The sequence below is a fragment of the Natrarchaeobius oligotrophus genome (assembly GCF_003841465.1).
In the GTDB taxonomy this organism is placed as follows: Archaea; Halobacteriota; Halobacteria; order Halobacteriales; family Natrialbaceae; genus Natrarchaeobius; species Natrarchaeobius oligotrophus.
In genome coordinates, this window is the sequence record NZ_REFZ01000021.1 from 1 (window position 1) to 50,022 (window position 50,022).

A 50,022-nucleotide genomic window follows, 5' to 3' on the forward strand; every position below is an offset into this window, starting at 1 on the left:
GCCGACTGGTACCGGACGCTGCTCGGTCACTCGTCCGACGCGATCGTCGTTCTCGACGACGAGTACCGGATCACCGCGACGGGGCCGACGGTCGAGTCGGCCGGGCCGTACGGGGACGAAAAGCGAGACGGCGCTCGAGTTCTCGACCCGATCCATTCGGACGACCAATCGAGGGTTCTCGACGCGCTCGATTCGCTGCGAGACGGCCAAGAGGACGCGACGACCGTCGAGTACCGGTGTCGACGCGACGATCGGTGGCGCGTCTACGAGGCGACGTTCACCGACCGCTTCGGCGACGGCGTCGTCGAGGGTATCGTCGGCTCGATCCGGGACGTTACCGCCTCCCGTCAGGTCGAACGAGAACTCGAGGAGTCGCTCGAGCGGGTGACCGACGCGTTCTTCGCGCTCGATACGGAGTGGCGATTCACGTATCTCAACGACCAGGCGGTCGAAGACGTCGACCTCGATCGATCCGATCTGCTGGGTCGAAGCATCCTCGAGGTGTTTCCAACTCTCGAGGACTCGGTCTTTCACCGCGAGTCCGTCGAGGCGCTCGAGACGCAGACTCACCGGACCGTCGAGGGATACTTCGAACCGTACGACGCCTGGATCGAAGCGCGAATCTATCCTTCGCCGACCGGCATCTCCGTCTACTGGCGCGACGTCACCGAGCGAATCGAACGCGAGTGGAAACTGGACGAACGAACCGAACGGCTCGAGGCGCTCATCGAGAACGTCCCGGTCGGGCTGTTCGCCCTCGACGCCGACGGCACGATCACCTTCGCCGAAGGCCGCGCGCTGGAGAACCTCGCGGTCGACCTCGACGGGCTGGCCGGCGAATCGATCGCGACGGTTTTCGACGACCAGCCGGCGATCCGCGCCGACCTCCGGGCGTCGCTCGAGGGGTATCCGATCCACACGCAGCGACGGTTGAAAGATCGCGTCTTCGAGGCGTGGAGTCGGCCGATCACGACCGCCGGAACGGTCGAGCGGACGATCGGAATCGCCGTCGACGTCACCGACCGCGTCCACTACCAGGAGACGCTGAACGCGCTTCACGAGGCGACCAGTCACCTGCTGACCGTCGAGTCGAAGGCGGACGCCTGCGAGTACATCGTCGACGTCGCCGCCGACGTGCTCGACCTCGAGGCCGTCGTCTACCGGTTCGACGAACGCGACAACGAACTCGTCCCGGCCGCACATTCGCCGGGCATCGAGCAGATGGCCGGATCGCCACCGCGACTTCGCCCGCGCGACGGCAGCATCACGTGGAACTCGTTCGTCTCCGACTCCCCGCGCGCCTTCGACGACGTCCGCCGATCCGAGCACGTCTACAACGAGGACACGAACGTTCGAAGCGGCCTCTACGTTCCGCTGGGCGAACACGGCGTCCTCGTCGCGGCGTCTACGGAGACGGGGCAGTTCGACGAGAACACCGCCGAACTCGCCCAGCTGTTCGCCACGACGGCCGAAGCCGCACTCGATCGGATCGGACGGACCCAGCGCCTTCACGACCGCGAACGGGAGCTGAAGCGACAAAATGCGCATCTCGAGCGGCTCAACGAGACGAACGAGGTGCGACAGGAGATCGAACAGCTCCTCCTGATGGCCGACTCCCGCGACGAGATCGAACGCGGCATCTGCGAGCGCGTGACCGACCTCGAGGCGTGCTCGATGGCCTGGATCGGCGATCCGGATCCGAGCGGCAACCAGCTCGAACCGCGATGCAGCGCCGGTCGCGAACACGGCTACCTCGAGTCGGTCGCGGTGACGACCGTCGACGACTCGGCCGCGGAGCCGGCGGGGCGCGCCGCACGCGGCAGGGAACCGGTGTCCGTCGAAAACGTGGCGGACTCGGTCCACGACGGCGCGTGGCGCGCCGATGCGCTCTCGCGGAACTTCCAGTCCGTGTTCGCCGTCCCGCTGATCTACGACGGGTTCCTCTACGGCGTGCTCTCGATCTACGGTGACGAGCCCGACGCGTTCGACGACCTCCTGCGGTCGACGCTCGCAGAGCTGGGTGAGACGATCGCCCACACGATCGACGCCGTCAAACGAAAGACCGCCTTGCTCGGCGACGAGGTAACCGAGATCGAACTCGAGATCGGTGGAGATTCGATCCTCACGCAGCTGTCGGACCGTCTCGACGCGCAGGTCGCCTTCGAGGGGTCGACCCCCCGAGACGACGTGACGATCGTCTTCGCCTCGGTCGACGAATCGATCCCCGCGGACGGATCGGGGCTCGAACTGGACGACGTCGACGGCATCGTGGCGGGATCGATCATCGAAACCGACGACCGAACCCTGATCCAGCTCGAGGTGACGCGACCGTTTCTCGACTCGATCGTCACCGTTCACGGCGGAACGATCCGGGAGTTCGTCGCCACGAACGGGACGGCATCGGCCGTCGTGGACGTTCCGACGACCGTCGACATTCGGGAAGTGGTGTCGACGCTCAACCGTCGGGGGATCACGGCGACGCTCGTCGCCCGACGCGAACAGACCGACGACGACGTTCCGGCCCTCGACGGATCGACCCGAAGTCGACTGCTCGAACGGCTCACCGAGCGACAGCGGGAAGTCGTCCAGACCGCCTACCACAGCGGATTTTTCGAGTGGCCTCGACGGACGACCGGCGAGGAGATCGCCGACTCGCTCGACATCTCTCCGCCGGCGTTTCACAAGCACGTCCGTTTCAGCGAGCAGAAACTCTTCGACACGATATTCGAGAGCGGATCGTCCGCTGATGGTTAATCAGTTAACCCCCGGGAATGGGCTGCGTTACATAGTTAACGATTAGGCTCTTTACAGGTAGTCGCAAAGTAAGTGACGTCTACCCACTGAGCGCACTGGGGGTATGTATAACCTATGACCGAGATGACTTCACAATCACCGTCCACGAAAGCGGGGGAGCAGTTTTCTGTGCAGTACGACCGACTCGACGACGAACCACTGAGCGTCGCCGTAGCAGACGCCGTTGCGACGTTCTGTAGCGTCGATATCACGGAACTCGATCCGCTGCACTACGCGATCAACGCCGACGCGCTCGAACGACTGTTCGAACCGCGCGCGGACGGACTCCGAACGGGGGGATCAGTATCGTTCGAATACAACGACTGCGTCGTAACAGTGACCGCCGACGGCGAGATCAGGGTCGAACCAGCCTGAGACGGATTGCCGTACTAACGCAACCGCGGACGCGTCGCGGTTGCATCGGAAACGCCGGAAAGCGGGCCGAACGACGCTCGCTCACCTCGTTTTTTCGCGATCGGCCTCGAGCGACGGCGCAGGCGATCGCCGTCGGTTCGCGTCGCCGTCCGTTCGAACGGAGTCGAGACTTGACCGTCGTTACGGAGTCGTTTCTCTCCCGACCGACCGAATCAGGTCGCGTTGAGAGGCCGTACGTCCGATACTGATAAGTCGCCGCCGCTGGTGGGTTTTCGGAGATGGCGTCCACCCGATCGCAGCCACAGCCCGTCCGCGAACTGCAGGTGCTGGCGAGCCTGATCGTCTCCATTCCGCTCGCCGCGATCGTCTTCGGCGGCTACCTGCAGTGGACCGGTCGAATGGCGTCCGTCGGCGCACTCTACGGACTGGACGGACTGGTCGAATCGTGGGCCGTCCACTTCGTCCACACGCTTCTGGCTGCGATGGGGTTCGTCCTGCTCGTCGCGTGCTGTCGGCCCCGCCGCCTCGTCTCGCGGCTCGGCCTCGAGGGATCTCACTGGACCGTGTTCGCGACCGTCCTGATCGGGGGCTGTTACGGCGCGGCGCTGTGGGTGGTCGCCGTCGCGCTGGGCGTTCCGCTCTGGATGGAGTTCGTCCTCGGCGCCGACCGACCGCTGCCGTACCCACACCGGGAGAGCTTCGTCGGGCTCGTCGCTTTCGGCGCGAGTTTCGCCGCGTGTTACGCGGGACTGCTCGAGTACGTCGCCGCCGACGGCTCCGATCCACCCCATCGTCTCGAGGACGACCGGGGCGACGGACGCGCCTCGTGAGGCACGTCGACGGACGCGCTCGTTCGGAAGCGTTTTTCTCGGTTCCTCGAGAACGCGTCTCCGATGAAACCGATCGAACCCGCGGGCCACTCGCCACCGGTCCCGATTTCGCCGGGCGTAACACACGATGACCTCCTGTTCGTCTCCGGACAGGTTCCGCAAGAACCAGACAGCGGACGGATCCTCGGCGACGACGTCGAAACGCAGACGGAGGCGGTCCTCGAGAACCTCGAGTCCGTACTGAACGAAGCCGACGCGTCGCTCGACGACGTCGTCAAGACGCAGGTGTTTCTCGCGGACATCGCCGATTTCGACGGGATGAACGAGGCGTACGAAACGATCGTTCCCGAACCGTACCCCGCTCGCTCGGCCGTCGAAGTGGGCGGGCTCGTGGGCGACATCCTCGTCGAGATCGAAGCGATCGCGGTCGTCGATCGGGACTGATACGGGTTGGCGTACCGACGTACCGGCGGAACCGAAACCCGCTCGCAGCCGTGGCGACACTGGCGGAGAGTCGACCGCGTGAGCGGCGATTCGCCCCAGCGTCGACGGCGGCCGATCGACTCCCTCGCCGTTACCGACGCGGATCAACTTACTTCGCTGTCAATTACGCATAAATGGCCCGCGCACGAACTGACTACTGCACCGCAAGGTGCGCATGTATGTGACGGATCGACCACCTACCGGTTACCACCCGCCACATACATTGCTTCCGAGCGGAAGCACACGAACGTTCTCCGCGAGCTTACTAAAGGATACTGCCCGATCCGAAAATAATAATTATCCAGACACTACAGCCCTGTCAGAAGAGATGCGACATTGATACATTTTCGACGCGGTACTCCAGCGCGATCGACGCCTGCTACCATCGCCGGTCGTTCGACGGTTGGCTCCGTCGTCTACGCCAGCCACGCTCCGAGAACGGACTCGGTAGTGGCGGCTCCGCTCCCGGCAGCGGGTCGACGTGTCGGACCGATAACCGTACATTCAGGTATCACGATCCGCCAACGCGAAATTTTTGTATGCTGACTATTCATAGTGGCGTATGAGACGGCCGCAGTTCGGGCGTCGAGCGGAGACCGATCCGAATCGACGAGTCGCGGCGACGAGACGCGCTCGACTGTCGTGCCCGACGGAACGTCGGGGGGAGACGAAGGGACGATGACGGAAGGTGCCACCGTCGATCGCCGCCTGTCGGGACTGCTCGTTCTGACCGCGTTCGTGCTGGCGGCGATCAACCTTCGGCCGGCGATCGCGTCCGTCCCGCCGGTTCTCGAGGTGATCCGTGCCGACCTGGCGCTTTCGTACACGGCCGTGAGCCTCCTGACGACGATTCCGATGTTCTGTATGGGACTGTTCGCGTTTTTGACGCCTCGAGTCGCGCGGTACGGTCGCGAGCGGGGGCTGTTTTGGGCGATCGTCTTCGTGGGTCTGGCGACGGCCGCCCGGATCGCCGGCCACAGCACCGCCGTCCTGTTCGCGACGACCGTCGTCGTCGGCATCGCGATCGCCGTCGGCCAGACGCTGTTGCCGGCGCTGGTCGGCGAGTACTTTCCCGAACGAACCGCCTTCGCGACCGGAGTCTACTCGATCAGCCTCGCGATCGGTGCGATCCTGGCCGCGGGGTTCGCGGCTCCGATCTACCAGTTCGCGAACTCCTGGACGCTCTCGCTCGCCGTCTGGAGCCTGCTCGCGGTCCTCGCGGCGGTCGTGCTCGTGCCGCTGGTTCGCGAGGGCGACGACCGCCCCGGAAAATCGTCCGACGGCCGGCGACGGCTCCCGTGGCGAAGCCCGCTCGCGTGGTCGGTGACGCTCTTTTTCGTCGGCACGTCGACGATCTTCTACTCCGGGCTCACCTGGCTGGCACCGCGGTACGTCGCGCTCGGCTGGACCGAAACGTCGGCCGGCTTCCTGCTGACGGTGTTTCTGCTCGCACAGCCGATCGGCATGGGGCTGTTCACGCTGCTGGGCGATCGGTTCGACGATCGGCGGCCCTGGATTCTCGGAATGGGCGCGATCACGGCCGTCGGCGCGATCGCGATCGCGCTCGCGCCCCACCTCTCTCCGTGGCTCGTCGTGATCGCGCTGGGAACCGGAAGCGGCGGCCTGTTCGCGATCGCGCTCACGCTTCCCGTCGACCTCGCACCGGACGGTCAGGCTACCGACCGACTCGCGACGATGGCGATGGGGATCGGCTACGTGATCTCGGCGTTCGGCCCGTCGATCGTCGGGAGCGTCCGGGACCTCACCGGTAGTTACGTTCCGTCGTTCGTTGCCCTCTGCGTCGTGAGCGTCTTCCTCGTGATACTCGGAACCGCGTTCGAGCCCGCCCGAACGGGAACGATCGACTGAGCGCTCGCCGCGCCGAACCGAACGTTCCCGCGTGATGCGGTCTGCCGTCTCGCCCATTTCCGGTGAAACCGCGACCCGTCTGCGGCCCCGTCGGGACGACAATCCGGACGAATCATTCGCTCGTCGCACGGCGATTCCGCGTTAACCGTCCGACGAACGAACGACGGGCACCGTCAGTACGGCTCGAGGATATCCCGCCTCGCACGAAAGATATTCTGTAATGACATACGGAAAGACGATCAGCTAAAACCGCCCCTCTCCCCTGAGTTTTTCACATAACTCCGTCAGTCACCAGCCTGACACTGCCTGCCAGCGGCTTATATAACTCGATGCGGTACCCTTTCGGGAACCCATGTCACTAGACGATCCACTATCGCGACGGAAGACGCTTCGACTCGGGAGCGCCGGCGTTGCGGCGGCATTTCTGGCGGGTTGTGGCGATGCCGGCCCCGGTAACGGCAACGGAAACGGCAACGGCGACGGCGAAGAACCGCCTGACGAGGAGGACGGAGCCGATACCGAGGAGGACGGAGCCGAAAACGGCGAAGATGGAGACGCGATCGAGCCGGGCGAAGAGATCATGCTCGGTGGCGAGACACAGGCCTGGCAGGGACAGGAACCGGAGGCGATCGCCGACGAAGAGAATCCGACGCTCGCGCTGCAAGAGGGGGAATCCTACGAGATCACGTGGGAGAACCTCGACGGCGTCGGCCACAACATCGAAATTCGAAACGACGACGACGAGGTCGTCGACGACTACGAAACCGAAATCGTAGACGAGGAAGGGGAGACGCAGACGCTCGAGATCGACGAGGTCACCGACGAGATGACTACCTACATCTGCGAACCCCACCAGAACACGATGGTCGGGGACATCGACGTTCAGTAGTCGACGGCTCGTTCTCGGTCGCGTCCGAACGTCCGCTTTTCTCGCCGTCGCGGCGAGGTCGACCCACGCGTCAGGGTGCGATTCCGTAGCACTACCGTCTCTCTCAAGGCCAACCGTTACTCTCGCTGACGACCTCTCGTACGTACTGAGATGAACGTAGACGCAATTGTAGACGCTCGGCTCGATCCGCCCGGATCTCGAGAGGTCCGCCTGACGTTTCTGGCGCTGTGGTTCGTCGATATGGTCGCCGCCGCGCTCTTTTTCGTCGTGCCGTACGCCACGGAACTCAATCCCGTCACGAACTACTTTTACGGGCTGTTCGGACTGGCCGGCGTCGTTCTGGCCGCCCTGTGTTACGCCGGAATCGTCGTGATCGCCGGCAACTTCCTGCCTCGTCCCCTCGATTTCCAGTTCCTGGTCGCGGTGGTAGCGCTATACGCGATGTTGGTGATCAACAACGTGCTCCTGTTGGTGCTCGGAGAGCCGGTACTGGCGGGTCTTCTGCCTGATCTCGACTGGATTACCTGGATTGAGTCTCACTCCGACGGTCGTTGGTGATGAAATCGGACGGACAACGCCGCACTGGCGACGTTGCTCACGGAGACAGAACGATTACCGTCTCTCGAATCGATCGTGAACACGCACTCATGTCCGACGCCGGATTTACCCTGGACGAGCCGACGGTGGCCCCCGGAGACGTCCTCCAGCTCGACGATCCGCATTTCACGACCGATTCCGTCGCGATCGTGACGGGGGCGGCCTCCGGAATCGGCGAAGCGACCGCGATCGCCCTCGCCTCGAACGGGCTCACCGTCGTCGGGGCGGACGTCGACGGTGATGGACTCGAGACGACCGCCGACGAGATCGGCGAATTCGAGCCGCCGGGAGCGTTCGTCCCCGTCCGGACCGACCTGACGGACGACGGTGACGCCGAGTCGATGGTCGAGGCGGCGTCTGCACGCGGCGACCTGCGATACGTCGCGAACGTCGCCGGAATGCAACACATCGCGTCGATCGCCGACTTTCCGATGGACCGGTACGACCTCCTGATGGACCTCATGCTCCGGGCGCCGTTTCTCGTCTCGAAGCTCGCCACACCGCACATTCGCGACACCGACGACGGCGTCGGTGCCATCGCCAACATGTCCTCGGTCCACGGCCACTACGCCACCCGGGACAAGGCCGCATACGTCACCGCAAAGCACGGCCTCCACGGGCTGACGAAGGCGATTGCAGCGGAAGGGGAGGGAACGCTCCGCTCGTTCACCGTCAGTGTTGGCTACGTCTTGACGCCCCTGATGATCGATCAGATCGAGGACATCGCCGAGAAACGGGGCATCACGGAGCGCGAGGTCGTCGAGGACGTGATGCTCGGGCAGGCGCGCGCTCGTGAACTACTCACCCCGGTGGAGGTCGCAAATCTCTTCACGTTCGGTTTCTCCCGCCACGGAAAGCACCTGAACGGCGGCGACCTGCTCTGGGACGGCGGTTACACGACCAGCTATGAGTGAGAACGCGCCGACGAGTGGCGGTCCGCCCGCGGACGACCCGGAACCGACGCGTGCCGAGGAATCGGCTGACGACGGCACGCCGGCGGCTGAGGAGAAACTATCCTCGACCACCGACGGCGGCTCCGACCCGACGACGGTGGCCATCGCCTGCCAGGGCGGCGGCAGCCATACCGCCTTCACCGGCGGCGTCCTCGCGGGCCTCCTGGGCGAGTGGGAAGACCACGAGTACGATCTCGTCGGGATCAGCGGGACCTCCGGCGGCGCGTTCAACGCGCTCGCCGCCTGGTACGGCCTCGTGACCGCAGACGCCGACCGCTCGGTCGAACTCCTCGAGGCCATCTGGGACGACCTGGTCGCCGACGACGTCTTCGACCGGGTCGTCAACGACGGCGTCGTAGCCTGGTCGCGACTGGAGAGCGTCGGCCTCGGCATCCCCCGAGTGAGTCCGTACCTGAACCCCGGCTCCCGGATCGGACAGGAACGCATCGTCGATACTCTGGAGCGACACATCGATTTCGACGCCATCCCGGACCTCTGTGGGTACGACACGCCCGAACTCGTCGTCGGCACCGTCGACGTCCAGGAAGGGGAGTTCGAGACGTTCGTCAACGAAGAAGTGACTCCTCGAGCCGTGCTCGCGTCGGCGGCCGTCCCGACGCTGTTCGAGGGCGTCGAGGTCCACGGTACGCTCCACTGGGACGGGATCTTCTCGCAGAATCCGCCGGTCAAGGACCTCCTGCACCTGCCGCCGGACCGCAAGCCCGAGGAGTTGTGGGTGATCCAGATCAACCCGCAGCGCCGCGAGGGGGTTCCCCGATCACTCGACGACATCGTCGACCGCCGCAACGAACTCGCGGGGAACCTCTCGCTCAACCAGGAACTGCGGTTCGTCGAGTACGTCAACCACTGGCTCGACCGGGGCTATCTCCCCGAAGATCGGTTCGAACGGATCGACGTCCACCGACTCCAGCTACCCGATCGCCACCACGCATCGACCAAGCTCGACCGATCGCCCGAGTTCCTCGAGGGGCTGTGGGAGCGTGGAGAGACGCGTGCGGCGGCGTTCCTAAACGGACGGTGAAAGGGCCTGGGGCCGTACCCGTCGGATATCGTCCGTTGTCGTTGCCAACGGCGACGGTTGCCGAACGCGTTCTCGGGGAGGATTCCGAACCACGGAAAAACTCACTGACCGAACCGCCTGGACCTTCCACAGCGTCTCGTCGTCGGCCCAGCACCCGACTCGAACGCAGAACCGACAGGTCGTCCGGGTGATCGACGTCCGCTGCTGGCCAGAGTGGGTCCTGGCGGTGCCGGGATCGTCCCGGTGCGGTCCTCGTCGCACCGTCGACGGACGTGACGATCCGTTCGTCCGACTCGAGGGCCGCCTGCGGAGTCCGGTTACTCCTGGACGTCGTGATCGGAGACGCCGCCGCTGAAGGTCGCCTCCTCGATCTCTTTGCTGTGCTCGAAGCAACCGTTACAGATCCTCGGGTTGTGCCAGACGAGTCGATCGAACGCTCGTTGCGGCGAAACGTGTTCGTCGGTGGGGTGTGGTGACGTTGTGGACACGGGCTGGAGAAAAGCGACGCTGCAGGGCAGACGTGGTCATCGTCGACGACCGCGGCCGCCGACTCGACGCCCCTTTGCGTGACGTGCGTTTTCCTTATTGCGATGAATGCATAACAAACAAATAGATAGACTCGAATTTCGAGTCGATTCTATGGCGAACCAAGAGAGTAAGTGTTAGTAGGATGATTTCCATTTGCCAACAATTAACATACACCCCGTTGAATTCCACAGGCTATGGGATCTCCCAGTACATCAGACGGGTCCAAGGAATGCATCACGCTCGAGACCAACGAAGACTGTCTGAGTCCATCAGCAGCATTTGAACTACTGGCTGATCAGAACCGTCGTTATTTGCTACATTACTTCCGAATTGAAACCACTCGCACAGCAGATACAGAGGAGGTCTGTGAATTTATTGTAAATGGATTACCCGATTCGGACGCTGACAAGGATTCATTGCAAATCGAACTACGGCATCAACATCTCCCAAAACTTATCGAATTTGATATTATCGAATACGACAACAGACACGAGACAATCCGATACCACCGCGATCCAGTAGTTGAACAATGCTTAGAGCTCGTTTCCTCTCACGATCTTGGATGATCCGAATCGAAATCCGCACGTGAAGTGTTAATGCAAATAACGTCGGATGCATAGACTGAAATTTCGAAACCATAATACTCGAAGGATACTTTTCCCAGGGGACGTTCATTTTCTTCGGCTAGCGGTTCGAATAGCGCATCAAGCGCGTCTGGATTTACAACTGAATGCAGCGGGGGAATTTCTTCGGCTTGTTCGCCAGTTAAAGCAGCGATTCCTTTGACGATTGCTATTGGTAATGAGTAATCTTTTTCACGATCATATATCAGATAAGCTTCGTCGGTCGACGGATCGTATCCGACGAAATCTAATTGATTACCCCTGTTCATTGTGAATGTTGGCTGTTACCAACAACCAGCGTAATCCATCGTCAGCATCTGGATATATAACTCATAGGGATTCGAGGCCAGTAGAAAAATACCATTAGTAATGCTCGAACGGTCCCTCGACGACATCGAAGATCGATCGTCGGAGTAGAGTGCATATCGTGAGTGGCGTGCATCATTACAAACGGAACGTCCTTCGACAAGGCCTGTCTCGAGGAGTTGATCCAAAGCGTATTGTAGTGTGCTGTCTGCAAATTGTAGTCGGTCGGCAAGTGTATTGCGCGGTAGTTGACCTTCTTCACGCAATGTACGCAAGTTTTGCACGTGGTGAGACGCCTTCGAGATCGTCAGGCAGGGTAATTTGAGCCGTACTTATTGAAAGCTTGTTTGGCAGTAGCCGAGGGGTGAGCCTTGACAGCACCCGATTTGCATCGTGGAGAAGGTACCGGTCGCGTAGACGACGTCCTCGGCTTCCTTCTCGAGCTCCGGACGCTCGGTGATGTACTGGACGGTGCCGTCGAACGGAGCGCCTTCGTAGGACCGCCCGCTCGTGCAGCGACACCCCGGTTGGCCGTCACTACCGCAATATGTGGTTGATTTGTATCACTACCTGAAGTAGAGAATCCCGCGCCAATTCCCCGATGAGAAGGAGTATTTACGCGAGAATGCAAATAATTTGGTGGGTTCCCGGGGAGGGCTCCGAACCACGGAAAGACTCACTTCGTTCGTCTTTCCTGCCCTCACCTCGCTTCGCTCGGTGACGACCACCGGGTTCTCCGCCTCCCCGGGCATTTTGCAGCGTCGTCACTTACTTCGTTCGTGACTCCAGTGGCAAAATGCCCGGGGAGGGCTCCGAACCCTCGATCTCCGCATGTCCCAGGTTCGAGGCTCGGCAGTCCTCGAGGGACACGGAGGCTTCCAAGGCGAAACCGCACCGAATCTCTGAACCCTATGAGTGCGGCGCTATGTCCAGCTAAGCCACCCGGGCTCGTTCTCCCGTAGAGCGGTGCGTTTCTTTAAGCTTCTTATTCCGCGCCGCCGTGTAACGGGGACCCACGGATTTATCACGAGGCCATACGAACTACCGCCTCATGAGCGTTCCCGGCATCGTCCAGTCTACTCTCACTGACGAGGACATCGCAGCGCGAGTCTCTCTCGGCGGCGAAGACGAACTCTTCATCACTCCGACGCGCACGCTCGTCTACCGTGCGGAAGGGCTCCTGAGCGACGAATCGGTCGACGAATTCCCCCACGACGCGGACCGACTCACCCTCTCGGAGGGGCGACGAAAGACCAAGTTCACCCTCGAGTACGCCCTCGACGGCAGCCGCGAGTTCTCGGTTCCCGCCGGAAAAACCGACGCGGCGTTACACCCGGTGCTCGCCGGCGTGCTGAACGGCAACGACATCACCGAGCCGGGCGAGACCGTCGTCCAGACCTACCGATTCAGCGAACTGACGCTGATCATCACCAGCGAGCGGCTGGTCAAACACATCGGCGGTGCGGTCTGGGACGAGGATTACGAGGAGTACCACTTCGGCGACGTGACGAACCTCGCGTTCGAAGACGGGAGCGTCGCGACCCAGATCGTTCTTACGGCCGACGGTCGTCCCCAGCGAATCAAAGCGCCCAACGAGGAAGCGAACGACCTTCGCGAACGACTCGAACGTGCGCTGTTCGAGTACCACGACGTGGATTCGCTGGCCGAACTCAACGAGAGAGTCGGCGAGGACGAGCCGACCGACGACGGTCCCGCGCCGTCGATGGACTTCGGCGACGGCGTCGATCCGCTCGACACCGAGCCGGCGGAACCGGACGAACGGGAACGCGCCGAGACCGAGGCGTCGGCCGCCGCCGAGTCGGCGATTCCCGACTCGATCGACGCACACCAGCGGCCGTCGGCCGACGACGCTCGAGACGGTTCCGAGCGAACGGAACCAGAATCAGTCCCGACATCGAGCGCGGGCGAGACGAGACAGCGAACCCCCGTCGAGACCGGCGACGTCTTCGAAGAGTCGTCGGCCGGTTCCATCGAGCGATCGTCGCCCGATCCCGATCCGGCCGCGGAGTCGGCCCCCGACGCCGACCTCGAATCCGAACTCCTCGAGCGCGTCGCGACGCTCGAGGACGCGGTCGAGCGCCAGAACGACCTCCTCGAGCAACAACAGCGGACGATCGAACAGCTGATCGCGGAGCTCAAGCAGGGACGATAGGACGGCTCTCGAGCGCCGTCCGAGAACTCACTCGCGTCCAGTCACTTTTCGGATACACGAGGACCCGAACGGCCCCAGTTCTCCCGCGTCCAGGTCGATGAAGTACCCCGTCGAGAGACCGGAGCCACAGCGTCGACAGGAGAACTCCCCCTCTTTCGTGATCACTTCTTCGCCGAAGCGGACGTACTGTCGGCTCTTCGGACGGACGATCCCGTCCTCTCGCTCGATGATACCGCGAAGTTCGGCCTCGTCGAGTATCGTCCGCGTCACCGTCGGATCGGACGTGACCGTCTCGATGCGGTCGACGACGTCGGCCAGCGAGAGCGACTCGTGCTCGAGGCGTTTGAGCAGCGCGAGTCCGAGTTCGACCCGCTCGTCGCCACCGCTGGGACCGGCAGTGTCCTCTCTCCCCATCGATAGGTGCTGTCCGCCCGGAACGAATAAACGTTGTGCCGGTCCGGGAGCGAGACACAAAAGCTTCGGCACTCGAGGAAAAACTCGGGGCGATGTCGGTTTCGCCTGCCCGGTCCGCCTCGACGCGAGCGATCGGCGGGGCGGTCGCGGTGGCCGCGGTCGTCGCCGCCGGATTGCTCGTCTCCCCCGAAGCGGCTTTCGGTTCGTTCGAGTCGCTCGCGGGCGATCCGCTCGTGTTCGGCGTCGTCGTCGCCGGACTCTACCTCGTTCGACCGCTGTTCGCCTGGCCGACGACGCCCCTCGCCGTCGTCGTCGGCTACGGATACGGCGTCGCACTCGGCGTACCGGTCGCGCTCGTCGGCGTCGTGGCGAGCGTCGTGCCGGTCTTTCTCGTCGCCCGCAGGTTCGCCGCGACCGACGGCGCTCGCCGCTGTGAAACCGACGGCGACGCGGCCGGTCGAAATCCGCTCGAGCGGCTGGGAGACGGCGTCGCGCGATACTACCGGACGGCGGGGCCGATACGCGGCGTCGTGGCGTCTCGGCTCGTCCCGATTCCGTCGGACGTCTCGACGTGTGCGGCGGCGGTGAGCGGGATCAAACTCCGTCACTTCGTGGCCGGAACGGTCGTCGGCGAACTGCCGTGGACGGTCGCGGCGGTGGTCGTCGGGGCGTCCGCGGCGACCGTCACGGCCGGCGGACTCGGCGAACTGGGTCTCGCGCTGGGAGTCGCTTGCGGGCTCGCGGCCGCGCTGTTGCTCGCCGGTCCCGCCTACCGCACGATCCGGTCGCGTCGTCACGCGAACGAGCCGCCTCGCTCCGTCGACACGTAGCGAGCGGCGAGCCGCGAGACGAGCACAGCCGAGAGAAATCGATCACCGAAACGGATCGCTGCAGTCGATGACGACGCCGTGTTGTGGACAGACGTACTTGCAGTGGCGCTTGTACAGCGGCGCCTGACAGTGCGGACAGGCCGGTGCGGACGAGCCGTCGTCCGGCGAGGCGGAACTCGCACTCGGTAGCTCGCTCGAGCCGTCCCCGCCACCGTTCGGTGCCATATCCGCTCGTTTCGCGCGAGCGGTGCTAAGTGTGGTGGTGCCGACCGGAACGATCGAACACGTGCGCCCGTCGTCGACCGACCTCAGCACTCGCTCCAGCCGCAGGACTCGCAGGTCTTGCAGCCTTCGGAGAAGTACAGCGACAGCGCGCCGCACTCGGGACACTCGGGGGACTCGCCGGCGTCGATCAGGTCCTGGGTCGCGTCGTCGTCGACGCTCTCACGCGGTCCCGCGTTCCCTCCTTCGACCGCAGCAGCGCCGCCGTCGGTCTGGGGTCCGTCGTACTCGATCTCGCCGGCGTCTGCCGACTCCTCGAGGGTCTGCTGGGTCGGGTACGGTTTGTCAATCTCGTCGGCGAGGTATCGGCGCATCGCGGTGCCGATGGCGTCGGGGATCGACTGGATCTGCTCGCCTTTGTCCCAGGCGACCTTCGGTGAACGAGTTCCACAGAGTTCGTCGACGATCTCCTCGGGATCGACGCCCGACCGCAGCGAGGTCGAGATGACCTTGGCGAGCGCCTCGGTGAAGGAGTTGGTGAACCCGCCGGAGTGGCCGATGTTCGCGAACAGCTCGAACGGCTGGCCGGTCTCGGGATCCTCGTTGATCGTCACGTACACCTTGCCGTAGCCGGTGTCGATGCGCTGGCTGACGCCCTGGAGCGCGTCGGGACGGTCGCGCTTTTCCGTGAAGTCGACCTCGACCGGACCGTCGCCGACCAGCGAGTCGACGTCTTCCTCGAGCACGTCGCGGACGTCCTCGCTCTCGAGGAAGGCCGCGAGGCCGCCGAAGATCTCGTCGATCTGTTCGACCAGCGCCGCCGCGGCTTCGGTTTCGTCGGCGAAGTCGGCGTTGTCCGCGCGCGTGGTCAGCACCTGCTTCGAGCGGGTGCCGTCGCGGTAGTAGGTGACGCCCTTGCCGCCGTGTTCGTACACCCACTCGAAGACGTCCTTTGCGTCCTCGAGCGAGGAGTCGTTGGGCGCGTTGACCGTCTTCGAGATAGCGGAGTCGACGCCCTCCTGGCAGGCACACTGGACGGCGGCGTGCTGTTTCGCCGAGAGGTCGCTCGTGATGACGAACAGTTCACCGATCGAGTTCGGCACCGTCGAGAGCCCCTCGACGCCCTCGAACTGGTTCGTGGCCATCTGCTCTTGGGCCTCCTCTTTGACGGCGTCGACGTCGATGTCGTTGGCCTCGAGCACCCGCAGGAAGTAGTCGTCGAACTCGACGAGCATCTCGTCGCCCTGGACGTCGTCGGTGACGTTCTTGTAGTAGGCGACGTTGTAGATGGGTTCGCAGCCGCCGGTTGTGTTGCCGACCATCGAGGTGGTCCCGGTCGGCGCGATGGTCGTCACGTTGTGGTTGCGGATGGGGAAGCCCTCGGCCCAGTCGTCGGCGTCCTCGCCGGTCTGGTGTTCGAACCACTCGCGGTACTCGGTCGGGTCGGCGTACTTCGAGTCCTCCCAATCGTTGAACGAGCCGCGTTCTCTGGCGAGTTCGTGACTCGTCGCTTTCGCGCCGTGGTTGATGTGGGTCATCAGCTGGCGGGCGACCTCGTTGCCCTCCTCGCTGCCGTACTTGATGCCAAGCTGGATGTACAGCTGTGCGAGCCCCATGATGCCGAGGCCGATCTTGCGCATGTCCCTGACCGTCCGCTCGATCTCCTCGACGGGGAAATCGGACATCGTGACGACGTTCTCGAGGAAGCGCGTGCCGTACTCGATGCGTTCGTCGAACTCTTCGTAGTCGATTGCCTCCTCGAGGAAGGCCTCGATGGCGGCTTCGTGGGAGTCGTACTCGTCGCCGTGTTCGTCGGACCAGACGCGCCAGTCCGGCGCGTCGAAGTCCGCGACCGTCGAGAGGTTGATGTGACCGAGATTACAGGCCTCGTGTTCCTCGAGCGGCTGTTCGCCGCAGGGGTTTGTTGCAAGGATTCTATGATCGGATTCTTCTTCGACGTCGAAGGAGTGTTCCTTGTTCACTCGCTCGAGATAGATGACGCCGGGTTCGCCGTTTTCGTGTGCGCCCTCGACGATGCGCTCCCAGACGAGTTCGGCGGGGATCGACAGCTCCTCACCGACTTCGACGTGCTCGCCGAGGTCGTAGCGGCTGTACATCTCCTTGGTCTCTTCGGTGGCGATATGCGGTTCGTCGGTTCGCGGGTTGGTGAACGTGTACTCCTCGCCGTTCTGGAGCGCCTCCATGAACGCGTCGGTGACGCCGACGGAGATGTTGAAATTCGAGAGGTGGCCCTCGACGGCGTTTCGGAGGTGCTTGGGAACGCGCCCGTCCTCGTCGATCAGCTCGCGCGCTTCCTCGAGCGCTTCGGAGAAGGTGGTGTAGGTGTAGTCGTCGGGGTCGTTCAGCCGGAGCGTGTGCGCCAGCGAGACGTCCTTGTTCTTCGCGTGGATGAACTCGATGACGTCGGGATGGGAGACGCGCATGATGCCCATCTGGGCACCGCGTCGGGTGCCTCCCTGTGCGATGGTCTCACAGAGCTGGTCGTAGGTCCGCATGAAGGTGATCGGACCGGAGGCGATGCCGCCCGTCGAACCGACAGAGTCGCCGTAGGGACGCAGTTGCCAGAAGCCGTAGCCGACGCCGCCGCCGGACTGGAAGACTTCCGCCGCTTTTTTCGCGGTTTCGTGAATGTCCGAGAGGTCGTCGTCGGGACTCATGACGAAACACGCCGAGAGCTGCTGGAGTTCGTCGCCCGCGTTCATCAGGGTGGGCGAGTTCGGCATGAACGACAGCGTCTCCATCCCCTCGACGAACGTCTCCGAGACGTCCTCGACGTGATCGCGGACCTCCTCGGGAAGTTCGGGAACGATCGTTTCGTAGGCGAACTTGTTGACGTTGTGCTCGGTGAGAGTCGTCTCCGCTTCGCCGTCATCCGCCGTGACACCCGCTCCGAAGACCTCCGCTGCGAGTTCGTCTCGGCGGGGATGGTCCGGCTTGAGCTGATCGGGAGTGACCGTGATCTCGAGGTCGTGCTTTTCGGCCTCGTAGACGGCCTCGGCCAGCGCGATGTTCTTGCCGACGCGCTCGAAGAGGTCCTCCTGTTCCTCGACGAGTTCGCCGTCCGCGTCCTTGCGGAGATACCGCGCGGGAAGGATGTTGTGGTAGGCGTTGGCAGTCAGTCGCTCCTCCAGCGTCTCACCCTCGGTGCGCTTGATTGGAAGCGTCAGCTCCGCCGCGGAGAGGTCGCGTTCGCTCATGCGCGCCCTCCGTCAGTCTGATTCCGCCGTCGTACGTCGATTCTGGCGCGCGTAGTGGACCTGACTCTCATCATTCGTGACGAAGGTCTGGTATTCATTCATTCCTCATAAAGCTGTTCTATCTGTCCTATTTTTCTTGTACTACACCAAATTCGGTTTCAAAGATGGCTCTGTGGCGTCTCCTGTTCGGCGAACGGCGGCCCGCGAGCGGGCCGCGTTCCTCTCTGTTAGACCGTACGAGGCGGATGGTCTTAACGATTTTCAGAGGACCGTGAAAGTGGACGGCCCTCGGCCGCCGGACTCAGCGCAGTCCGTCGATTTTCTCTTTCACACCGGCTCGCGTTCCGGTTCGACCTCTCACCGAACCCGTCAGTCACGACATCCAGAAAGATTACGTCGGTTCGCTACGAGGGGCCAGGTATGCTCGATCCACTGTCCTCGGGAACGATCCTGCTCGCCCTCGCAGCGCTGGCCGCGTTCGCCGTCGTCGTCGTCGCGATCAAGATCGCGATCAAACTCGCGATTCGGGTCGGAATCGTCGCCGCCGTCGTCCTCGCGGCGCTTTATGCGACCGGATTCGTCGGCTTGCCGTTCTAGATCGGATCGATTCACCGGGACGAACGAGCGGCGGGTTCGGTCCCGTCGTCGCTCATCCGCGCACCGACTCGAGGAAGTTCTCTATCACGTCGTGACCGACCGCAGTGAGCACGCTCTCCGGATGGAACTGGACGGCTTCGATGGGGTGTTCGCGGTGGCGGACGCCCATGACCAGTTCCGTGCCGTCGTGGTCTGCCGTCGCCGTCACCGCGAAACAGTCCGGGACCTCGGTCGCGACGAGCGAGTGGTACCGCCCCGCGCGAAAGCCCTGTGCCAGGCCGGCGAAGACGCCCTCGCCGTCGTGGTCGACCGACGACGCCTTGCCGTGGATCGGCTCCGGCGCTCGCCCGATCGTGCCGCCGTACTCGTAGACGGCCGCCTCGAGCCCAAGACAGACGCCGAGCGTGGGGACGTCGGGACTGAGCTCGCGCAGCACGTCCATCGTGACGCCGACGTCGCGGTCGTGCTTCGGGTGGCCCGGTCCCGGACTGATGACGATCGCGTCGGGATCGGCCGCGCGGATCGCCTCGAGCGAGGCCGTGTTCTTCACCACCTCGGTTTCGGTTCCGGGAAGCTGGCTGACGTACTCCACGAGGTTGTACGTAAAGGAGTCGTAGTTGTCGACGAACAGGACGCGGATCGGCTCCGCGTCACCTCCGGGTTCGGCGACCGATCGTTCGCTCGTCGGTTCGTTCGCCGGTCGCCCGCTCATCGACTCACCTCCGGCGTCGTCTCGAGGTCGTCCTCTCCGTCACTGCGATCGTCCCCGCCGTCTAAATCGCGATCTCCCGACTCGGACGACTCCTCGATTTCGCCGCCGTCCGTCCGCTCGATCCGCTCGAGCGCCGCCAGGACGCCGCCCATCTTCTTTTCGGTCTCCTCGTACTCCGCGGTCGGGTCGCTGTCGGCGACGAGTCCGGCGCCGGCCTGGACGGTGATCCGGTCGCAGTCGCCGTCTGCTCGCCGATCGTCGGTCTCCGCTCCCGGTTTGGCGGTGGGTGCCACAGTGCTCTTCTCTACCGTCGCCGTCCGAATGACGATCGCGAAGTCGGCGTCGCCGGTCCAGGAGTAGTAGCCGACGCCGCCGCCGTAGAGGCCGCGGGGTTCGGACTCGAGTTCGTCGATGATCTCCATCGCGCGGATCTTCGGCGCACCGGAGAGCGTCCCGGCCGGGAACGACGCGCGCGTGGCGTCGAACGCGTCGGCGTCGGCCGCGAGCCGTCCCGTCACCGTCGACTCGATGTGCTGGACGTGGCTGTACTTGAGGACGTTCATGAACTCGTCGACGCGGACCGTGCCGGCCTCCGAGACGCGGCGAACGTCGTTTCTCGCGAGGTCGACCAGCATCGTGTGCTCGGCTCGCTCTTTCCCGTCCGCGAGCATCTCTCCCGCGAGGCGACGATCCTCGACGGGACTCGTCCCGCGGTCGCAGGTGCCGGCGATCGGGTTCGACATGACCTCGCGTCCGCGGACGGAGATCAGCGTCTCCGGGCTGGCTCCGACGACGGTCAGATCGTCGTGCTCGAGCAGGTACATGTACGGCGAGGGGTTCACCTCGCGCATCGCCTCGTAGAGGCCGAGCGGATCGACGTCGCCGTACAGCTCCCGCTTTCGGGAGACGACCCCCTGGTAGATGTCGCCGTCGAGGACGTGCTCTTTCGCCCGCCTGACGCTCTCCTCGTAGTCGGCTCGCGGACCCGCCGTCTCGGCCTCGCGCACGAAGCCGTTCGTCTCCGGCCGACTCGCCCCGTGGAGGGTGCGTTCGACCGATTCGACCTCCGCGAGGACCTCGTCGTACACCGCGTCGGCATCGTCGTCCGCCGAGAGGATCGGCGTGCAGACGAGCGACACCGTCCCGTCGCGTTCGTCGAACGCGAGCGTCTTCGTCGTCAGGACGAACTGCGCGTCGGGAAAGCGCGACTCGGGACGCTCGACGCCGACCTCCTCGAGCCAGAGGTCGTAGACGGCGTCGTAGGCGAGAAATCCGACGAGTCCGCCCTCGAGGTGCTGGCGGTCGCGGTCGGGAAAGTTCGCCAGTCGAACGTCGGGCATGGCGGCCCGAAGCGCGTCGACGACGTCGCCCGATTCGTCGACGTCGATCGACTCGAGGGGCGCTCGATCGGAGAGTGCGTCGACGGTCGTTCCGTCAGGACCGACCGTGACGACGGCCGCCGGATCGTACCCGACGTAGGAGTAGCGAGCGTGGCGTTCGGCCCCGGCCGAACTCGGCCGAAACGCGCCGTCGGGATCGCTCGAGGCGGTCTTCTCCGCGCTCTCGAGCAGGAACGCGTACGGCGACCGGTCGCGGTTGCTCTCCGACGAGCGGCCGGTGAGGGCGGCGTACGCCGCGAGCGGGGTCGTCTCGCAATCGAGCGTCGCGGCGACCCGGACGACGACCGGCCGCTCGCCCGCCGCGCCTTCGCGAAACGATTCGCGGTCGACATCGACCGTCGACGCCCCTTCGAACCGTTCCGTTCGCTCGTTCGAGTCCGTCTCCGTCGGTGGTTGCTCGGATTCGTTCATTGTAGTCACGGAATCGGTTCCGCCGATCTGGCGGCTTTGGCGCGTGCGACGAACGACCGCACCGCGTCGTCGTCTTTGACGCCGCCCGTCGCTTCGACGCCGCTGGCGACGTCGACGGCGAACGGCTCGACCGTTCGAACGGCCTCGGCGACGTTCTCCGGCGTCAGTCCGCCGGCCAGAATCGTCGGCGACTCGAGGGAGTCGGCGGCCGCCCGGGTTCGGTCCCAGTCGTGCGTTCGGCCCGTCCCGCCGCCGCCGTCGGCAGCGGGCGTGTCGACGAGAAAGGCGTCGACGAGGTCGTCGAATCGGGCGGCCTCGGTCACCTCGTCGGCGTCGATCGCCGCGACGAACTCACGGTCGATGCGCGCGGCGAGGTCGTCGGGATCGTCGAGTTCGAGGACGCCGTGGAGCTGGAGGACGTCGGGCTCGACCGCCGAGACGAGGTCGGTGATTCGGTCGGGATCGGACGAGCGCGCCATCGTGACGAGGACGGTGGTTACGAACGGCGGCGCGCTCGCGACTAACGTCGCCGCGCGGTCGGTCGACACGTCGCGCGGCGTGTCGACCGGGACGTCCGCGATGACGCCGACGGCGTCCGCGCCGGCGTCGACGGCTATCTCGAGGTCCGCTTCGGTGGTGAGTCCACAGATTTTCACACGCGTCATCGTCCCTCCAGTTCGGGCGCGACGCGCCGGAGGTCCTCGAGTTTCGCGGCCGCGTCGCCGACGTCGATCGCCTCGGCGGCCAGCGCCGCTCCCTCCTCGATCGAGGGGGCTTCGCCGGCGACGTAGATCGCAGCGCCGGCGTTCGCGAGGATGACGTCGCGTTTCGCACCCGCCACGTCGCCCGCGACGATTCCGCGCATGTCGGCGGCGTTTTCCTCGGGAGAGCCGCCCGCGATGTCCCCGATCGAGTGGGAGTCGAGACCGAGGTCGGCCGGCTCGAGGACGTACTGTTCGACCTCGGCACCGGTGACTTCGGCTACGGTCGTCTCGCCGTGGATGGCGATCTCGTCCGTCCCCGAACCGTGGACGACCAGCGCTCGCTCGACGTCCATTCGAGCGAGCGCGTCAGCGAGGACGGAAACGAGGTCGGGGTCGTAGACGCCGACGACCTGCGCGTTCGCCCCGGCCGGGTTCGTCAGCGGGCCGAGTACGTTGAAGATCGTCCGCATTCCGAGCTCTCTTCGGGGGCCGATGACGGCCTTCATCGCCGGGTGAAACACCGGCGCGAGCATGAAGCCGATGCCGTCGCGCTCGATCGCCTCCTCGACGGCCGGCGGCTCGGCCTCGACGTTGACGCCCACTTCCTCCAGGACGTCCGCGCTGCCAGAAGACGAGGAGACCGAGTAGTTCCCGTGTTTCGCGACCGGAACGCCCGCCCCGGCGGCGACGATCGCGCTGGTGGTCGAGACGTTGATCGTGTCGTAGTCGTCCCCGCCGGTTCCGCAGGTGTCGACCAGCGGCTCGCGGTCGGGCGAGATCGTCCGCGCGGCCTCTCGCATCCCTTCCGCGAAGCCGGCGATCTCGGCTTCCGTCTCTCCTTTCGCGCGCAACCCCGCCAGCAGCGCGCCGATCTGTGCCGGCGTCGCCTCCTCGAAAACGGCCGACGAGGCCGCTCGAGCGTCCGATTGCGTCAGATCGTTCCCGTCCGTCACTCGTTCGACGTACTCCTGCATAGTGCTCACCAATGTACGTAGTTGTCTTACAATGTCCAAATGAGTGCATCAAGTTAAGCGTATCGGAGGTGCCGTGGTGTCTACCCGCGTGCTGCAACCGATTCGAAACCTTCAATTACGGTGGCGGGCTACCACCGAGTGCACACAACGTGGCGCCGCGCCGCGAGCCAGGCGGGTTGGTGGTCTAGTCTGGTTATGACACCTCCTTGACATGGAGGAGGCCGGCAGTTCAAATCTGCCCCAACCCATTTCTGACGGAACAAATCGACGAGCGGAGCGAGTCGTCGTTCCGTCAGAAATTGGGACGGGAAGATTTTGAACCCAGGAAGTCGCAGCTCGCACAGCGAGCGAAGCGAGCGAGCAAGAACGTCTTCCGTTGGTTCAAATCTGCCCCAACCCACTCGTTCTGTCACGAACAAACCCGTGAGCGACGGGATCGTGACGTTGAGCAGATTTGAACCAGACGAGTCGCAGCCCGGGAAGCGAACGAAGTGAGCGACCCGGAACGTCTCGGCGAGGTTCAGATCTGTCATCCGCCTACTTTTGCTGCGACAGCAAACTCGCGACGTTACGCAGTTTGAACGAGACCGAGTTTCCGCGCCGAAGGCCCAGATTCTCGAGCGGAGTGCAATCTGGCTCACCTCATCTTCGACGGAACACACTCGAAGAGCGCAGCGCCTCGAGTTGACCGTCCGTCGAATCACGGAAGACACCGGGAGACGATCGAGCTTCCTCGAGTCGCGGTCGACGATTCGCGGACCGGTTGACGTCCGGATCGATCGCCCGATCCGCGTTTCATCCGGACTCGATTTCGACACGGCAAACGACGCCGCTTTCCGAGAAAAACCATCACGCATCCAAAAACACTGTCCGAAACTGTGATTTACTGGCGAATCGTCGCAACCGTTCAGTATCGTGGGTGGCGTACGTCTCTTTACTATGCGTGGTACTAACAAGCATAGTTCTGCCGGGATACCGGTCGGGAGCACCCCCGTCTCGCCCTACGCGACGTGGGACGACCACCGGCGGGCGATCCGCCGAGCGTCGGACGAGGCTCGAGCGGCGCGTCGGTCCGCGAGGGAACCGCTCCCGTAACGCGCTTTTTTCGCGAACGACGCCGATCCGTGACGATCCGGCACGCCTCGACCGCCTCGACCCGTCGGTGAACGGCCTCGAGTGGCGTCGTCGCGACCGCGCGGAAACCGAACGGTAAAACCTCCGAGTCGACTCGAGGTGGGTATGGAGCTTCTGGGTCGGCTGCTTGCGCTGCTCGCGCTGTTGCTGGTCGGAACCGGTCTCCGCGCGGGCGGCGTGCTCGACCGGCGACGGACGGCGGGGCTCAACGCCGTGGCCTACTACGTCGCGCTCCCAGCGCTCATCTTCGTCTCGACGTACGACCAGAACGTCGCTGATCTCCTCTCGCCCGCGCTGGTCGGTGGACTGCTCGTCGTGCTGTTCGCGACGGCCGGCCTCTCCTGGCTCGTTCACCGAAACGGCACCACGTCCGCTCGCTCGAGCGTGGCGATGGTGCAGTCGTATCACTCCAATCTCGGCTATCTGGGGCTTCCGCTCGTGGCCGCGACGTTCGACGCGCGGGTGACGGCCATCGCCAGCGTCGTCCTCGGCGTCGTGACGCTGACGCAGCTGCCGCTGACGATCGTCGTCCTGTCGACGCTCAACGGGGCCGACGCGGCGCTGGGCGACGAACTGCGCGGCCTGGCGAGAAATCCCGTCCTGGCGGCGCTGGTGGTCGGTCTCGCCGTCGGCTCGACCGGCGTGAGCATCCCGGCGGCGATCGCCACCGGTCTCGACGCCCTCGGCGCGCTCGCGCTGCCGGTCGCGCTGCTTTGCGTCGGCGCGTCGCTGCAGATCCAGGCGTCTACGATCGACGTCGGTGCCGTCTCCACGGTCGTCGGGCTCAAGATCGTCGGCATGCCGATCCTCGCGTGGCTCGTCTTCTCGGCGCTCGCGGTCGACTCGGCCACGTTCACCGCCAGCGTCGTGATGCTCGGCACCCCGACGGCCGTCTCGACGTACGTGTTCGCGGCCAAACTCGGCGGCGACCGGGAGTTCGCGTCGCTGAACGTCTTCGCCACCACCCTGGTCTCGATCGCGACGCTGTTCGTCCTGATCACGCTGGTCAGCTGATCGCGCGGGAAGCGTGCTTATCGCGAGAAAAGGCGCAGGAGCCGTCCGAACAGCCCGGTTCGTTCGTCGCTCTCCCGTCCGGGGGCGTGTTTCTCGTCCGCCCGTCCAGCTGTCGTGCGCTCGTCGTCCGGCCGTTCGACGGAGTCGCTCGAGGGGGTCATTCCGGGCTCGTCGTCCGTGGTCGCATCCGACGGAGCGATCGCGTCCGTCCCCTCGGTCGCTCCGTCTCCGGCGTCCGTCGCCTCGAGATCGTCCATCGAGAGGTCGATCTCGTCGATATCGGGGGTCGACTCGCGGCCGTCGCCGGCCTCGGCCGCCCGGACGTCGGCGCCGGTCACCTGCCCGCGCTCGATGCGCGCCTCGAGATCGTCGCCGGGCGACCGCTCGACGGCGGATGCGTCCGGATCGAGGACGGAGGACGAATCCCGACTGGAGTCGCGACCGATCTCCCCTCCGATCGACTCGCCGTCGGCCGACCCGTCGCGAGCGGACGAACTGCTGGACTCGTTCGACGACGGGTCGGGTTCGTCCGCGCTCGCTCCTTTGGTCGACTCGAGCGACGCGAGAATGTCGTCGACGCTCTGGTCCGAGACGACGCGACGTGGGCCGCCGCCGGGCTCGAGGCTGCCGGCGTCCGAATCGTCGTCCGTGCCGTCGTTATCGGCGTCCCGGTCGTCGTCGGAGCCACCGGCTGGCTCGTCTCCGCCGGTTCCGGCGGGACGTGACGAGTGCTCGTCGCTCATCGTGGGTGCCTGTCCGCTCGGGCGCTATAGCCTTTTCCCACCCGGACGGGTGCACGCGCGAGATCACGCCGCGAGTGCCGGGCGCGATCGAACGACGTTGACGACGGCTCCCAGCAGGATGATGATCCCGGCGAAGTAGAGCCAGGTGACGAACAACAGGACGACTCCGACGGCACCGTAGGCCTGGTACCGGCCGGCGTTGGCCGCGTAGAGCTGGAAGCCGGCCTGCAGGATCGTCCAGCCGACGGCGGTGAAGACCGCACCCGGAAGCACCTCGCGGAGATCGACCGAAATCGGCGGGAGGACGTAGTAGATCGGAACGAAGACGAGGACGAGCCCGACGAACAGGGCGAGCCAGCTCAGCGTCCACGCGAACGGCACGACGCCGGCGACGAGCCCCAGGACGGTCCCGAGTCCGATCATCAGCGCGAGTGCGCCGGTACCGGTGAGGATGACGACCAGCCCGTTTACGACCTCCTCGAGGAACGACTCCTCGGCGACCTCGTCGTAGACGACGTCGAACGCCCGGCTGAGTCCGCGAAACACCTTGAGCGCGCCCCACGCGGCGACGCCGAGCGCGACGACGGTCGCCTCCGTCCGACCGGCTTCCGTGGTTAGCGCCTCCACGACCAGGTCTTCGCCGGCCTCCGGGAGGAAGTCGCCGGCGACGAGGATCAGCCGCTGTGCGACCGCTTCTCCGCCCAGCAGCGAGCCGACGACGAGCGCGAGCAGGACCATCGGGACCAGCGAGACGAACGCGTAGTAGGCGAAACCGGCGGCCAAAAATGTGACGTCGCGGTCACTCGCGGTCCGATAGATCGCGAACAGCCCCGCCTTCGCGTCCATACGGACAAGACGGCGGCGCAACTCAAGTATCTGTTACCGAACCACAGATTCCGAACCGGCGACGGAATCGAACGCGACGGCTCGAACGTCGCACCGGTGTCTCGAGGCTCGCGTCACGGAACGTATCGGCTCGAGGAGTCGTATCGGCGGCTCGAGGCGTCGTCAATGACCGTGTCGGGTCGCCGCGTTCCTATCACCGACCGGCTCGAGGCGTCGTCACCGATCGTGACAGAAGTTGTGCGACGCGTACACCGCACCGTCGTCGTCGATGTAGACGCCGACGCCGCCGCGGTCCCAGGCGGGACCGCCGTGTTCGTCGAGGATGGCCTCGCGGTGGGACGTCGAGTTCATCCACTGGTCGACGAGCCCCTCCGCGACGCCTTCCGCGGTGTAGTACTCCCGGACGTCACCGTCGCCCGGCTGTTCGACCGGCCTATCGAGCCACGTCAGCGCGATGTTCTCGCCGTAGCCCCGACAGTAGCCGTCGACGTCGGAGAACCGATCGAACGGACCCTCGTCGTCCGGGTTCACGTGAGCGAAGTAGTCTCGCTCGGCCATGTCGACGCTGTGGGCCCGGGCGACGGAGGCGACCGTGCCGTCCCACTCGAGGGGCTCGAGGCCGTGGTCGGCCCGTCGGTCGTTCACCTCGGCGTGGACGAAGTCCTCGACCGCGTCGGACGTAACTTCCTCGACGTCGGTCTCGTAGCTCGAGATTCCCGGATCGCCGGGATCGGAGACGGCCGGGTCGCGTTCGCCGGCCGGCGGCGGCTCCGAACTCGGCTCCGGTCGATCCAGCGGCGCGACGCCGTCGACGTCCTCGACCGTCTCGAGAAACGTCGGCGCAAGCGTCACCGCGCCGAACGCGAGCGCGGTCACCAGTCCCGCCGCGACGATCAGCCGGATCACCGCTCGAACGATCCCAACTCCCCTCGAGCCGCGACCCTCTCGCCGTCGGTCCGTCGGCGGCCCTCGTCCCATCGTCTCTCGAGTCATCGGCCCCGGATAAGACGGTCTGGATCGGTTGCAGCGGCTGATACAGGTGACGAGACGGGACTGTCACAGCTCCCGGACGGTTCGGCACGGTCGCGAGCGGACGACGGATCGTCGACTCGAGGGGAAACGGCGCGGACGGGGGAGAAATGGACGGAGACGGCTCGGACGGGAGAGCAATCGATCGAGGACGGTTCGGACGGGAGAGAACCGGACGAACCGCCGCCGCGAGGTGGAACGGGTGACCTGCTCTCCCCGAACGTGCTCGAGTCGATTTCCACGCGCTCTGTCAACGCGTCCGCTCCTCTCGGTCCCCGTAGATGGTCTCGTGGACGCCGAGGACGAGTCCAGGGACGACGGCCATGAACAGGTGCTCCTCGAGCGGAATGCCGGCGACGTCGATACCGGTGCGGAGCTTGATGTCGAAAACGCCGACTGCGAGGGTGTAGCGGTCCCAGACGTACGCGATCGGATACAGCGCGGCGATCGTCACGGCGGCTTTCCGAAGCGCGCCCGCCCGCCGGAGCAACAGTGCGGCGACGGCACCCCAGAACAGCTCCGTTGCGAGGTAGGTGTATCGTCCGAGGACGCTGATGTCGACTCGCATACCCCGACGTACGCCGGCGAAAGGCAAAATCGTTGGCACGAGCGAACGGGAACAGGCAGTATCTTCAAAACCCTCGCGGGAGTACATCCGTCTACAACGATGAATATCGCTGATATCGCCACCCAGGACTACATCGAAGTGGACGTTGGCACGCGCATGGGGAAGGTCCGTTCGACCTTCGAGAACGGCAACCCCAAGGGAATTATCGTCACGGACGACGGGGAGTACGAGGGCGTCATCAGCGAGCGAGAGGTTCTCCAGTCACACGTCGAGGACGACGCGAAGGTGGCGGCGCTGATCAAGCCGAGCCGGAGCGCCCCGGCACCGCGAGTCGGTCGCGACGAGGACGTTCGGGAAACCGCCCGGGTACTGATCGAAAGCAACGCGAAGATGGCACCCGTCTTCGAGAACGGCGATCTCTGGGGGGTGATCAGCAGCGACGCCCTCCTCGAGGCGGTCCTCGAGAATCTCGACGCGCTCACGGTCGAGGACGTCTACTCGGCCGATCCGGTGACGATCCGCGAGGACGACGGGATCGGAAAGGCGATCAACAACCTTCGCGAACACGGCATCTCCCGAATACCGGTTCTCAACGAGAACGACTACCTCACCGGCGTCGTGACGACCCACGACATCGCCGACTTCGTCATCCGGGAGAACGAACGCATGACCACCGGCGACCGGGTCGGCGACAACGAGCGAATGCTCGACGTTCCCGTCTACGACATCATGAACAGTCCGGTGGAGACGACGAGACTCGACGCTACCGCCGAGGAGGCCGTCGAAACGATGCTCGAGCTCGATTACGGCGGGCTGATGGTCACGCCCGACGACGACGATCGGATCGTCATCGGCGTCGTCACGAAAACCGACGTCCTGCGCGCGCTGACGTTCACCGAGCAAGAGCACATGGACGTCCAGATCACGAACATCTCGCTTCTCGATACGATCACTCGAGAGGGGATCGTCCAGAGCATCACGGAGGTCTCCGACAAGTACGCCGAGATGCAGGTGCTCCACGCCCACGTCCGGTTCAAAGAACACAAGGAGAAACTGCGCGGAACGCCGCTGATCCACTGTCAGATCCGTCTGCGCACCAACAAGGGACAGGTCGCCGGCACCGGAGAGGGCTACGGCGCGGAGAACGCCTTCCGCGTCGCCCTCGACAAACTCGAGCGCAACGTCCTCGAGGTCAAGGGAGTCACGAGCGACGAGGAGTACCGCGGACAGCTCCTGCGAAAGCTCAACGAGCTGTGAACGTTCGCGCGAAATAGACTGGCCAAATCCACACGCTGACCGGGGATCGAACCCTCGATTTTTCGGATCGATCCGTCCCGTCGGTTCGTCGCCGAACGGCTCCGGTGCGATCTTTCCCTCACAACCGGTCGTCGCCGCCTTCGACCCCCGAATCCGTGATCCGGAACTGGGCGGACTCGCCGGCCGGCTTCGACCGGTGTTTCTCGAGCGTCGCCCGTCGGTTGCCGCCGCGAAACCGCTCGAGGCGAAGGACGACGCCGGTCCAGTGCTCGAGGGTGTTCCCGCCGAGCCCGCGCGTTCGATCGGAGTCCGGATCGGAAAACACCTGGTTGGTCAGGACGACCGCCAGGTCGTGTTTACGGGCGAGCGAAAGCAGGTGTGTCACCTGCCGGGTCACCCGCCGGAGCGCTTCGCCGCCGTCGCCGTCGGCCGTTCGCTCGAGTCGGTAGAAGCCGGTCGCGCTGTCGACGACGACCAGATCCGCCCGCTCGGCGAAGTCCTCGACGTCGCGGACCGCCTCGGCCTGCTCGTCGAAGTCGAGCGCGTCCTCGATGACGATCCTGGAGGCGATCGACTCGACGTCCGCGGCCGGATCTGCCGAGCCGTCGCGGTCTCCGTCGGGTTCGGTCGCCTCGAGCGTCCGCGTTCGGGCGTCCGTCTCGCCGTCCACCCGCGCCGACAGCAGCTGTTCGAACCGATCGACCGAGACGCCCTCCGTATCGATGTAGACGACCGTCCCACCGGCGACGGCGGTCTCGACCGCGGCCGACAGCGCCAGGTTCGTCTTGCCGGCGGCCGGCGAGCCGTACAGCTGCGTGACGGTACCCCGCTCGAATCCACCGCCGAGTAACTCGTCGACCGGCCCACAGCCGGTCGGAATCGGCTCGTCGTTCACGGTCGCAGTTGGAACCGTTCGCGCAAAAAGCCCCCGAAACCGTTCGCAACGTCCGGAGTTTTCGTCGACTGCGAACGCTCGAGCCGATTCGACCGCGACACGCTCGAGTTCGACCCGACTACGAACGCTCGAGTCGGGGGACGAACAGTATATTCACTTCGGGGTCGAACGTCGTGGCGTGATCGTCGTCGCCACGTCGGATTTCGAGGTCTACCACGGGGTCGTCAGCGAGCTTCGCGACCGCGGTGCCACGTTCACGACCGTCGAACCCGACGACGAGTTGCCGGACCGAACCGCCGTCGTGATCACCGGGGCGTCCGACGAGGAGTCGTTCGCCCCCGTCCCGACGGTCGTCGCAGCGCCCGAGGAGCCGCGCCGCGCCGTCGACCAGGCGCTAACGACCGTTCGCGGCGACGCCGGTCGAACGATCGTCGGCGTCGATCCGGGACGAAAACCCGGAATCGCGGTGCTTTCGGGTGAGACGGTCGTCGCGGCGTTCCAGGTGCCGCTGTCAGCCGCCGTCGACGTCGTCCAGGAGGAGGTGAGCGATGCGACCGACCCCGTCGTCCGCATCGGCGACGGCTCGCGACTCCAGAGCGCCAGATTGATCAACGAACTCGAGGACGTCAGGGTCGAACTCGTCGACGAAACCGGCACGACGCCGTACCTCGGAACCGGCGCCCGCGGGATGGAGGACGTCCTCGCCGCGGTGAACATCGCCCGCCTCGAGGGCGAGGTCGTCGAGGCTCGAGAGATCGAGCCGACGGCGGGCGAACTGCAGGTGATCAAGGACCGCTCCCGCGAACGAAGCGAGACGAATCGCGCGATCGACGAGGAACTCGCCCGCCGGGTCGCCGCCGGCGAGTTGACGATCGACGAGGCGCTCGTCGAACACCGAGAGCGCGACGAGGGGTGACCCGCCCGCGGACCGCGACGACGCTCGAGACGGTCGACGATGTCACCGCGTCGCCGTCGCCCACGCTCGACGGACGGTCGGCCGACTGATCGTCCACCAGGCGGTCGCGCCCCCGACGCAGCCGGCGAAGGCGAGCCAGCCGTCGGTCGCGCCGCCGGTCACGAGCACGGCGGCGACGCCGAGAGCCACCGCCAATCCGAACGCCCTGGCGGGGTCGGCCCCCGCGAACGACTCCGCGAGAAGGAGGTAGGCGACGCCGAAGCCGACCGAGGCGACCACGTCGACGAGGTAGTGCACGCCGAGCGCGAGCCGCGAGAAGCCGACGAGTCCGATCAGCGCCGAGGCGACGACCAGCCGCGCTCGCGGATTTCCTCGATCGCTCCAGCGCGCGAGCGACAGCCAGAGGATCGTCGCCGCCATCGTGTGTCCGCTCGGGAAGCCGCCGCTCTCGCGGGGGATCGCCTGCAGCTCCGCCGGCGGTCGCGAGAAGCCGAACGCCGTCTTCAGGACGAGCGTCAGCGCGAGCCCGCCGAGCACGATCGCGAGCAGCGACGCCGTCCGATGCTCGAGAATCCGGTCCGAGCCTCGGCGGCTCGAGCGGACGACGCCGACGGCGGCGACCAGGCCGAGGACGCCGACCGCGAGCAGTTCGTCGCCGAACGACGCGGCGACCTCGAACAGCGGCACCGTCCACTCGGGAAGGTTCGACCGTATCAACTCCGTGACGCCGACGTCTCGATCCATATTCGAGTGGCCGTTCGCGGGGGAACCGTGGTCCGTTGGCGGCGCTGGAACGGGCTACACCGGCGCGGAAGTTAACTCTTGAGCGCGACCGCCCGCCGGTCGGCGAGACGACGAGTTCGCGACAGCCACCCGATTCTCCCCTGTCGCCCGCTCCGGCCCTGGACGCGAGGTATCCGGTGAACGACGCCGTCCGCGGTGACGTTCAGGATCGCCCGTCTGTCCGTCCAGCTTGAAAAAATTATAACACATCAGTTGGGGTTGTGTGTGTTGAGTGGGTGTCAATCAGTGAGAACGTATGAGTGACTCGAGTTTGTCATCCGGCCAGCGGCGTGATAACGGCGTCTCCGCCCCTCGAGCGGTAGTTCACAAGAAGATCCTCGACGCCGCCGAATCCCGGCCGGGAGCGACGATGGAGGAACTCGCGGAGACGGTCAGCGGCGCGACCATCGAAATCGTCGAGAAGGTGCTGAACGAGTACGGCGATCCGGCGTCGGCCGAGCCGGAGGACGGAGCGACGACGGAGACTGAGAACGCGACGGCGGCCGAGACGGAAAATGAGGGAGCGGTTGGGACGGAAACTCCGGCGACGGACGAACGGGAACGTGACGGCGACGGAACCGATCACGCGGAGGAGGAGTCGCCGCAGTCAGCGACCGTAGGCGACCACCGAGCGGGCGAGTCCGAATCCCCGTCGGCCGAGGCGGTCGCCGAGCGGATCGAGCCGTCCGACGTCACCGAGAAGCAACTCGAGACTCTCCGGGAGATCCGCGCGCATCCGACGGCGACGCAGGCGGAACTCGCCGACAATCTCGGCGTCACCAGCGCGACGATCAGCCAGCGGGTGAACGGGATCGACGGGTTCGACTGGTCCGAGCGCCGGCGGATCGTGTCGGCGCTGTTCGACGGTGATTCCGGCTTCGCTCGCGACGAACGGACCGTCGAGCGCGACGCGGACAACGTTCGCCCGGTCGCCGCGAACGGCGCTTCACCGGAACTCGAGGACGATCGATCCGATTCGACCGCCGACGGTACTGAACTCGGTTCGGTCGATGACGACGACGGACCCGACTCGGGCGACGACGATGCCGAATCGGATTCTGTCGACGGGTTCGATCGGACGGAACGGACCGCCGACGCCGATGAGACGGCGCCGACCGCGGGCGCGATCGACGACTCGCTCGGGGAGGTTTCCGAGGAGCTCACACGGATGACGCGGCGTCTCGAGGCGCTCGAGGAGACGATTGCAGCGGATCCGACGGGAGGCGACCGGGCGTCGTCCGGACGGGCGGAGATTCCGACCGATCCCGAACTCGTCCACATGATTTTGCGGGCCTGTCTCGGCGCGGACCACGTCACCGAGGACGACGAACGACGAATCGTGGCGGCGCTGCTCGCGTCCGAGGGCGAATCCCCCTGACCGGCACACCCGTCTCGAAGACGCCGATCGCGCTCTCGAGTCGGATGCGCCCGTTCGACGATCGGGCGGAGCCGTTCTCTCACGTCGGGTTCCGACCGCGTGAGCCGTCGCTCGTCGATCACGCCACGAGCCACGGGTACGCTACTTCGCTCAAGTAGGGACGTCCGCCCGTCCGAGCCACCGCTCCCCTCGAGTCGCGGTACCAAACGATTACCGTCGACTCGTCGCGAGTAACCACCGACTCGCCGCCAGTTACTGTCGATCCGACGACGTAAACGGGACGGCGGACTAGTAGCGGACGCCGTCTACGCGGATCGATACTAGTGCGAACGGTTCGCGATCGTCCACTGCCGGCGCGCGAACGCGAAGTTCGCGTCCGCTCGGACCTCGAGCGGCGGATCCGCCGATCGGTCGGTTCGATTCGCCTGGAGGCGCGCGGTCGAGTGGCCTCCGAGGGAGAGGATCGAGACCGAGAACGGTCGATTCGACGCGTCCCGTCGGTCGGAACTCTAGGGGCGATCCTAGTACTAGCGGTCCGGTCGACCGGTTCGGCGCTTCCAGCGCGACCGGAGACGACGGAAAGTACCTCTTTCGTGATGAGTTCTCGTCACCGCCGACCCGGGATCGCTCGGCCGTCTCGATGTCCGACGATCCGACGCCGGCGCCGACTGCACTCGAGGCGCGTTCCGAGAACGCCGGACCGGTTCGAGGCGCGTCGCCGGCCGGATTCGAGCCTCGACCGGCGGGTCGGCGACCCCCGAGCGTAGCATGCGATTACCGGGACCAGCTATTTACCGGGGTTCGGAGTGGTGGTCGCACATGCAAGCTGTCGTCCTGGCGGCAGGAAAGGGGACCCGCCTCCGGCCGCTCACAGACGAGAAACCGAAAGCGCTCGTGGAAGTCGACGGGCGACCGATCGTCGAGGACGTCTTCGACAACCTCCTCGAGATCGGTGCCGACGAACTGATCGTCGTCGTCGGTTACCTCAAAGAACAGCTCATCGACCGGTACGGCGACGCCTACGAGGGCGTTCCGATCACGTACGCCCACCAGCGCGAACAGCTGGGGCTCGCCCACGCGATTCGCCAGGTCGAGCCGCTCGTCGACGACGACTTCGCGTTGATGCTCGGGGACAACGTCTTCCGGGCCAACTTAGCGGACGTGGTCAACCGTCAGCGAGAGGAACGCGCGGACGCCGCGTTCCTCGTCGAACAGGTCCCCTACGAGGAGGCCTCCCGGTACGGCGTGCTGGATACGAACGAGTACGGCGAGATCGTCGAGGTGGTCGAAAAGCCCGACGAGCCACCGTCGAACCTGGTGATGACCGGCTTTTACACGTTCACGCCCGCGATCTTTCACGCCTGCCAGCTGGTCCAACAGAGCGACCGCGGCGAGTACGAACTGCCCGACGCCATCGACCTGCTCATCCAGTCCGGACGGACGATCGACGCGATCCGGATGGAGGGCTGGCGGGTCGACGTGGGCTACCCCGACGACCGCGACCGCGCGGAGGAGCGGCTGCAAGACGGGACGGCTGGCTTCGGTGAGACGGGCACGGAGGTCGACCAGCTGGCCGAACAGGGAACGGACTGAGAGAATGCTGCTACTCCTCCACGATCGACTTTCCACAGGACGGGCACACCCAGTTCGCCGCCACTCGAAATGGGCTCGTTCGAGTTGGATAAGATTACATCGGCGTGATGACGGGCGTTCGATCGAGGATGCGTGTAAGCGAATGCAAACAATAGTTGCCCGTCTCGAATCGGGCTCGAGGGCCGTCATCGAGATGTTATGTGTGTCGTCCTCCCTTTGATCCAACCGCCAAACTCGCCGGAAGACTACCCGGGACTCATCCATTCTGGGAATTTCGAGCGGACGGATCGCATACACAACGGTAGATCGTAATGGTCGACGAACCCACCGCCATCGCCGACGCGACAGCGACCTTCTGCGAGGAGTACGACGAGGGCGACCGGAAGATCGAGTCAGTTCTCGCGGTTGACGCTGACCACGACACGTGGACCTTCGACGACGTGCCAGTGGACTCCGGCACGTTCGGCGAACTCGTCTCCCGCGGAATCGTGACGAAAGTCGACGGCGAGTACAGAATTTCGAGTCGCGAAGGGGTACGGGCAGGACTCGAGGGGAGTGAACTCGAGTCGAGTGGGATTGCGTTTGACCTCTCGCTATCGAGTCCGATCACCCTCGATCTGCGTGCGGTCGGTGCGCTCGTCGGTGCGCTCGTCTTTCTGTTCGGAATGCGGATCCTGAACTACCGGGAGGTGATAAGAGAGGATGGGCAGGTCGTTTCGCCGGCGAACGACCCCTATTACTACCGCTACTGGATGGAAGAACTGCTCGCGGAGTCGAACGGGATCACGGACGTCGGTATCGTCGCGAACCTGCCCCCGGGGGCCGTCGAACGCCGGCCGCTGACCCACGCGACACACTGGTTTCTCGCCGAACTCCTCGGTGGGGACCAGTGGGCTGCCGATATGGTCGCCGCCTGGCTTCCCGTCGTTGCAACGCTCGCGCTGGGAGTCGTCGTCTACTGGCTCGCGGTCGTCGTCGCCGACGACGTGCGGGTGGGTATCGCGTCGGTCATCCTCTTCGCGCTGACTCCCGCTCACGCCGTCTACACCGGGATCGGATTCCTCGAGCACCGACTCCACCAGTACTTCTGGCTCGGCGTGACGATGCTGGCGCTGGCCTGGCTGGCGGTCGACCTCCAGCGGCGGCGGGCCAGTTCGACGGATGGCGGACTCGAATCCGTCCGTGGTCACCTCCTGTCCCCGTGGACGTGGCTCGCGAGCGTCGTCCTCGGCGTATCGATCGCCCTCTCCATGCACGCCTGGGGCGGATCGATACTGATGCTCGTTCCCCTCGCGGCGTACGTTGGATTGAAAGCGCCGCTCGACGCTCGAGCAGGTCTCTCGCCGGTGCTGGCGAACGCGTCCGTCGTGGTCGGTCTGATCCTCGGATGGGGGCTTACCACGGCGTTGCACCTCGGTCTGGGATGGCACGAGTCGTTCATCGTGGTCGTCCCGTTTCTCGTGGTCGTCGGTTCGCTCGCCGTGATGGGGCTCGGGGAACTGTGGTACCGCCTCGAGTGGCCGACTGCACCGTTTCTCGGACTCGAGATCGTCCTGGTCGGGGCCGGGCTCTGGGCGCTTCGGACGTACCATTCGACCGAGTGGAACCGGTTGATCGAGCGAGCGGACGACCTGTTCTTCCGGGAGGAGGGGACCGAATCGGGATCGATCTTCGCGGCGGACAACGCGTTCATCTTCGAACCGATGATCCAGCTCGGGCTCGACTTCTACCTCGCGATAATGGCACTGGGATGGGCCTGGTGGGCCGTCTATCGACGCTACGAACCCGGATGGCTGCTGATCGCCATCTACGCGCTCTTCTGGCTCGTACTGGCGGCGTTCCAGGGACGGTTCGCGGGCCAGCTGACGATCCCGCTCTCGGTACTCGGCGGGCTAGGACTCGTCTACCTGCTGGCCCGCATCGAACTCGCCCGAGTTCCCGGACCGTTTCGCAGCGGTGGCGATTCGGATCGAGTGGAGACGTCGGCGAATCGCGGCACGGTTTCCGACGGCGGACGGAAACGCAGTATCGTCGTCCCAACCGATCTTCGGACGATCGTGGCCCTGGTCTGGATCGTACTCCTGATCTGTGGAATGAGCCTGATCTTCGCGCCGTCGCTGACCGCACAGATCACACACGGCGACACCCAGTTCGAAGCCGCCACGACTATCGACGAACACGCGACCGATGCGGAGCGGGAGTACCCCGAAAACTACGTCCTGAGCAACTGGGGTGACAACCGGATGTACAACTACTTCGTCAACGGGGAATCTCAGACCTACTGGTACGCGTCGCAACACTTCGCGGAGTTTCAGTCCGACGACGATCCCGACGGCTGGTACGAGCGCTTCGACGAGGACGACGTCGGGTACGTCGTGATGACGAGCGCGGGCGGATACGACGAGGAGAGTTCGCAGGTGCGACTTCACCACGAACTCGGCACCGGCGGCGAGGAGACCGAGCCGCTCGAGCACTACCGGGCAATCTACGTGACCGACGACGTGACGGCCTTCGCGGTGGTCCCCGGCGCGACGATCACCGTCCCCGGCGAACCGGGTGAGACCGTGGCGCCCGAGACCGGGGTGACCGTCACTGGTGAGACGTTCTCCTACGAACGAGAGGTAATCGTCGACGAGAACGGAACGGCGACGGTGACGGTTCCCTATCCGGGCGAGTACACGGTGGGTGACCGCGAGATCGACGTTTCGCCCGACGCGGTCGAAGGCGGGGAGACGATCGAACTCGAGTGAGCGTCGCCATCCGTGTGGCGGATCTCGATCGGCGGATCTGTCGTTGCTACTGCCGAAACGAATCTGAAAGCCCCCAGGCTGTCGACTCGGGGGACCACACCTGCGCTCCTCGATCCCGCCGGTCGCTGCGGTGCTTGGCGAATCCGCCGTCGTCGACGGCCTCGCCCCTTACACCCAGTCCCTGTCGTTCGTCCGGGCGGCCGATTCGAGTGAATCGAACGGTCCTAGTCGTCCGACTAGACCGAACTACGCTACCGACGCCGGTGGACTCGAGACACGGGCTCGGCTATCGTTTCCGTTCGGCAACTCCGTATTGCCTCGAGGATACGCCGTGATTGAGAACACGAAACGAAGTACCGGGATCGCGTGAGAGGCCACATTATTCGGAAGAGGGCCTCGTGCAACGTCCGGAGTGGATATGTAATTGGACCGTTCGAGCCACATCCGGCAGCGTACGTTCCACGTTATCGACAGCCACATGATTTCGACGACTGAATACACAATTGAAGCGACCGGAATAGATTCCGCTCCTCAATTATCTCGAGAAAAAACCAAATGGGTTATGAGAACGGTGAATGTGCCACGCGGTAAATGGTGACCGGATGGCGGTATCGAGTGGTGAGCGTGATCGGCGTCCTAGTACTGACCGTCGGTGCCGTCGCGGTGTCGAACCATCCGACGTCACAGGTGTTGTTTACGACCTACGTTCCGCTGTTCAATCGTCTCGAGGCGACGGTGCTGACCGGTTCGTCGCTCTACCAGGCGCTCGCGTTGAGCGTCGGTGCCGTGACTGCGAGTCTCGTTCCGCTGTACAGACCCCAGCCGCGTCGCGTCCTCGACACTGCCGTTCTCGTCGGGAAGCGAGTTATCGTCGCCGGGCTCGCGCTGGCGGCGCTCGGCTACTTCAACTGGTCGTACCGGCTGCCCCGGGCGACGCTCGTGATGATCGTCGGAACGCTCGGCGTCTCCCTCCCGCTATGGTTCGTCTGGATCCGGCGCCGGCCGAACGGCGACGAGGGTCGAACGATTGTCGTCGGCGACGACGCCGACCAGATTCAGCGCGTCGCCACCGCGGTTTCGGGAACCGTTCTCGGCTATCTCTGCCCGTCCGTGGTCACGACCGTGGACGACCCGAACGGGGCCCCGACGTTGGCCGACGGCGGCGCTATCTTCGAGGAGCCACTCGCCGGGGCCGAGGCCGATAGCGCGGATCGAATTGAGCTTCCGGACCGCCTCGGAGGGCTGTCACGACTCGAGGACACTCTCGTCGAGAACGATATCGATACGGTCGTACTGGCGTTTCGACGGGCCGATCGCGCGGAGTTTTTCGGAGCACTGGACGTCTGTCACAAACACGGGATCGCGGCGAAGGTTCACGGCGATTACGTCGACAAGGTACTCGTCGCCGACGACGCGGTCAGTACGCTCGCCGACATCGAGATCGAACCGTGGGACGCGCTCGATCACCTCCTCAAGCGAACGTTCGACGTCGTCGTCGCCGGCGCGGCGCTGATCGCCGTCTCGCCGATCGTGCTCGGGATCGTGCTCGCGATCAAACTCGAGGGCGAGGGACCGATCTTCTTCAGCCAGACGCGGACGTACCTCTACGGAGAGACCTTCCAGGTGTTAAAGTTCAGGACGCTCAAACCGGAGAAAGGCGGGGAGGTCGGCACCGTGATCGACGAGCACCGACGGACGCCGCTGGGATCGTTCCTCCGGACGACGCACCTCGACGAGATTCCGCAGTTGTGGTCGATCCTCGTCGGCGACATGAGCGTCGTCGGCCCCCGGCCCGCCCAGACGGAACTCGAGCCGGAGTTCGAAAACGAGGCGATCCAGTGGAAGCAGCGATGGTTCGTCAAACCCGGACTCACGGGACTCGCCCAGATCAACGACGCGACCAGCCAGGAGCCGGCCGAGAAGATCCAGTACGATCTCCACTACATTCGAAATCAGTCGCTGCTGCTCGATACGAAAATCCTGCTCCGTCAGCTCTGGAAGGTCGTCGAAGACGTGGCGGAACTCGCCAGACGACGCTGATCCACCTCCGTCGTGGTCCCGTCGCCGAGCCGGAGAACGGGCATCGACAGATCCGACGGAAGGGCGTCCTGTGCGTCGAAGACCAGCGGAGCGTCTTCAAGCGGGCCGTACTCGAAATCGTCGTGATCGACCAGCAAGAGAACGACGTCGGATCCGGAGATCACGTCGCGATCGATTTCCGGCTCCGGCTCTACCCGTTCGCCGTCGACGGCAACGCTGTCCACGTGGGGATCGACGGGGACGACGCTCGCACCCCTGGACACGAGCGACTCGTAGATCGTCAGCGCCGGTGCGTTCCGGACGTCTGCGACGTCCGGTTTGTACGTGAGGCCGAGAACGGCCACGTTCGCGTCCTCAAGGGGAACTCCTCGCGCTTCGAGAGCCGTTCGGAGCCGATCGACGACGTGTACTGGCATCCGGCCGTTCATCCCGTTGGCCTGTTCGACCATCTCGAGCGGTTGGTCGTGGCGACGACCGAGCCAGGTGAGAAATCGAGGATCGATCGGAATACAGTGGCCGCCCACTCCCGGTCCGGGGTAGAACGCCTGGAAGCCGAAGGGTTTGGTGTCCGCGGCGTCGATCACCTCCCAGACGTCGACGCCGATCTCCTCGGCGTAGCGCGCGACTTCGTTGACGAGGCCGATGTTCACCATCCGGTAGGTGTTCTCGAGCGTCTTCGTCATCTCGGCGGCCTTCGTCGAGTTAACCGGCACGGTTTTCACGGTGACAGCATCGAACAGCGCCCGCGCGGCTGTTCGCTCGCGGTCGGTGTCGGCGCCGACGATCAGGGGGATCTCCTCGAAGGGGTACTCCCCGCCCGGATCGATCCGTTCCGGAACGACGGCGACGAGGGCGTCGTCGCCCGGCGTCCGCCCGAATACTCGAAGTTCGTCCCTGACGATCTCGTCGGCCGCACCCGGGTACACCGTGCTGGAACAGACGTAGAGGATCTCCCGATCGGGAGCGTATTTGGCGATGGTGCGGCTCGCGATTCGAACGGCGCTCATGTCCGGTTCGTCGCCGTTCATACCCGTCGGGACGGCGACGACGAAGGCGTCGGCCGCCGAGAGGCGCGTCGGGTCCGTAGTCGGTTCGAAGCCCGCTTCGAGCGCCTCGGTGACGTCACGGTCGGGAACGTCGTCGACGTACGACGATCCGTTCCGGAGGGCGGCCATTCGGTCCTCGTCGACGTCGAAGCCGACGACGTCGAATCCCGCCGTGGAGAAGTGACACGCCAGGGGGAGCCCGACGTAGCCGACGCCGACGACCGCGACGGTCGCCGATCTGCTCTCGACTTTCCGCCCGATGGCCGTCATCAGACCACCTGCCCGTACTCTGCCGGCCGGCGTTCCTCGATGACGTCTCGAACGGTCCGAACGAGATCTGTTTCGGGATGCCAGCCGAGCGTGCGCTCGAGTTTCGTTACGTCCGGTTCGCGCTGTTGGGGCTCTTCGAACTGCTCGTCGAAGGCGACCTCGTATGGAACGTGTTCGATCTCGGAATCGGAGTCGGCGAGGTCGATCACCAGCTCGGCGAGATCGTTGATGCTCGTCGGATGCGGCGATCCCACGTTGTAGACGTCGCCGTGGGCGGCTGGCGTCTCGAGCAACTCACGCGTGATCTCGACCGCATCCCTCACGTGGGTAAAACTCCGCGTCTGGGTCCCGTCGCCGTAGACGGTCAGTGGCTCGTCGTTCAGGGCCTGCTCGACGAACGTCGGCACGACCATCCCGTACTGACCGGACTGTCGGGGGCCCACGATGTTGAAGTATCTGCCGACGACGACCGGAAGCCCGTGTTTCTCGTAATACGCGAGGGCGAACATCTCGTCGACCGCCTTCGCCGAGGCGTAGCTCCAGCGGAGACTCTCCGTCGGACCGAGGGTGCGGTCGTCGGACTCGTCGAACGGGACCGACTCGTCCTTTCCGTACACCTCCGAGGAGGATGCGACGAACGTCGGGACGTCGTACGTCGAGGCGGCCCCGAGGACGAGTTCCGTTCCCCGAAGGTTGGTCTCGAGGCTCTCGAGCGGTTCGTCCACGATCTTCTCGACGCCCACGGCTGCCGCGAGGTGGTAGATCTCGTCGACGCGCTTGACGGCCTCCCTGACGACGGGCTCGCTTCGGATATCCGACGAGACGACCTCGAGGCGATCCGAGTCGGGAAGGTTGTCGATCGATCCTGTCGAGAAGTCGTCGACGACTAGGACGTCTCTGGACGGGTCCTTGAGCAGGGAGTCGACGAGATGGGAGCCGATGAAGCCGGCACCTCCCGTGACGAGCGTTTTCATGACACAGTACGGCCATTTGCTTCCGGCTTAGCCATTACGACGGTGACTGGAGCAACCGAAGGATAACTTCTGAAATTATGTTGAAATCGTAAACTTTACCTCGAAGATCAAACCGTTTCCTTTCGGGAGGGCGGATGATAATCGTATAGTTCAGAATGAAAATTTCCTCTGGGCTGACAGACTGACGTATTTGAGACTATGAGCGAAGCTGTGAGCGCACTAGATGCTCGTAACGAATCTAGTCTGGTTTCAAGCCAGAAAGGGAATTTAGACAGCCAATCTTACATTTGGTAGCTATGGAGCACTAGCTCTCAATCCACCTGTAACGCTAGTATGGGCACACACGCACTATTGCGATGCCGATGCCGGAGAAACATCAGCGGCCAAGCGTAGACATCGGCCGAGAGGGACTAGTGCGGTCTCGCTGTACGCAGAGTGATTGCCGAGAACAACTGTTTAACACGCTTGTTATCCGCGAGAGCATCAGGCAGGTGTGGCCCGTCCGTCGCTGCAATACGTCGCTTCGAATCGATACGATTCGATAACTAGCAGTTACGTGAATCAGTTATTTAACCGGGTCCGTACAGCCCGAGGACATGGAAACCGTCGTTCTGGCAGCGGTAAACAGAGTGCATCACCGGGCGCTAATCAAAGACGAATTGCAAGCGCTCGTCGAGATCGATGAGAGACCAATCGTTGAAGGCGTGTACGATACTCTGCTCGAGATTAACGTCCCAGAACTGTTCAGTGTCGTCGCCCCTCCAAGCGACCGTGGTCGAGAGAAGGAACGTATACTACCCGCATTGGTCAGAGTCGGTAGGATAGAATCTGAGACGGGGAACATGTCGGCAGGGAGGACGTGATCAGTATGATGCACGCACTCGTAACCGGTGGTGCAGGGTTTATCGGATCACACATCGCTACTGAACTCCTAGAACGAGGACACGAGGTCACTGTTCTCGACGTTCTAGATCCGTACTACGATCTTCGGATCAAAGAACGAAACTTGGAGCTTTGTCGCGAAGCTGGCGGTGATCGGTTTCGGTTCGTCGAGGGGTCGGTCACCGACGAGAAACTCGTCCGCGATATCCTCTCGAGTCACGACGTCGAGGTCATCTATCATCAGGCGGCGCAGGCGGGCGTCCGAACGAGCGTCGAAAATCCAAAGAAGCCTCACAGGATCAATACGACCGGGCTCCTTACGCTGCTGATCGCGGCGGACGAGTTCGGCATTCGACGGTTCGTCAACGCGTCGTCGTCGTCAGTCTACGGCGAAGTCGAGTACCTCCCGTACGACGAGGACCACCAGACCGTCCCACAGAGCCCGTACGGCGTAACCAAACTAGCCGGGGAGCACTACTGCCGACTCTGGGACGAGATCTACGACGTCCCGACCGTCACGCTCAGGTACTTTACGGTCTACGGACCGCGGATGCGTCCGAATATGGCGATCACCAACTTCACTTCGCGGTGTCTCAACGGAGATCCGCCCGTCATCTACGGCGATGGACAGCAGACCCGCGATTTTACCTACATCAACGACGTCGTCGATGCCAACCTCACGCTACTCGAAAGCGCAGAATGTGACGGCGAGATCGTCAACGTCGGCTCGACCCGAACGATTACGATCGAAGAACTCGCCAACCACGTCATCGAGGAAACGGGGGCGAACGTCGACCTCGAGTACGCGGAGCCGAAAGAAGCCGACGCACGTCACACCCATGCAGACGTTTCGAAAGCCTGCGATTTGCTCGATTACAAGCCGTCGACCGGAATTCGGGAAGGTGTTTCGAAGTTCGTCGACTGGTATCGGCAGAACCGGGAGTGGTACGAACCGCTGGTACGAGGGACGCAACAAACCCGGACGTCACCGTCTAGTACGTCCTGATGACCGACCAGCCAGACCTCGCCCCAGTCGTGGATGCGATGGTCACGTTTCACGGAGTGGATGACGTTGAGGATGTCCTCGCAGTCAACACCAGCCGCAATGGGTGGACGTTAGACGGCGTTCCGGTCGATTTTCGCACATTCGCCGAACTCGTCTCGTGCAAACTCGTGAATGATACTACCTCTCGAGGAAGACACACCAACGTGGCGCAAGCGCTGGTTCGTCAAACCCGGCCTGACACAGATGAACGTCCTGTCCAGTACCAATGCCGAAATGAAACTGCGCTAAGAACTCGAATAGATCCGGTGCCGTCGTTATGACTCGATATGAAGATTGTTGTGCGGCAGGCGTGGGGCATGCTGGAAATACTCTGCCGATGAATTTGATCGATAGTACGCCGATCGATATGTTCACTCCGTTACTGAATAGCGGTTGGGATCGATCGATTATTTCATCGCGGGAATTCGACCTCCATCGAACAGAGGGTAGCTACGCCAACTTCAAGGAGGGTCGATCCAGATGACTACGAACCATACCTCCTTCTCAGTACTGATGTCGGTCTATCGTGACGAAACAGCTGATCACGTACGGACAGCACTCAAGAGCGTGTTCGACCAGACGATACCTCCGGACGAAGTTCTGATCGTAGAGGACGGACCGTTACCTGTCAATCTCAAGGAAGTGATCACGTCGTTCAAAAGACAATATCCAGACACAGTACAGATAATCTCTCTGTCCACGAACCGTGGACTGGGTGTCGCGCTTCGCGTAGGTGTCGAGGCATGTTCCAACGATCTAATTGCTCGAATGGATGCGGACGATGTCGCCGTCGAGACCCGTTTTCAGGATCAGTTGGCATATCTCTCTGCCAATCCTGAGATCGATGTTCTCGGCGGTTACGTGATGGAATTTAGCAGAGATCCCAACGAATCAGGACAAATCCGCGAAGTGCCCGTTGACCCTGAGCGCGTTCGATCCTTCGCCCGCTTCCGGTGTCCAGTGAACCACCCGACTGTGATGTTCCGTCGAGAGGCGGTACTCGAGGCCGGTAACTACCGATCTTTTCGCTCAATGCAGGATTACGAACTTTGGATGCGAATGTTGTCCCAGGGACACACGATCGCGAACCTGCCCACTGTTCTAGTGAAGTGTCGTACGGGTAATGATCTGTTCGACAGACGAGGCGGATTGAGGTATGCCCGAACGGAAATTCGGATCCAACATGAGTTCCTGAAGCATAGTTCAGTTTCCCCCGTCGTGTTCCTGCTCAACATAGTAGCAAGAATCCCACTCCGGTTGACTCCCAACGTGGTTCGCAAGCGGGTCTACCAGTCTATTTTACGGAGTTAAATTAATACTCTTAAGAAGATAAGTGTAATCACACCCCTCGCTGTGTCAATTTTGCATCTATCAACTCAAGATACTGTGAAACGATTGTTTCTACACTGAAATCTTGTGCCCGGTCACGGAGCACTTCTGAATCGGGTGGATCAGAAAGAGTTTCCAGTATTGTCTTAGCCATCTGAGATACATTGCCTACGGGAATCAGTGGGCCGTACGTACCGTCATCAAGAATTGTCACGGGACCACTGCCACATTTCGTTGCCACGACCGGTGTTCCACACGACATGGCTTCAACCAACACGTTTCCGAACCCCTCTGAACGGGACGAAAGAACAAACAGATCAGCCGCCTTCATATACGGGTACGGATCGTCGACAAAACCATACAGACAAACTCGGTCCTTGACGGCGAGTTCCTTGGAGAGTGTTTCCAGTTCATTGCGTTGTTCCCCATCTCCTAGGATCATCAGCCGTCCCCTGATCCTTTCACTAACTTTACTAAACGCTCGTATCAACGTAGAGAAGTCCTTTTCTGGAGTATATCTACCAGCAGCTAAAAGGACTGGCTCATTCAACGAAAACCATTCGTGTTGCTCCGTGACTGAGCACGAGACTTCGTCTGTATTATTAACTGGTGAGGCGAGTTCTACTGGATTATGGATAACGGTAATATCCTTTCGAGAAACATTTGACCAGCTCAACACGTCGCGAGCAACAGAATCTGAGACTGCAACAATTTCGTCTGATTTGTTGTATGTGGCCATTCCCAACAAAAAATCGCCCTTGAACGCTACACTTTTCCAAGTACGATCACTTCGAACAGAGTGTTCAGTCACTATCACCATTGGCTGATACCGCGATATTTTTGCTGACAAGACCGTCAGCGCATTCTCAACGGTCATCACGGAAATTACTACGTCCGGCCGCCTCCTATTCAGATATCTGATTATGGACGGTAAACTCCATCTAACTCTTGATGCATACAATGGATTGAGAGTGACTTTCTCATCAAGATTACTTGCGAGTGGTCCTTCATCCTTTAAGACCACAAGATCAGTTTCGTAGCCTCGATCAGCGAATCCGTTGGCGAGATTTACGGCAACTTTTTCAGCACCACCGATGGAGAGTGTTCCAACGAGAACCGTGATTTTCATTGCGTCTACCCCTCTCAATCTTTCATATAACCAGCTTCTGTAATTGTGATGGTACACAACGTTAGCATTTGGTTAGACTCTGTTGGAGTGCTAGCAGAAAGTGTACGATATCCTTCCTGGTAAATGGTCCCTCGACAGATGAAACGAAAGGAACACCGTCACCGATGACCGGGCCCAAAAGATTGATTGAGGCTTGACCACCCAAGACCGACAGTTTCGGACGGCCGCTTAAACCACGCGTGTTTTTACTCGGTTTTGATCACCTACGTGTTCTAACCAAAAACGATGATCCGGTAGCCTGTCGCCTTCAGTGTCGGTCACTTCTTTGATCTTTTCATGTCAGCGCCATTGTTCGACGAGATCTGCTTTGTAGTGACGCGGGCGAGCTGTCTGGTAGAACAGGCCCGCCCGCTCAATCACACGATACATGTGAACGTCTCAGAAATGTGCTCACGGACAAGAGCTAGCATCCACGTCGGATTATCGTAACCTGCTTCTGACGGTGACGCTGGCGGCGTCAACGTCAGTTCTGCCCACCGGCCATCGGTGAGACGAGTGGATTAACCTGACCGAGGGAGGTGCCGAGCGCAACCCAACCGCACTGGGTGACAGTGTTGTGGTAATCATACGCCGTCTGTTCGGGGGAAGCAAAGGACTCCTTGAGCTGGTGATTTTTCCTGTCCATACAGCAGCGCACTTCCGGGGCGGTTGACCGCTTTTACATCCGTCTCCGTGCGCAGTTGCTGGCGTAACTGTCTCCTTATCAGCACCATCCAACCTACCTTCACGTTGTCATGAGGCTCTCTACGGGCCCAAGAGATACGAACCCTCACTCACGATACTGAGTGAGGTTAATGACAGTCGCTAACATATAAGCCCAAATAACTTGCCTATAACCGGGACCGGTCATTGTCGTTTCGGCAGCACCATGTAGACTGAGTGAAAGCAACACAGCAAGAGCTATTGTTAAACGAAGCCGAGGTTCGGAATGGGGATTGGTTGACATATAGTTTTTCACTCCAACGCCTATAGCGCTAGTTAATAGTAGAACAAATAAGATGAACCCGACCAGTCCAAGTTCAGCAAGGATAGCAAAATAATCGCTATGAGTACTAGCTTCAATTCCTGCGGGTTTTAGAATTGACTCGCTTGAAACACCGAATCCGATACCAAAGATTGGATTATCAGGGACCGATGAAAGCAATGGTCTCCAAATATGTAGCCGAGTGTCAAATGAAATTGATGTTAAGCGGTCAGCCTCGTCTGACTGCAACAAGAAAAAGACACCAACAACTGCCGGCACTGATGCTGTTTTAAGTATGTGTCCAACATTTATTTCGTCATTGATTTTCAATACTGTAATCACACTAAGCGAAGCTACTGCAGCAATAAATCCAGTTCTTGACAACGTTAGTACAAGTGCTATGAGTTGTAAAATTGCCCCGGAAAAAAATACTGTAGGGAAAGATTTGATTCCCAATCCAACACTCACTGCCAGGGAGATTGCCAAAAATCCAGCAAGGGAGTTCGGATTATGCAATAATGAGCCAATCCGTTCATCATTACCAAAGGCTTCTTGACCAACACTCATACCAGCAACGGAAATACTTTGTACAGTATATCCGTCGATCACCATTGTCTCCCCAAATATATACAATATTATGCCTATTATACTTAGAGATGTCCCTACAGAAAATATAGTCATTGAGAGAGTCCAAAAGGTTTGTTTGGGATGACGGTCAGCAGCTACAACAGCAATCATTGCAACAGGGCTAAGAAAAGTAATTAGCGAGCGCTGAGCCGTCAAGCGGGGATATTCCGACCAATGACTACTAAGAAGGCTCAGCATTACGAAAGCAATCAGAAGCCCGATAACTGGTACCGCTTTATGCTGAAAGCGGAATTTATCATAATAGAAAAGTATGGCCACGACCAATGAGAATATTATAACCTGCCCAATGAGAAAAGCAAATGGTAAATATCGGACGCCAAATGGCGACCGAAATTCGGTGAAAATGTATAGAAGAATACCTGCACAGACCATAATTGAGTAGGAGCTACGATATCTCATTGGTGCCAAATCAGGTACTATGATCTGCAACATTAATCTATCCCTCAAGCCAAACGGTGCTGTTTCGTGGGAACGAAAATCAGGGGGATATAATATTGTATGTATGTGTGATAGAATCCGATCTTCGTGATTGCAATGAGTAGTCAGCAATCAGCAGAGATAATCGAAGTTGGATTGATCCATTTGAGGGGATCAAAGGGACAGTACTCAACAGATACGTTTGAAAATTCGTTTCTACAGAATTCGATCGTTTGCCGATAATCATAGCCTCGATGTTCGGTTGGATTGTCCACGGGCGGACGTTTCGCAGCGGCTGAAATATATTCTGATATAGACTTTGAGTTTTGTCGGCGCCCAGTCATGAGTCGATATATATCTCTGTAAATGATTGGAAAGCCCAATTCAAGAGGAGCGCTAATTATGAGCCGCCCCTCATTCGAAAGAACGCGTCGCAGTTCTTCAACCGCACGTCGCTCATTGGGTATATGCTCTAATGTGTCTAAAGCAAATGCGACATCAACAGCGTCATCTTGCATTGGCATTCGTGTTCCATCCGCATGAATTATTGACAGGTGATCAGTTGAGGCCCCAGTACGATCCAGAATATCGAGACCATCATCAATTTTTGAACGGGAAATTTCAACGGCGTATACGCCTTTTGCATCTCGAAGTAGCGTAAGGGAAAAAACTGCATTTCCGCTTCCGAGTTGAAGAACTGTCTTGTCTGTCAAATCAGGAGCCGCTTGCAATGCCATATCAAGCCGGCGATGATAGTATCTCGATAACCGTCCGGTGTACATATTCAACAGATGGTCATGCTCCGGATCAACATCATTTGAGTCAATTAGGTTAGAGGCTCGAACTGCCTTCATAACCCTATGACCACCAATCAGACACATAACGTTTATCAATTTATAAATGAATATCAGTAGAGCAAGAAAATATATTAAATAGCGCTGGCTAAATGAGAGTTTGAGGAATGAGCAGATGATGGCGAGAAGTGCCTGTGCAACTCGCCAACCTACTCAGAGAGACCTTAGATGTGGACTGTGATGAGGTTTGGAAGAACGAGCGCACCCCGACACCCGTCAGGATGCTCGGGGTGCGCCCGCATTCGATGGGATTGTCAATTCGGAAGGCCATCGCAGTGCTCGAATTACTCGGTATTGACCGATCTCACGGCGTAATATGGAACTGGACACACACACACACACACACACACACACGCTTTCAGAAGCCCAGATCGACCCGCGACGACCGGAGTGATCACTGTAACACCTGAATATCGGGAAGAAAGGTCTCAATCCAGTCAACAGCAAAGCTAAGTCGCTGACTCAACCGAAGAAACGTCTCGCTGAGAAACTCACGGAAGTGGTCTTTGCCCTCG

44 protein-coding genes, 2 tRNA genes and 2 pseudogenes are annotated in these 50,022 nt (G+C 62.5%); 26 read left to right on the forward strand and 22 right to left on the reverse strand.

The genetic code is table 11. The features are described 5' to 3' along the window. The 9 genes from EA472_RS19140 to EA472_RS19180 all read left to right on the forward strand — a co-directional run. A partial coding sequence (locus EA472_RS19140) for a GAF domain-containing protein (protein ID WP_124193112.1) occupies positions 1–2,754 on the forward strand: 2,754 nt, incomplete at its 5' end. A 114-nt stretch (positions 2,755–2,868) separates the two neighbouring features. Next, positions 2,869–3,168 (forward strand): HalOD1 output domain-containing protein, encoded by a 300-nt coding sequence (locus tag EA472_RS19145; RefSeq protein WP_124193113.1) that lies wholly within the window; start codon positions 2,869–2,871, stop codon positions 3,166–3,168. Between the two features lie 278 nt (positions 3,169–3,446). Then, entirely contained in the window at positions 3,447–3,998 is a 552-nt protein-coding gene (locus EA472_RS19150; RefSeq protein ID WP_124193114.1) for a hypothetical protein, read from the forward strand. 63 nt (positions 3,999–4,061) lie between these two features. After that, positions 4,062–4,442, forward strand: a complete 381-nt coding sequence (locus EA472_RS19155; protein ID WP_124193115.1) for a RidA family protein — start codon at positions 4,062–4,064, stop codon at positions 4,440–4,442. Positions 4,443–5,159: 717 nt separating this feature from the next. Then, positions 5,160–6,350: an MFS transporter gene (locus tag EA472_RS19160; RefSeq protein ID WP_124193116.1), complete on the forward strand. Its 1,191-nt coding sequence runs from the start codon at positions 5,160–5,162 to the stop codon at positions 6,348–6,350. 352 nt (positions 6,351–6,702) lie between these two features. Then, positions 6,703–7,239: a cupredoxin domain-containing protein gene (locus tag EA472_RS19165; RefSeq protein WP_124193117.1), complete on the forward strand. Its 537-nt coding sequence runs from the start codon at positions 6,703–6,705 to the stop codon at positions 7,237–7,239. Positions 7,240–7,389: 150 nt separating this feature from the next. Then, positions 7,390–7,797, forward strand: coding sequence for a hypothetical protein (locus tag EA472_RS19170; RefSeq protein WP_124193118.1), 408 nt, complete (start codon positions 7,390–7,392; stop codon positions 7,795–7,797). An 89-nt stretch (positions 7,798–7,886) separates the two neighbouring features. After that, positions 7,887–8,750, forward strand: coding sequence for an SDR family NAD(P)-dependent oxidoreductase (locus tag EA472_RS19175; RefSeq protein WP_124193119.1), 864 nt, complete (start codon positions 7,887–7,889; stop codon positions 8,748–8,750). Further along, positions 8,743–9,831, forward strand: coding sequence for a patatin-like phospholipase family protein (locus EA472_RS19180; RefSeq protein WP_124193120.1), 1,089 nt, complete (start codon positions 8,743–8,745; stop codon positions 9,829–9,831). The genes EA472_RS19175 and EA472_RS19180 overlap by 8 nt, the downstream gene beginning before the upstream one ends. A 317-nt stretch (positions 9,832–10,148) precedes the next feature. Here EA472_RS19180 and EA472_RS23105 read toward each other — a convergent pair whose 3' ends face one another. Beyond that, complete coding sequence (locus EA472_RS23105; protein ID WP_243637907.1) at positions 10,149–10,319, reverse strand: hypothetical protein; 171 nt, start codon at positions 10,317–10,319, stop codon at positions 10,149–10,151. Positions 10,320–10,553: 234 nt separating this feature from the next. Between EA472_RS23105 and EA472_RS23560 the strand changes: the two genes are divergently transcribed. Then, on the forward strand, positions 10,554–10,925 hold the full coding sequence (locus tag EA472_RS23560; RefSeq protein ID WP_449289235.1) for a DUF7344 domain-containing protein: 372 nt from the start codon (positions 10,554–10,556) through the stop codon (positions 10,923–10,925). Here the strand turns inward: EA472_RS23560 and EA472_RS19190 are convergent. Both EA472_RS19190 and EA472_RS22655 read right to left on the reverse strand, forming a co-directional pair. Next, the gene (locus EA472_RS19190) at positions 10,910–11,251 is read right to left on the reverse strand and encodes a HalOD1 output domain-containing protein (protein WP_124193121.1); all 342 of its coding nucleotides are present in this window, start codon (positions 11,249–11,251) and stop codon (positions 10,910–10,912) included. The two genes, EA472_RS23560 and EA472_RS19190, sit on opposite strands and share 16 nt — an antisense overlap. Before the next feature lie 834 nt (positions 11,252–12,085). After that, positions 12,086–12,236 (reverse strand) — tRNA-Met (locus tag EA472_RS22655). Positions 12,237–12,339: 103 nt separating this feature from the next. Between EA472_RS22655 and EA472_RS19200 the strand changes: the two genes are divergently transcribed. After that, positions 12,340–13,461, forward strand: coding sequence for a DUF7115 domain-containing protein (locus tag EA472_RS19200; RefSeq protein ID WP_124193123.1), 1,122 nt, complete (start codon positions 12,340–12,342; stop codon positions 13,459–13,461). Positions 13,462–13,488: 27 nt separating this feature from the next. Here EA472_RS19200 and EA472_RS19205 read toward each other — a convergent pair whose 3' ends face one another. Further along, positions 13,489–13,875: a DUF5830 family protein gene (locus EA472_RS19205; RefSeq protein WP_124193124.1), complete on the reverse strand. Its 387-nt coding sequence runs from the start codon at positions 13,873–13,875 to the stop codon at positions 13,489–13,491. A gap of 92 nt (positions 13,876–13,967) precedes the next feature. On the opposite strand from EA472_RS19205, the gene EA472_RS19210 reads away from it, so the two are divergent. Continuing rightward, the gene (locus EA472_RS19210; protein ID WP_124193125.1) at positions 13,968–14,705 is read left to right on the forward strand and encodes a TVP38/TMEM64 family protein; all 738 of its coding nucleotides are present in this window, start codon (positions 13,968–13,970) and stop codon (positions 14,703–14,705) included. A gap of 42 nt (positions 14,706–14,747) precedes the next feature. On the opposite strand, the gene EA472_RS19215 is transcribed toward EA472_RS19210, so the two are convergent. Next, complete coding sequence (locus EA472_RS19215; RefSeq protein WP_124193126.1) at positions 14,748–14,930, reverse strand: HVO_2523 family zinc finger protein; 183 nt, start codon at positions 14,928–14,930, stop codon at positions 14,748–14,750. An 83-nt stretch (positions 14,931–15,013) separates the two neighbouring features. Further along, on the reverse strand, positions 15,014–18,145 hold the full coding sequence (locus EA472_RS19220) for an adenosylcobalamin-dependent ribonucleoside-diphosphate reductase (RefSeq protein ID WP_124193127.1): 3,132 nt from the start codon (positions 18,143–18,145) through the stop codon (positions 15,014–15,016). Positions 18,146–18,565: 420 nt separating this feature from the next. On the opposite strand from EA472_RS19220, the gene EA472_RS22660 reads away from it, so the two are divergent. Beyond that, positions 18,566–18,742, forward strand: coding sequence for a hypothetical protein (locus EA472_RS22660; RefSeq protein ID WP_165874944.1), 177 nt, complete (start codon positions 18,566–18,568; stop codon positions 18,740–18,742). Between the two features lie 52 nt (positions 18,743–18,794). On the opposite strand, the gene trpG is transcribed toward EA472_RS22660, so the two are convergent. From trpG to trpD, 4 genes are read right to left on the reverse strand one after another with little or no spacing between them, the layout of a single operon-like run. After that, the gene (gene trpG / locus EA472_RS19225) at positions 18,795–19,454 is read right to left on the reverse strand and encodes an anthranilate synthase component II (RefSeq protein ID WP_124193128.1); all 660 of its coding nucleotides are present in this window, start codon (positions 19,452–19,454) and stop codon (positions 18,795–18,797) included. Continuing rightward, positions 19,451–21,265 (reverse strand): anthranilate synthase component I, encoded by a 1,815-nt coding sequence (gene trpE, locus EA472_RS19230; RefSeq protein ID WP_124193129.1) that lies wholly within the window; start codon positions 21,263–21,265, stop codon positions 19,451–19,453. Before trpE ends, trpG begins: the two co-directional genes overlap by 4 nt. 5 nt (positions 21,266–21,270) lie before the next feature. Next, positions 21,271–21,930, reverse strand: coding sequence for a phosphoribosylanthranilate isomerase (locus tag EA472_RS19235; RefSeq protein ID WP_124193130.1), 660 nt, complete (start codon positions 21,928–21,930; stop codon positions 21,271–21,273). Continuing rightward, positions 21,927–22,943, reverse strand: coding sequence for an anthranilate phosphoribosyltransferase (gene trpD / locus EA472_RS19240; protein WP_124193131.1), 1,017 nt, complete (start codon positions 22,941–22,943; stop codon positions 21,927–21,929). The genes EA472_RS19235 and trpD overlap by 4 nt, the downstream gene beginning before the upstream one ends. 173 nt (positions 22,944–23,116) lie before the next feature. On the opposite strand from trpD, the gene EA472_RS19245 reads away from it, so the two are divergent. Then, positions 23,117–23,191: transfer RNA gene (locus EA472_RS19245), tRNA-Val, on the forward strand. A gap of 991 nt (positions 23,192–24,182) precedes the next feature. Then, positions 24,183–25,091 (forward strand): AEC family transporter, encoded by a 909-nt coding sequence (locus EA472_RS19250; protein WP_124193132.1) that lies wholly within the window; start codon positions 24,183–24,185, stop codon positions 25,089–25,091. A 17-nt stretch (positions 25,092–25,108) separates the two neighbouring features. Here the strand turns inward: EA472_RS19250 and EA472_RS19255 are convergent, their stop codons facing one another. The 4 genes from EA472_RS19255 to EA472_RS19270 all read right to left on the reverse strand — a co-directional run bounded on the left by EA472_RS19255 (position 25,109) and on the right by EA472_RS19270 (position 28,277). Further along, complete coding sequence (locus EA472_RS19255) at positions 25,109–25,834, reverse strand: hypothetical protein (protein ID WP_207891189.1); 726 nt, start codon at positions 25,832–25,834, stop codon at positions 25,109–25,111. Positions 25,835–25,897: 63 nt separating this feature from the next. Beyond that, complete coding sequence (locus tag EA472_RS19260; protein ID WP_124193133.1) at positions 25,898–26,680, reverse strand: YihY/virulence factor BrkB family protein; 783 nt, start codon at positions 26,678–26,680, stop codon at positions 25,898–25,900. Positions 26,681–26,896: 216 nt separating this feature from the next. After that, positions 26,897–27,658 (reverse strand): CAP domain-containing protein, encoded by a 762-nt coding sequence (locus EA472_RS19265; protein WP_124193134.1) that lies wholly within the window; start codon positions 27,656–27,658, stop codon positions 26,897–26,899. A 301-nt stretch (positions 27,659–27,959) separates the two neighbouring features. Continuing rightward, positions 27,960–28,277 (reverse strand): lycopene cyclase domain-containing protein, encoded by a 318-nt coding sequence (locus EA472_RS19270; protein WP_124193135.1) that lies wholly within the window; start codon positions 28,275–28,277, stop codon positions 27,960–27,962. A 99-nt stretch (positions 28,278–28,376) separates the two neighbouring features. On the opposite strand from EA472_RS19270, the gene EA472_RS19275 reads away from it, so the two are divergent. After that, positions 28,377–29,534, forward strand: a complete 1,158-nt coding sequence (locus tag EA472_RS19275) for a CBS domain-containing protein (protein WP_124193136.1) — start codon at positions 28,377–28,379, stop codon at positions 29,532–29,534. A gap of 118 nt (positions 29,535–29,652) precedes the next feature. Here EA472_RS19275 and EA472_RS19280 read toward each other — a convergent pair whose 3' ends face one another. Continuing rightward, the gene (locus EA472_RS19280; protein WP_124193137.1) at positions 29,653–30,429 is read right to left on the reverse strand and encodes an AAA family ATPase; all 777 of its coding nucleotides are present in this window, start codon (positions 30,427–30,429) and stop codon (positions 29,653–29,655) included. A 178-nt stretch (positions 30,430–30,607) separates the two neighbouring features. Between EA472_RS19280 and EA472_RS19285 the strand changes: the two genes are divergently transcribed. Further along, positions 30,608–31,345, forward strand: coding sequence for a hypothetical protein (locus EA472_RS19285; RefSeq protein WP_124193138.1), 738 nt, complete (start codon positions 30,608–30,610; stop codon positions 31,343–31,345). Between the two features lie 42 nt (positions 31,346–31,387). On the opposite strand, the gene EA472_RS19290 is transcribed toward EA472_RS19285, so the two are convergent. After that, positions 31,388–32,089 (reverse strand): phosphatase PAP2 family protein, encoded by a 702-nt coding sequence (locus EA472_RS19290; protein WP_124193139.1) that lies wholly within the window; start codon positions 32,087–32,089, stop codon positions 31,388–31,390. 295 nt (positions 32,090–32,384) lie between these two features. Between EA472_RS19290 and EA472_RS19295 the strand changes: the two genes are divergently transcribed. The 4 genes from EA472_RS19295 (at position 32,385) to EA472_RS19310 (ending at position 39,889) form a co-directional block, all read left to right on the forward strand. Further along, the gene (locus tag EA472_RS19295) at positions 32,385–33,506 is read left to right on the forward strand and encodes a winged helix-turn-helix domain-containing protein (protein WP_124193140.1); all 1,122 of its coding nucleotides are present in this window, start codon (positions 32,385–32,387) and stop codon (positions 33,504–33,506) included. An 819-nt stretch (positions 33,507–34,325) separates the two neighbouring features. Beyond that, positions 34,326–35,099: a UTP--glucose-1-phosphate uridylyltransferase AglF gene (gene aglF, locus EA472_RS19300; protein ID WP_124193141.1), complete on the forward strand. Its 774-nt coding sequence runs from the start codon at positions 34,326–34,328 to the stop codon at positions 35,097–35,099. Positions 35,100–35,410: 311 nt separating this feature from the next. Beyond that, positions 35,411–37,849: an MFS transporter gene (locus EA472_RS19305; RefSeq protein ID WP_124193142.1), complete on the forward strand. Its 2,439-nt coding sequence runs from the start codon at positions 35,411–35,413 to the stop codon at positions 37,847–37,849. 591 nt (positions 37,850–38,440) lie between these two features. Then, the gene (locus EA472_RS19310; protein WP_124193143.1) at positions 38,441–39,889 is read left to right on the forward strand and encodes a sugar transferase; all 1,449 of its coding nucleotides are present in this window, start codon (positions 38,441–38,443) and stop codon (positions 39,887–39,889) included. Here EA472_RS19310 and EA472_RS19315 read toward each other — a convergent pair. Both EA472_RS19315 and EA472_RS19320 read right to left on the reverse strand, forming a co-directional pair. Beyond that, positions 39,838–41,205, reverse strand: a complete 1,368-nt coding sequence (locus EA472_RS19315; protein ID WP_124193144.1) for a nucleotide sugar dehydrogenase — start codon at positions 41,203–41,205, stop codon at positions 39,838–39,840. The two genes, EA472_RS19310 and EA472_RS19315, sit on opposite strands and share 52 nt — an antisense overlap. Next, positions 41,205–42,179: an NAD-dependent epimerase/dehydratase family protein gene (locus EA472_RS19320; RefSeq protein WP_124193145.1), complete on the reverse strand. Its 975-nt coding sequence runs from the start codon at positions 42,177–42,179 to the stop codon at positions 41,205–41,207. Before EA472_RS19320 ends, EA472_RS19315 begins: the two co-directional genes overlap by 1 nt. Positions 42,180–42,775: 596 nt before the next feature. Here EA472_RS19320 and EA472_RS19325 point away from each other — a divergent pair. The 4 genes and pseudogenes from EA472_RS19325 to EA472_RS19335 all read left to right on the forward strand — a co-directional run bounded on the left by EA472_RS19325 (position 42,776) and on the right by EA472_RS19335 (position 45,417). Beyond that, on the forward strand, positions 42,776–43,042 hold the full coding sequence (locus tag EA472_RS19325) for a hypothetical protein (protein ID WP_124193146.1): 267 nt from the start codon (positions 42,776–42,778) through the stop codon (positions 43,040–43,042). Between the two features lie 8 nt (positions 43,043–43,050). Then, entirely contained in the window at positions 43,051–44,067 is a 1,017-nt protein-coding gene (locus tag EA472_RS19330) for an SDR family oxidoreductase (RefSeq protein WP_124193151.1), read from the forward strand. A gap of 183 nt (positions 44,068–44,250) precedes the next feature. Next, positions 44,251–44,447: pseudogene (locus tag EA472_RS23440) on the forward strand (sugar transferase); the annotation flags it as partial. A gap of 139 nt (positions 44,448–44,586) precedes the next feature. Next, positions 44,587–45,417 carry a glycosyltransferase gene (locus tag EA472_RS19335; RefSeq protein ID WP_124193147.1) on the forward strand — a complete coding sequence of 277 codons (831 nt, stop codon included), beginning with the start codon at positions 44,587–44,589 and terminating at the stop codon, positions 45,415–45,417. A 28-nt stretch (positions 45,418–45,445) separates the two neighbouring features. Here EA472_RS19335 and EA472_RS19340 read toward each other — a convergent pair whose 3' ends face one another. The 4 genes from EA472_RS19340 to EA472_RS19350 form a co-directional block, all read right to left on the reverse strand. Continuing rightward, on the reverse strand, positions 45,446–46,564 hold the full coding sequence (locus tag EA472_RS19340) for a glycosyltransferase (protein ID WP_124193148.1): 1,119 nt from the start codon (positions 46,562–46,564) through the stop codon (positions 45,446–45,448). Between the two features lie 339 nt (positions 46,565–46,903). After that, positions 46,904–46,993, reverse strand: coding sequence for a hypothetical protein (locus EA472_RS23445; protein WP_394341357.1), 90 nt, complete (start codon positions 46,991–46,993; stop codon positions 46,904–46,906). 400 nt (positions 46,994–47,393) lie between these two features. Beyond that, positions 47,394–48,668, reverse strand: a complete 1,275-nt coding sequence (locus tag EA472_RS19345; RefSeq protein WP_124193149.1) for an O-antigen ligase family protein — start codon at positions 48,666–48,668, stop codon at positions 47,394–47,396. Positions 48,669–48,778: 110 nt separating this feature from the next. After that, positions 48,779–49,507, reverse strand: a complete 729-nt coding sequence (locus EA472_RS19350; protein ID WP_165874945.1) for a class I SAM-dependent methyltransferase — start codon at positions 49,505–49,507, stop codon at positions 48,779–48,781. Between the two features lie 134 nt (positions 49,508–49,641). On the opposite strand from EA472_RS19350, the pseudogene EA472_RS19355 reads away from it, so the two are divergent. Next, positions 49,642–49,839: pseudogene (locus tag EA472_RS19355) on the forward strand (IS6 family transposase); the annotation flags it as partial. Between the last annotated feature and the right edge of the window lie 183 nt (positions 49,840–50,022).

Excerpts from the sequence above, each read along its gene's own strand:
- EA472_RS19165 (WP_124193117.1), top strand. The coding sequence starts at position 6,703 with ATGTCACTAGACGATCCACTATCGCGACGGAAGACGCTTCGACTCGGG.
- EA472_RS19210 (WP_124193125.1), top strand. The coding sequence starts at position 13,968 with ATGTCGGTTTCGCCTGCCCGGTCCGCCTCGACGCGAGCGATCGGCGGG.
- aglF (WP_124193141.1), top strand. The coding sequence starts at position 34,326 with ATGCAAGCTGTCGTCCTGGCGGCAGGAAAGGGGACCCGCCTCCGGCCG.
- EA472_RS19155 (WP_124193115.1), top strand. The coding sequence starts at position 4,062 with ATGAAACCGATCGAACCCGCGGGCCACTCGCCACCGGTCCCGATTTCG.
- EA472_RS22660 (WP_165874944.1), top strand. The coding sequence starts at position 18,566 with ATGCTCGATCCACTGTCCTCGGGAACGATCCTGCTCGCCCTCGCAGCG.
- EA472_RS19305 (WP_124193142.1), top strand. The coding sequence starts at position 35,411 with ATGGTCGACGAACCCACCGCCATCGCCGACGCGACAGCGACCTTCTGC.
- EA472_RS19345 (WP_124193149.1), bottom strand. The coding sequence starts at position 48,668 with ATGTTGCAGATCATAGTACCTGATTTGGCACCAATGAGATATCGTAGC.
- EA472_RS19215 (WP_124193126.1), bottom strand. The coding sequence starts at position 14,930 with ATGGCACCGAACGGTGGCGGGGACGGCTCGAGCGAGCTACCGAGTGCG.
- EA472_RS19255 (WP_207891189.1), bottom strand. The coding sequence starts at position 25,834 with ATGAGCGACGAGCACTCGTCACGTCCCGCCGGAACCGGCGGAGACGAG.
- EA472_RS19235 (WP_124193130.1), bottom strand. The coding sequence starts at position 21,930 with ATGACGCGTGTGAAAATCTGTGGACTCACCACCGAAGCGGACCTCGAG.
- EA472_RS19175 (WP_124193119.1), top strand. The coding sequence starts at position 7,887 with ATGTCCGACGCCGGATTTACCCTGGACGAGCCGACGGTGGCCCCCGGA.
- EA472_RS19180 (WP_124193120.1), top strand. The coding sequence starts at position 8,743 with ATGAGTGAGAACGCGCCGACGAGTGGCGGTCCGCCCGCGGACGACCCG.
- EA472_RS19290 (WP_124193139.1), bottom strand. The coding sequence starts at position 32,089 with ATGGATCGAGACGTCGGCGTCACGGAGTTGATACGGTCGAACCTTCCC.
- EA472_RS19205 (WP_124193124.1), bottom strand. The coding sequence starts at position 13,875 with ATGGGGAGAGAGGACACTGCCGGTCCCAGCGGTGGCGACGAGCGGGTC.
- trpD (WP_124193131.1), bottom strand. The coding sequence starts at position 22,943 with ATGCAGGAGTACGTCGAACGAGTGACGGACGGGAACGATCTGACGCAA.
- EA472_RS19200 (WP_124193123.1), top strand. The coding sequence starts at position 12,340 with ATGAGCGTTCCCGGCATCGTCCAGTCTACTCTCACTGACGAGGACATC.
- EA472_RS19190 (WP_124193121.1), bottom strand. The coding sequence starts at position 11,251 with ATGAACAGGGGTAATCAATTAGATTTCGTCGGATACGATCCGTCGACC.
- EA472_RS19250 (WP_124193132.1), top strand. The coding sequence starts at position 24,183 with ATGGAGCTTCTGGGTCGGCTGCTTGCGCTGCTCGCGCTGTTGCTGGTC.
- EA472_RS23445 (WP_394341357.1), bottom strand. The coding sequence starts at position 46,993 with ATGTATCGTGTGATTGAGCGGGCGGGCCTGTTCTACCAGACAGCTCGC.
- EA472_RS23560 (WP_449289235.1), top strand. The coding sequence starts at position 10,554 with ATGGGATCTCCCAGTACATCAGACGGGTCCAAGGAATGCATCACGCTC.
- EA472_RS19340 (WP_124193148.1), bottom strand. The coding sequence starts at position 46,564 with ATGAAAATCACGGTTCTCGTTGGAACACTCTCCATCGGTGGTGCTGAA.
- EA472_RS19265 (WP_124193134.1), bottom strand. The coding sequence starts at position 27,658 with ATGGGACGAGGGCCGCCGACGGACCGACGGCGAGAGGGTCGCGGCTCG.
- EA472_RS19220 (WP_124193127.1), bottom strand. The coding sequence starts at position 18,145 with ATGAGCGAACGCGACCTCTCCGCGGCGGAGCTGACGCTTCCAATCAAG.
- EA472_RS19335 (WP_124193147.1), top strand. The coding sequence starts at position 44,587 with ATGACTACGAACCATACCTCCTTCTCAGTACTGATGTCGGTCTATCGT.
- EA472_RS19150 (WP_124193114.1), top strand. The coding sequence starts at position 3,447 with ATGGCGTCCACCCGATCGCAGCCACAGCCCGTCCGCGAACTGCAGGTG.
- EA472_RS19320 (WP_124193145.1), bottom strand. The coding sequence starts at position 42,179 with ATGAAAACGCTCGTCACGGGAGGTGCCGGCTTCATCGGCTCCCATCTC.
- EA472_RS19275 (WP_124193136.1), top strand. The coding sequence starts at position 28,377 with ATGAATATCGCTGATATCGCCACCCAGGACTACATCGAAGTGGACGTT.
- EA472_RS19145 (WP_124193113.1), top strand. The coding sequence starts at position 2,869 with ATGACCGAGATGACTTCACAATCACCGTCCACGAAAGCGGGGGAGCAG.
- EA472_RS19350 (WP_165874945.1), bottom strand. The coding sequence starts at position 49,507 with ATGAAGGCAGTTCGAGCCTCTAACCTAATTGACTCAAATGATGTTGAT.
- trpE (WP_124193129.1), bottom strand. The coding sequence starts at position 21,265 with ATGAACGAATCCGAGCAACCACCGACGGAGACGGACTCGAACGAGCGA.
- EA472_RS19260 (WP_124193133.1), bottom strand. The coding sequence starts at position 26,680 with ATGGACGCGAAGGCGGGGCTGTTCGCGATCTATCGGACCGCGAGTGAC.
- EA472_RS19310 (WP_124193143.1), top strand. The coding sequence starts at position 38,441 with ATGGTGACCGGATGGCGGTATCGAGTGGTGAGCGTGATCGGCGTCCTA.
- EA472_RS19315 (WP_124193144.1), bottom strand. The coding sequence starts at position 41,205 with ATGACGGCCATCGGGCGGAAAGTCGAGAGCAGATCGGCGACCGTCGCG.
- trpG (WP_124193128.1), bottom strand. The coding sequence starts at position 19,454 with ATGAGCGGGCGACCGGCGAACGAACCGACGAGCGAACGATCGGTCGCC.
- EA472_RS19295 (WP_124193140.1), top strand. The coding sequence starts at position 32,385 with ATGAGTGACTCGAGTTTGTCATCCGGCCAGCGGCGTGATAACGGCGTC.
- EA472_RS19160 (WP_124193116.1), top strand. The coding sequence starts at position 5,160 with ATGACGGAAGGTGCCACCGTCGATCGCCGCCTGTCGGGACTGCTCGTT.
- EA472_RS19330 (WP_124193151.1), top strand. The coding sequence starts at position 43,051 with ATGCACGCACTCGTAACCGGTGGTGCAGGGTTTATCGGATCACACATC.
- EA472_RS19170 (WP_124193118.1), top strand. The coding sequence starts at position 7,390 with ATGAACGTAGACGCAATTGTAGACGCTCGGCTCGATCCGCCCGGATCT.
- EA472_RS19325 (WP_124193146.1), top strand. The coding sequence starts at position 42,776 with ATGGAAACCGTCGTTCTGGCAGCGGTAAACAGAGTGCATCACCGGGCG.
- EA472_RS19270 (WP_124193135.1), bottom strand. The coding sequence starts at position 28,277 with ATGCGAGTCGACATCAGCGTCCTCGGACGATACACCTACCTCGCAACG.